Consider the following 55,208-nt stretch of genomic DNA (forward strand, 5'->3'; position numbering starts at 1 on the left):
ACGGTCCTCAATGCCATCATGCGAGACCGAAAGCCGTACCTGCAAACCAAACCAACATAACAGTTGCCGGCTTTCGCCGGGACGGCTCGTGGAGAGAATTACGCTCGTGCGGCCTAATCCTGCGTTTCGCTAAACGTCGCGCGGAACGGATGGCCGGGATAGACGCCGACGATGCGGAATTCGCGCGAGAAGAATTTCAATTCTTCCAGCGCGAAGGCGAGCCCGCGGTCGTCAGGATGGCCGTCGACATCGGCATAGAATTGCGTGGCGAAGAAATTGCCGTCGACCATGTAGCTTTCGAGCTTGGTCATGTTGACGCCGTTGGTGGCGAAGCCGCCGAGTGCCTTGTAGAGCGCGGCGGGCAGATTGCGCACCCGGAAAACAAAACTGGTGACCAGCGGCCCCGAGCCCTGCGCGGCCCATTTGGCCTCGCGCGCCAGCACCACGAAGCGGGTGGTGTTGTGGGCCTCGTCCTCAATGTCCTCGGCGAGAATATCGAGGCAATAGATATCGGCGGCGAGGCGCGAGGCGATCGCCGCCACGCTCTTGTCGCCGCGCTCGGAAATATCGCGGGCGCTGCCGGCGGTGTCGCCGGCGACGATCGACCGGATGCCGAGCTTGCGGATGATGCGCCGGCACTGGCCGAGCGCGTGGACGTGGCTCTCCACGCTTTTGATGTCGGCGAGCTTGGTGCCCTTCACCGCCATCAATTGGTGGCGGATCGGCAAGAACCATTCGCCGACGATGAACAGGCCCGAGGCGGGCAGCAAATGATGGATGTCGGCGACGCGGCCGGCGACCGAGTTCTCAATCGGGATCATGCCCAGATCAGCCTCGCCGGAGGAAATCGCGGCCAGCGCGTCCTCGAAGGTCGGGCAGGGCATCGGCTCGGCGTCGGGATAGGCCTCGACGATCGCGATGTGGGAATTGGCGCCAGGCTCGCCCTGGAATGCGATTTTCAGCTTCTTGGTCATGGATGGCCTTTTAGCAGCGGCTTAGGCTTTTGCCAGTATCCGCCGGGCGGTTTCGAGGTCGGCCGGGGTGTCGACGCCGCGGGGCACGGTGTCGACGATGGTGATGTCGATCCGCATCCCGGCCTCCAGCGCGCGCAGCTGCTCGAGCTTTTCCTGCTGCTCCAGCGGCGAGGGCGGCAGCCGGACGAACCGCTCCAAGGCGGCACGCCGGTAGGCATAGAGGCCGATATGATGGTAGCGCGGCCCATCGCCATGGGGCGCGGTGGCGCGGGTGAAATAGAGCGCGCGCAGCCGGTTCGGGCCGATCGGCGAGCCGACCGCCTTGACGACGCTGGGGGCCTGATCCTCCTCCTCACTATGGATGCGCGAGGCCAAGGTGGAGATGTCGACGGTGGGGTCGGCGAGCGGCGGCATCACGCTCTGGATCGTCTCGGGCGTGATGGTCGGGAAATCGCCCTGCAGATTGACCACGATCTCGGCAGCGCCGTCCGGGTCGAGGATCGTCATCGCTTCATGGATCCGGTCGGAGCCGGACGGATGGTCCGGGCGGGTCATCACCACCTCGCCGCCGGCAGCCTTCACCACAGCTGCGATCTCGGGCGTGTCAGTTGCGACCGCGACCCGGCCGATCCCGGCCGCCTCAGCCCGCCGCAGCACATGGACGATCATAGGCCGGCCCGCGATATCGAGCAGCGGTTTGCCAGGCAGGCGCGTGGCAGCCATGCGGGCTGGAATCAGCACCAAGGTACGGAGTTGGGTCATTCGTGTCTGGGCCCGTCCGGCCTGCGGAAATTGGCGGGGAGGAGGTTGAATTCGGCGCGTTTATACGGGTTGCCAGAGCGCGGGCAAACCGATATCTCAACCCTGCTTGGGGCGGTGCGATAAGGCCGATTCCCAGGTCTTTCCCCGCGGCCGTATTCTCGGCCTGAAGTCGACATTCAAGGCCCGGAGCCTGACCGAAATGGACTCCTTCGAACTCAACAAAATCCTCGGTGCGGTTCTCGGCACCTGCATCGTCGTTCTGGTGATGAGCTTTGCCGCCGGATCGGTCTTTTCGGCCAAGATGCCGGAGAAGCCGGGTTTTGAGATCGCGGTGAAGGAAGAGTCCCATGGCGGTGGCGGCGAGGCAGCAGCCGCTGCCTCTGAGCCGATCGAGAAACTGCTGCAGACCGCCTCCGCCGAGAAGGGCGCAGCCGCCGCCAAGAAGTGCCAGGCTTGCCATACCTTCGAGAAGGGCGGCCCCAACCGCGTCGGTCCGAACCTCTACGGGATCGTCGGCGAGAAGAAGGGCGAGGGCCGTGGCTTCAATTTCTCGGCTGCGATGAAGGGCAAGGGCGGCGACTGGTCGTTCGATGACCTGAACAAGTTCCTGACCAACCCGAAGGGCTTCGTCCCCGGCACCGCGATGGGCTTCGCCGGCGTGCCGAAGGACAGCGAGCGCGCCGACATCATCGCCTATCTGAATTCGAACTCGGAGCACCCGGCTCCGCTCCCGACCGCTTCGAAGTAACGAATTGCTTCGCGCAAGCATGTGGATGAAACGGCCAGGCACTGCCTGGCCGTTTTCGTATGAGGAATCCGTTGTCTCGGGGTTGTTATCGGGACGTTTCGCCGCACCGATATTGTTCCCGGGCCAATATCATGAGGAAAAAGCAACGTAATTTGTCGAACCGTTGCCTTATATTGGGTCCCATGTAACCGGGGCCGCAAGCAGGAACACCGAATTTGGCGATCACCCGACGACACCTCCTTCAAGGCAGCGCGCTGGCGGCACTCGCTCCGGCGCTCGGACTGAACTCCAGCCTGTCGGCGATCACGCCGGCATTCGCCGACGACGCACCCAACGGGCTAAAATGGCGCCACGGCCTCTCCACGTACGGCGAAATCAAGTACCCGGCCGACTTCAAGCGCTACGATTACGTCAAGCCGGACGCGCCGAAGGGTGGCGTGGTGCGGCTGTTCCAGCCCGGCACCTATGACAGCTTCAACCTGGTCGTTGCGGGATTGAAGGGCACGGTCGCCGCCGCGGTCGCCCGCATCTACGACTCGCTGATGGAAGCCTCGCTCGACGAGCCCGATACCTATTACGGCGAGCTCGCCGAGGGTGCAGCCTTCCCCGACGATTTCTCCTACGTGATCTACCGCCTGCGGCCGGGGTCGCGCTGGCACGACGGCAAGCCGGTGACGCCGGAGGATGTGATTTTCTCCTTCGAGGCGCTGAAGGCGAACAGCCCGATGTTCAGTGCTTACTACCGGCATATCGCGAAGGCCGAGAAGATCGGCGATCGCGACGTCAAGTTCACCTTCGACAGCCCGGGCAACCGCGAGCTGCCGATGATCACCGGTCAGCTCGTCATCCTGCCCAAGCATTGGTGGGAGGGCACCGACGCGCAGGGCAAGAAGCGCGACATCACCGCGAGCACGCTGGAGCCGCCGCTTGGGTCTGGCCCCTACAAGATCAAGGAATTCGTCGCCGGACGATCGGTCGTGCTCGAGCGCGTCAAGGATTACTGGGGCAAGGACATTCCGATCGCAATCGGACAGAACAATTTCGACGAGCTGCGCTACGAATATTTCCGCGACGACACCGTCGCGCGCGAGGCGCTGAAGGCCGACGGGTTCGATTGGTACAACGAGCGCAGCGCCAAGGAATGGGCGTCGGCCTACGACGTTCCCCCGGTGCGCGAGAACCGGCTGCTCAAGGAGCTCTTCACCGTCCGCAACCAAGGTCGGATGCAGGGCTGGGTGTTCAACCTGCGGCGTCCGAAATTCGCGGACCCCAGGCTGCGCCGCGCCTTCAACTACGCGTTCGATTTCGAAGAGATGAACCGTGTCCTCTCGACCGGCGAGTACCATCGCGATTCCAGCTATTTCGACGGCATCCCCGATCTGATGGCGACCGGCCTGCCGGAAGGCAAGGAGCTCGAGCTCCTTGAGACGGTGCGCGACAAGGTGCCGCCGGAAGTCTTCACCACGCCCTACACGAACCCGGTCGGCGGCACGCCGGAAAACGTCCGCGCCAATCTCCGCGAGGCGACGCGGCTGTTGAAGGAAGCTGGCTTCGAGATCCGTGATCGCAAGCTGGTCGATTCCTCGGGCCAGCCGTTTACGGTCGAGATACTCGGCAACAGCGGCGATTCCGGCATGGAGCGGATCACGCTGTTCTACAAGCCGAGCCTGGAGCGCCTCGGCATCACCGTCAATCTGCGCGCAGTCGACACCGTGCAGTACCAGAACCGGGTACGCGATTTCGATTTCGAGATGGTCACCCAGGTGTGGGGACAGTCGATCTCGCCTGGCAACGAGCAGCGCGACAATTTCGGTTCGCAGGCTGCCGACCGACCGGGCTCGAACAATCTTCCCGGCATCAAGAATCCGGCCGTCGATGCCATCATCGAGCGCATCATCTTCGCCAACAGCCGCGCCGATCAGATCGCCGCCGCCAAGGCGCTGGATAGGGTCTTGCTCTGGAACTTCTATTGCGTTCCACACTTCAATTACGACAAGCAGCGCTATGTCTATTGGGATCGCTTCAGCCATCCCGATCCGCTGCCGAAATACGCGGTTTCAGGATTCCCAAATCTCTGGTGGTACGACGCCGACAAGGCAGCCAAGCTCAAGCGTTCATAAGCTCAAGGATCCGCGCATGGCGCTATTCTCCCGTCGGCACGCACTCGGCCTCGGCATAGGTGCGTTGAGTGCTGCAAGCTTGCGTGCTGCACCGGCGGCGGCCGACAACGGAACCGAAATGCACGGCATGTCGGTGTTCGGCGACCTGAAATATCCCGCGGATTTCCAGATCTTCGACTACGTCAATCCGAAAGCGCCGAAGGGCGGCGCCTTCTCGGTGATTCCGTGGGTGCGGGCCTACAACCAGTCCTACTACACCTTCAACTCGCTGAACGCCTATGTCCTGAAGGGCGAGGGCGCGCAAGGCATGGACATGACGTTCGCGGCGCTGATGTCGCGCGCCAATGACGAGCCCGACGCGATGTACGGCTTTGCCGCGAAGTCGGTGCAGATCTCGCCCGACAAGCTGACCTACCGCTTCGCCATGCGCCCCGAAGCGCGCTTCCACGACGGCTCGAAGCTGACCGCGCAGGATGTCGCCTTCTCGCTCAATACGCTAAAGGAAAAGGGGCACCCGCTGATCCAGGTGCAGCTCCGCGACTTCGTCAAGGCCGAGGCGCCCGATGACGCGACCGTGGTGTTGACCTTCGCAGCGGGGCGCGCGCGCGACGTGCCGCTCTATGTCGCGAGCCTGCCGATTTTCTCGAAGGCCTACTACGCGACGCGCCCGTTCGAGGAATCGACGCTCGACGCGCCGCTCGGCTCGGGGCCGTACAAGGTCGGCCGGTTCGAGGTCAATCGCTACGTCGAATACGACCGCGTCAAGGACTGGTGGGGCGCCGATCTTCCGGTCAATCGCGGCAGCTACAATTTCGACACCGTGCGCTACGAATTCTATCGCGACCGCGACGTGGCGTTCGAGGGCTTCACCTCGAAGAGCTATCTGTTCCGCGAGGAGTTCACCGCGCGGGTCTGGGCGACGCGCTACGATTTCCCCGCGGTGAAGGACGGCCGCGTCAAGCGCGAGACGCTGCCCGACGACACGCCGTCCGGTGCGCAGGGCTGGTTCATCAACATGCGCCGCGACAAGTTCAGGGATCCTCGCGTGCGCGAGGCGCTGATCTGCGCCTTCGACTTCGAGTGGACCAACAAGACCATCATGTACGATGCCTATGCGCGCACCGTCTCGCCGTTCCAGAACTCGGACATGGTGGCGGAGGGGCCGCCTCCGCCGGAGGAGCTTGCGTTGCTCGAGCCGTTCCGCGGCCAGGTGCCCGACGAGGTGTTCGGCTTGCCGTTCGTGCCGCCGATGTCGGACGGCTCCGGTCAGGATCGCGCGCTGCTGCGCAAGGCGGTGCAGCTGCTCAACGAGGCCGGCTGTGTCATCAAGGATGGCAAGCGCATGCTGCCGAACGGCACGCCCATTACCATCGAATTCCTCAACGACGAGCCGTCGCTGCAACCGCACCATGGGCCGTACATCAAGAATCTCGGCACGCTCGGCATCGACGCGACATTCCGCCTGGTCGATGCAGTGCAGTATCGCGCCCGGGTCGAGGACTTCGATTTCGACATGACCATGGAGCGCTTCAGCGCCTCGGCGACGCCGGGCGACAGCATGCGTCCGTTCTTTTCCTCGCAGGCGGCGAAGACCAAGGGCTCCTACAATCTCGCAGGCATTTCCAATCCTGCGATCGATGCGTTGATCGAGAAGATCATCGGCGCGAACAACCGCCATGAGCTGACGGTCGCTTGCCGCGCCTTCGATCGCGTGTTTCGCGCCGGTCGCTACTGGGTGCCGCAATGGTACCGCAACACGCATCCGATCGCCTATTGGGATCAGTTCGGGCATACCGAGAAGCTGGCAAAATATACCCAGGGCGTCGGTGCGCCGGAGAATTGGTGGTACGATGCCGCCAAGGCCGCGAAGCTCGAGCAGGCGAAGTAGCTGATGAGCGCCTATATCGCCCGACGTATCTTCCTGATGCTGCCGACGCTGCTCGGCATCCTGTTCGTCTCCTTCGTGGTCGTGCAGTTTGCTCCCGGCGGTCCGGTCGAGCGCGTCATCGCGCAGATCAATGGCGCCGACACCGGCGGCACCTCGCGCGTCTCGGGTGGCGGCGGCGATTTCGGTGCGCAGCGCGGCCAGGGCGCGGGGGCGACCGGCGCCGTCAATTCGAAATATCGCGGCGCGCAGGGGCTCGATCCCGATTTCATCAAGAAGCTCGAGGTGCAGTTCGGCTTCGACAAGCCGGCGCCGGAGCGGTTCGCGCTGATGGTCTGGAATTTCGCGCGCTTCGATTTCGGCCAGAGCTATTTCCGCAGTGTCAGCGTGCTCCAGTTGATCAAGGAGAAGCTGCCGGTCTCGATGTCGCTCGGCATCTGGATGACGCTGCTGACCTATCTGATCTCGATCCCGCTCGGCATCCGCAAGGCGGTGAAGGACGGCTCGCGGTTCGACACCTGGACCTCGGCCGTGATCATCATCGGCTTTGCGATCCCGGGCTTCCTGTTCGCGATCCTGTTGATCGTGCTGTTTGCCGGCGGCTCGTTCCTCAATATCTTCCCGCTGCGCGGCCTCACTTCGGACGGCTGGTCTCAATTTCCCTGGTACTGGAAGATCATCGACTATTTCTGGCATCTGACGCTGCCGCTGGTGTCGATGGCGCTCGGCGCCTTCGCGACGATGACCTTGCTCACCAAGAATTCGTTCCTCGACGAGATCCGCAAGCAATATGTGATGACCGCCCGCGCCAAGGGTTGCAGCGAGAACCAGGTGCTGTACGGCCACATCTTCCGCAACGCCATGCTGATCGTGATTGCGGGCTTCCCGGGCGCGTTCATCCACGCCTTCTTCTCGGGCTCGCTGCTGATCGAGACCATCTTCTCGCTCGACGGGCTCGGCCTGCTCGGCTTCGAGAGCGTCCTGAACCGCGACTATCCGGTGGTGTTCGGAACGCTGTTCATCTTCTCGCTGGTCGGACTGGTGGTCAATCTGATCTCCGATCTCGCCTATATGTGGATCGATCCGCGGATCGACTTCGAGGCGCGGGAGGTCTAATGACGCTGCTCGCGCCCCAGCCGGTCGAGACCTCGACGCAATCGCCGCTCGGCGAGGCCGTGCCCGTCACACGCCACGGCTTCTCGCCGTCGCCGCTGAACAGGCGGCGCTGGCAGAACTTCAAGGCGAACCGTCGCGGCTACTGGTCGTTCTGGATCTTCCTCATCCTGTTCGTGGCGTCGTTGTTCGCCAATTTCATCGCCAACGACAAGCCGCTGGTCGTCAAATATGACGGCCACCTCTACTGGCCGGTGGTGTTCACCTACGCCGAGACCACCTTCGGCGGCGACTTCGAGACCGCGGCCGACTACCGCGATCCCTATTTGCAGAAGCAGATCGCCGCCAAGGGCGGCAGCATGATCTGGCCGCCGATCCGCTATTCCTACGACAGCCGTAACCTCGACCCGCCGACGGCGGTGCCGTCGAAGCCGACCTGGCTCCTGACCGAAAAGCAGTGCGCGGATGTGGTGAAGCGGAAGGGGCTGACCGGCTGCCGCGACCTCGAATACAACTGGCTCGGCACCGACGATCAGGGCCGCGACGTCGTCGCGCGGCTGATCTACGGCTTCCGCATCTCGGTCTTGTTCGGCCTGACGCTGACCATCCTGTCCTCGATCATCGGCATCGCCGCGGGCGGCGTGCAGGGTTATTTCGGCGGCTGGATCGATCTCGGCTTCCAGCGGTTCATCGAGATCTGGACCGCGATCCCTTCGCTCTATCTGCTGCTGATCATCTCGGCGGTGCTGCCGCCGGGCTTCTTCATCCTGCTCGGCATTCTTCTGCTGTTCTCGTGGGTCTCGCTGGTCGGCCTGGTCCGCGCCGAATTCCTGCGCGGGCGCAACTTCGAATACATCCAGGCGGCGCGCGCGCTCGGCGTCTCCAACCGCGTGATCATGTTCCGCCATTTGCTGCCGAATGCGATGGTCGCGACCATGACGTTCCTGCCCTTCATCGTCTCGTCCTCGGTGATGACACTGACGGCGCTGGATTTCCTCGGCTTCGGCCTGCCGCCCGGCTCACCTTCGCTCGGTGAATTGCTGTCGCAGGGCAAGGCCAATGTGCAGGCGCCGTGGCTCGGCCTCACCGGCTTCTTCTCGGTCGCGATCATGCTGTCGCTCCTGATCTTCATCGGCGAAGCCGCGCGCGACGCCTTCGATCCGCGCAAGACGTTCTCGAAGGGCTGACGCATGGACGCGACCAACCAGCCTCTGCTCGACGTCAGCGACCTCTCCGTCGCCTTCGGCCGCTCGCTTGCGGTCGATCGCGTCTCTTTCTCGATCAAGCGCGGCGAATGCACGGCGCTGGTCGGCGAGTCCGGCTCGGGAAAATCGGTCAGCGCGCTGTCGGTGTTGAGGCTGCTGCCCTATCCGGCGGCGTCGCATCCCTCCGGGGCGATCCGTTTCAAGGGCCGCGATCTCCTGGGATCGTCGGAAAGCGAGATGCGCGGGATTCGTGGCAACGACATCTCGATCATCTTCCAGGAGCCGATGACCTCGCTCAATCCGCTCCACACCATCGAATCCCAGATCGGCGAGATCCTGTCGCTGCACAGCGGCATCAGCGGGGCGGCGGCGCGGGCGCGGACGCTGGAGTTGCTCGGCCAGGTCGGCATCCCCGAGCCGGAGACGCGGCTCAAGAGCTATCCGCATCAATTGTCCGGCGGCCAGCGCCAGCGCGTGATGATCGCGATGGCGCTTGCCAACGAACCCGATCTCTTGATCGCGGACGAGCCGACCACCGCGCTCGACGTCACCGTGCAGGCGCAGATACTGGCCTTGCTCGCCGAGATCCGCGCTCGGCTCGGCATGAGCCTGTTGTTCATCACCCACGATCTCGGCATCGTCCGCCGCATCGCCGACACCGTTTGTGTGATGAACAACGGCAAGATCGTCGAGCAGGGTCCGGTCGAGCAGGTCTTCACCGCGCCGAAGCACGCCTATACGAAGGCGCTGCTGGCGGCCGAGCCGAAGCCCGATCCGGCGCCGCCGCAGCCGGGCGCGCCGGTGGTGATGTCGGCGGACAATCTCAAGGTCTGGTTTCCGATCAAGCGCGGGCTGATGCGCTCGACCGTCGGCCACATCAAGGCGGTCGATGGCGTCAGCCTTGCGGTGCGCAAGGGCGAGACGCTCGGCGTCGTCGGCGAATCCGGCTCCGGCAAGACCACGCTCGGGCTCGCGCTGCTCCGGCTGATTTCGTCCGATGGCCCGATCGTGTTCCTCGGCAAGGACATCCAGGGCCTGCGCTTCAAGCAGATGCTGCCGTTCCGCCGCGACATGCAGATCGTATTCCAGGATCCGTTCGGCTCGCTCAGCCCGCGCATGTCGGTCGTCGACATCATCGCCGAGGGGCTCGAGGTACACCAGAAGCAGCTGTCGCGCGAGGAGCGCGAGGCGCGGGTGATCAAGGCGCTGAAGGAAGTCGGCCTCGATCCCGAGTGGCGCTTCCGCTATCCGCACGAGTTCTCCGGCGGCCAGCGCCAGCGCATCTCGATCGCGCGGGCGGTCGTGCTGGAGCCGAACTTCGTCGTGCTGGACGAGCCCACCAGCGCGCTCGACATGCTGCTGCAGGCCCAGATGGTTGATCTGTTGCGCGACCTGCAGCGCAAGCGCGACCTCACCTACATGTTCATCTCGCACGATCTGCGCGTGGTGGCCTCGCTCGCGAGCCATCTGATCGTGATGAAATCCGGCAAGGTCGAGGAAGAGGGGCCGGCCTCCGAGCTGTTCAAGAATCCGAAGAGCGACTACACCCGCGCGCTGTTCGCCGCCGCGTTCCGCATCGAAGCCGCCGGCGACGGGACGGTGGCGACGTAAGCATCCCTCTCGCTCCACGTCGTCCTGAGGTGCGAGCGGAGCGAGCCTCGAAGGATGCATGGCCCGAGTGGGGCCGTCGATCCTTCGAGACGCGCTTCGCGCTCCTCAGGATGACGGAACACGCCGTCGCGCCAATCAAAGTCGCTTGATCGCGGCGACCTCGCTGCCGGCGGCTTTGATCCGCATGATCGCGGCCTGTGTGTTCTCCACCACCGCTGCCATGTGATGCGCATTGGCGTGCACGATCGTCGTCGCATCGCGCACGATGGCGACATGGCCCTTCCAGAAGATCAGGTCGCCGCGCTGCAGATGCCTCGATTCCGCTGTCGTCAGTTCGCGGCCGAGCCCGTCCTGCTGCATGTCGCTGTCGCGCGGGCAGCCGGTGCCGGCGGCGGTCAGCGCGATCTGCACCAGGCCCGAGCAATCGATGCCGAGGCTCGACTTGCCGCCCCAGAGATAGGGCGTGCCGACGAACTGCTCGGCGATGGCGACGAAATCCTGCGCCATCGTGTCGAGAGGGGCGAGATGCTGGCGCGGCAGATGCCAGCCCTCGCGGGTCACCGCGAAGAGACCGTCCTCGCGGGCGACCGCGAGCCTGGTCCCCATCGCCAGCGCCTCGACCGGCGGCAACTTGATCGACGGTCCCGGAAACGCCAGCGTGCGCAGCGCCGTCACCTTGTGCGTCGGTGCCGCGCCGGGTGTCGTCAGCGCCGCCTCGGCAATCCAGCCGACATAGCCGTCATCGGCGAGCTGGCCCCAGGCCCAGCCTTCGCCGTTGCGGTCGTACACCGTGACGCGTTCGCCCCTGAGTGCCTGCGTCATCTGCTCGGCATCGGCCGCCGGCGCCCGCCGCAGCGGCACGATGGCGTCGCCGACCTCAAAGGTCTCGCCGTCGACGAAGCGCTCGGCCCTCACCTTGCCTTCGAGATATCTTGCGGCGAGGTCGGCGCGGGCCGGCGTCAGTCTGGCATCATGCATAGCGTTGGCTCAGCAGTTTGTAGATCGCGCGCGCGGCCTGGCATTCGCCGCCTTCGGGACGGCCGGGCTTCGCCGACGGCGTCCAGCCATAGATGTCGACATGCAGCCAGCTCCTGGCGTGCTCGACGAAGCGCTGCAGGAACAGCGCGCAGGTGATCGAGCCGGCGAAGCCACCCGACGGCGCGTTGGTGATGTCGGCGGTCTTGGAGTCGAGCCAGGCGTCGTAGGCCGGCCACAGCGGCATCCGCCACAACGGGTCGTTCTCGCTCCGCGCGTGAGCCGCAACGTCGCCGGCGAGCGCCTCGTCGTTGGTGTAGAACGGCGGCAGATCCGGGCCGAGCGCCACGCGTGCCGCGCCGGTCAGCGTGCCGAGATCAACCAGCAGGTCCGGCGTCTCTTCGTCGGCCAGCGCCAGCGCATCGGCGAGCACCAGCCGCCCCTCGGCGTCGGTGTTGCCGATCTCGACGGTGATGCCCTTGCGCGACTTGAAGATGTCGAGCGGGCGGAACGCGTTGCCGGCAACCGCGTTCTCGACCGCCGGGATCAGCACGCGCAGCCGCACTTTCAGCTTCGCGTCCATCACCATCTGCGCCAGCGCCAGCACGTTGGCGGCGCCGCCCATGTCCTTCTTCATGATCAGCATGCCGCTCGACGGCTTGAGATCGAGCCCGCCGGTGTCGAAGCAGACGCCTTTGCCGACCAGCGTCACCTTCGGATGGGCCGGATCGCCCCAGCTCAGATCGATCAGCCGCGGTGCGCGCGTCGAGGCCATGCCGACGGCGTGGATCAGCGGGAAGTTCTGCGCGAGCTCGTCGCCATCGATGCAATTGAAGGCGGCACCGAACCGCGTTGCGAGGTCGTGCGCCACTTCGGCGAGCTCGGCCGGTCCCATGTCGTTGGACGGCGTGTTGATGAGGTCGCGCGCCAGGGCCGCGGCATCCGCCATCCGGGCGATCTCGGTAGCGTCGACGCCATCGGGCGGCACCAGGCGGACCTCGGGGGTCTTGTTCTTGCGATAGCGGCCGAAGCGGTAGCAGCCGAGCGCGAAGGCGAGCGCGGCGAGCCGCGTGTCATGCGGCGCATTGGCAAAGCGGTAGACGCCCGGCGGCAGCAGACCGGGCAGGGCGCCGGCACGGAACGGATCGCGCGCCTTATGGTCGGCGTCCTCGAGGCCGAACAGCATCTGCGCGATGCCGCCGTCAGCCGCCGGCAAAGCGAGGGCCTTGCCGGGCTTGGCCGCAAAGTCATTGGCGTCCGCGAATTGGCGCGCCGCTGCCGGCAGCTCGCTGCGGATCGCATCCCATGTCGCCTTGGTGACGAAGGTGATCGGCGTGACGGCGGTCGTGAGGGCGGTCTCGAACACTGATGACATGCGGCTCTCGGCTGTTCTGGCGTCGTTGCTGGTGACTAACACGGCTTTCGCGGTCGACGGTAGCGCGCCCGCGGTTGGCGCGACCTGCGGCGATTGGAACCGGCGCGCCGGTCGCCAGTACCGCAGTTAACCAGACGTTAGGGTTAACAGTCTATTGCTGGCACGCTCGGCTCGATCCATTTGCCCGATTTCGTGAGTCACAGTGCCATGCGTCGACAGTCCATTTTGACCCGGCATCTTACGTCCGCAGCCCTCGTGGCGGTCCTCGCCGCCGGGCTTGGCGGTTGCCAGACCATGTCCGACGTCACCGGATCGATCGCGTCCCGGTCCGATCCTGTGCCCGACGATCCGCGCCGCAATCTCGAGGTCTATGGCGAGCGCTACCGCAAGAATCCCAAGGATGTCGACGCCGCGATCGCTTACGGCCAGGCGTTGCGCATGACCGGACAGCGTTCGCAGGCCTGCGCCGTGCTGGAGCAGGCCACGCTCGCCACCCCCGGCAGCAAGCTGCTGCTCGCCGCCTATGGCCGTGCGCTTGCCGACAACGGCAATTCGCAGGCCGCATTCGACGTGCTGAGCCGCGCGCACAGTCCGGACAATCCGGACTGGCGCATCCTGTCGGTGCAGGGCACCACGCTCGACAAGTTGAACCGGCACGAGGAGGCGCGGCGCTACTACGCCAGCGCCCTTCGACTGGCTCCGGACGAGCCGTCGGTGCTGTCCAATCTCGGCCTGTCCTACATGCTGACCAAGGAACTTCCGAAGGCGGAAGAGACGCTGCGCCAGGCCTATGCCAGCGCCCGCGCCGACACCCGGATCCGGCAGAACCTTGCGCTCGTCGTCGGCCTGCAGGGTCGCTTCGCGGAGGCCGAGACCATCGTCAAGGCCGACCTGCCGGCCGATGAGGCGGCGGCCAATGTCACCTATCTCCGCGACATGCTGAACCGCAAGGACGGCCCGCGGATTTCCTCGCGCGCCGCCCCTGTTGTCGCCAAGGACGACTGACGCTCCTTTATTGCGTCCGACGGCGAAGCTTCCCGGGCTTCGCAATCCATTTCCGCCTCAACGCGCACAAAAAGAAACGCCCGGCGTTTGCCGAGCGTTCTTGTAATGCGCCGCGGCGCCGCTCAATGCATCGTGGCGATCTTGATGTAGGACGGCCCGAGGATCACGATGAACAGGCAGGGCAGGAAGAACAGGATCATCGGCACGGTCAGCTTGGGCGGCAGCGCTGCCGCCTTCTTCTCGGCCTCGTTCATGCGCATGTCGCGATTTTCCTGCGCCATCACGCGCAGGCTCTGGCCGAGCGGCGTGCCGTAGCGTTCGGATTGCTGCAAGGCCATGCACACCGATTTCACGCCTTCGAGACCGGTGCGGCGCGCCAGGTTCTCGTAGGCGGACTTGCGGTCCTGCAAATAGGATAGTTCAGCGGTGGTCAGCGCGAACTCCTCCGAAAGTGCGATCGACTGTCCGGCGATCTCGTTGGCCACTTTCCGGAACGCGACCTCGACCGACATGCCCGACTCGATGCAGATCAGCAGCAGGTCGAGCGAATCAGGGAAGGCGCGCTTGATCTGGAGCTGGCGCTTGGAGATCGCGTTCTTCAGGAACAGCATCGGCGCCTGGAGGCCGGCATAGGCCGCGACGACGCAGATGCCGATCTTGATCGTGAGCGACCAGTTCGCGCCCGCGATGAAGAACGTATAGACGATGGCGCCGAGCAGCAGCACGATCGGCGTCACCGCGCGGGCGAACAGGAAGGTGACGTAGGGGGCGTGGCCGCGATAGCCCGCCATCACGAGCTTCTCGAGCGCCGCTTCCTGGGCGAGCCATTTCGTGAGGTTGAGATCGTCCACCACCCGGGAAACCACCTGCTTCGGGGTCTGCCGCAGTGCCACCTTCTCCGTCTTGGCGAGACGCTCACGCTCGCGCTGCCGGAGACGCTCGCGCTCGCTGGCGACGGCCTTCATGCGCTTGTTGAGGTCGCCGCTGGCGAGCAGCGGCATCACCAAGGTGTAGACCGTGGCGCTTGCCGCGATGAAGGCAAGCAGCATGGTCATGAACCTGACGTCGTGGAGCTTGGAGACCAGAATATCAATCATGCTGCACCGTCAGAAATCGAAGTTGATCATCTTCTTCATCACCAGCACGCCCATCGACATCCAGACGGCGCAGGCAACCAGCATGAGCTGGCCCATCGAGTTCGTCCACAGCAGGGCGATGTAGTCCGGTGTCGTAAGAAACACGAGGATCATCACGATCGGCGGCAGCGAGCCGATGATGGCGGCGGAAGCTTTCGCTTCCATCGACATCGCCTGGATCTTCTCGGCCATCTTCTTGCGGTCGCGCAGCACCCGCGAGAGGTTGCCGAGCGCTTCTGACAGATTGCCGCCGGACTTCTGCTGGATCGCGATCACGATGCCGAAGAAGTTCGCTTCCGGCAGCGGCATGCGTTCGTAGAGCCGGGCGCAGGCCTCGCCGAGCGGCATGCCGATCGCCTGGGTCTCGATGATCGCAAGGAACTCGCTGCGCAGCGGCTCGGATGCGTCGTTGACGACCGCCTTGAGCGATTCGAACAGCGGCAGGCCGGCCTTGATGCCGCGCACGATGACGTCAACGGCGTCGGGCAGCGCCTTCAGAAAGGCCTTCTCCCGCCGCTTCTTCAGGAAACCGAGCAGCCAGCGCGGCAGGCCGAGACCCATGGCAAAGCCGATGCCGGCCGCGCCCAGCAGTCCTCCGCCGACGAAAAATGCCGCGCCGAACCCGAACAGGCCGAGGGCGCCGGAGATCATCCAGAATTTCTGCTCGGACCACTCCAGTCCGGCCTGCGAGATGCGTACGCCGAGCGGGACTTTCTTGTCCTTCTGCCGACGCGCCTCGAGCTCCTTCAGCGATCCTTCGACCTGCTCGCGGCGGGAGCGCTGCGTGCGGTCGGTACTTCGCGTCGTCGAAGGCTCGCTGCGCGCCACCGATGCGCGGCGCGACTCGGCCTTCTTTTCCCCCGAAAGGTAAGGATAGAGGAAGACCCAGGCGATGCCGCCCACGGTGGTGGCGGCGAGGAAGGCCAGGGCGAGCGTTTGCGTCTGCATCCTGCGTTCCCCTAGACCGGCGCCGGCGAGTCGGAGGCATCCAGCGCCGCCGCTAGCCGCTTCTCTTCATTGTAGTAGCGCGCACGCTCCCAGAAGCGCGGCCGGCCGATGCCGGTCGAGCGGTGCTTGCCGATGATCTTGCCGTTGGCATCTTCCCCGACCACGTCGTAGAGGAAGATATCCTGGGTGATGATGGTGTCGCCTTCCATGCCCATCACCTCGGTGATGTGGGTGATACGGCGCGAGCCGTCGCGCAGGCGTGCGGCCTGCACGATGATGTCGACCGAGGCGCAGATCATCTCGCGAATGGTGCGCGAGGGAAGCGAAAAACCGCCCATGGTGATCATGGATTCGCAGCGCGACAGCGCTTCGCGGGGATTGTTGGCGTGCAGCGTGCCCATCGAGCCGTCGTGGCCGGTGTTCATCGCCTGCAACAGGTCGAACGCCTCGGGTCCGCGGACTTCGCCGACGATGATGCGCTCGGGACGCATACGCAGGCAGTTGCGGACCAGTTCGCGCATCGTGACCTGGCCCTCGCCTTCGATGTTCGGCGGCCGGGTTTCCAGGCGCACCACATGCGGCTGCTGCAGCTGAAGTTCGGCGGCGTCTTCGCAGGTGATGATGCGTTCGTCGTGCTCGATATAGTTGGTCAGGCAGTTCAGTAGCGTGGTCTTGCCCGAGCCGGTACCGCCCGAGATGATCACGTTGCAGCGGACACGGCCGATGATCTGCAGGATGGTCGCGCCGTCCGGCGTGATCGCGCCGAACTTGACGAGCTGCTCCAGCGTCAGCTTGTCCTTCTTGAACTTGCGGATGGTGAGTGCGGGGCCGTCGATCGCCAGTGGCGGCACGATGGCGTTGACGCGCGAGCCGTCGGCGAGGCGGGCGTCGCAGATCGGCGAGGATTCGTCGACGCGCCGGCCGACCTGGCTGACGATGCGCTGGCAGATGTTGAGCAGCTGCTGGTTGTCGCGAAAGCGGATACCGGTGCGCTGGATCTTGCCGGCGACTTCGATGAACACTGTGCCGGCGCCGTTGACCATGATGTCGGCGATGTCGTCGCGCGACAAGAGCGGCTCCAGCGGTCCGTAGCCGAGCACGTCGTTGCAGATGTCGTCGAGCAATTCTTCCTGCTCGGCGATCGACATCACGATGTTCTTGATCGCGATGATCTCGTTGACGATGTCGCGGATTTCTTCGCGCGCCGACTCGCTGTCCAGCTTGGCGAGCTGGGCAAGGTCGATCGCCTCGATCAGGGCGCCGAAGATCGTCGCCTTGACCTGGTAGTAATTGTCCGAGCGGCGGGCTTCGACGGCGGGAGCAGGCGGTGGCTTGGCCGGGGCCAGCGGTGGTGACGATATCGTCGGGGCGGCGGACTCGCGCGCGATCGGCGACGAGCCGGCAGGCTCCGGCGTCTGAAAAGCGGGCTTGGGTGCCCGTATATCCCCATCGTTTCCGCTACGCTTACCAAACACGACGTCTTGACTCCACGCGGACCACTATTTGGACCGCAGCTTTTCGAGCAGGGGCGACAGGAAGGACCCCCTCGGTTTCTTGGTCTCGCCGCGGCCTGTCAGCCGCTGCGCCATCTGCAGAAACATCTCGACTGCGCGGTGATTGGCGGAGATCTCCGCGATCATCTGGCCGTTGTTGGCGGCCGAACCGAAGATCTGAGGATCGAACGGGATAGTGGCGATCGGCGGGCTTTCGATCGCCTTGGCGAACTCGCCCGCCGCGATCTCCGGACGCTTCGGCACGCCGACCTGGTTCAGGCAGTACAACGGCGCGCGGTCGTTCGGCCGCGACGCCTTCAGCAGGTCGAACATGTTCTTGGCGTTGCGCAGATTGGCGAGGTCGGGCGCCGCCACGATCAGGATATCGTCGGCCGCGATCAGCGCGCGCTTGGTCCAGCCGGACCATTGGTGCGGCACGTCGAGCACGATGCAGGGCATCGTGGTGCGCAGCGTATCGAAGATCGCATCGAAGGCTTCGGCGCCGAAATCGTACACCTTGTCGAGCGTCGCCGGCGCCGCCAGCAGGCTCAGATGGTCGGTGCATTTCGACAGCAGGCGGTCGACGAAGGCGGTGTCGACGCGGTCCGGCGAGAACACGGCATCCGCGATGCCTTGCGCCGGGTCCTGGTTGTAGTTGAGGCCGGCAGTGCCGAATGCAAGGTCGAGATCGGCGACCACGGAGTCGAGCGCCAGATCGCGGGCGATCGCCCAGGCGACATTGTGGGCGATCGTCGAGGCGCCGACGCCGCCCTTCGCGCCGACGACGGCGACGACGCGGCCGACCGCCTTGGCTTCCGGCGCCGAGAACAGGTTGCAGACCGCGCGCACCACGTCGATCGCATGGGCCGGCGCAATCACGTAGTCGCTGACGCCGCGGCGCACCAGCTCGCGATACAGCGTGACGTCGTTGACCCGGCCGATCACGACCACCCGGGTGCCGGCGTCGCACACCGAGGCGAGCTGGTCGAGCCCGGCCAGAATGTCGCTGCGGCCCTCGGTCTCGAGGATGATGACATTGGGCGTCGGCGCCGAGCGATAGGCCTCGACGGCAGCCGCCATGCCGCCCATCTGGATCTTGAGGTGGGCCTTGGCCAGCCGGCGATCCTCGCCCGCCGACTGTACGGCGGCAGCGGTCTCGACCGTCTCGCAGAACGCCTGGACCGAAACCCGTGGCGCCGGAGCAATGTGGTCGTCCACGGCCTGCGGCGGGGCGTCCGTCTGCTCTTCGGAGTTTTGCTGCGCGTAGGTGATCATTTTCCTGTGTCGCTTAGCTTGGCCCTGTCGGACTCGGGATACGCCGTGGCGGTGGTGGTGCCCTTGCGATACTTGTCGAAGGCGATATTGCGGCGCGACGTGTAGGCGGGGGTCTCCGCGCGCGGCTGCACGAGGTCAGTCGGGTCTTCGACCATGGCTGCGAGGTTGCGCTGATTGGCGCAGCCGAAATTGTAGTATTGCTTGTTCTGGATGTAGGATCCGTTGTGCATCGACGGGCCGAGATCCTCCGGCCACAGGCCGCACGGCCCTGCCTCCGCTTTCATCTTCGGATAGTTCACGCGGATCGCCGGCATCAAGCGCGGATTCTCGGGATGGTATTTGCGCACGAGGATCCCGCGCGGCGGCACGCCGGCCGCGGCGAAGGTCGCCTGGATCTCGCGCAACGATTCCTGGGCAGGCCGGGCGTTCGGCGTGTCGGCGGGAACGTCGATGGTGACGGCGCCGGTGCCTTCACGCATCCAGTCCTGTGCCATTCCCATTACCTCGGCGCGCTGCTCCGCGGTCAGGCCGCCGCGGCTGCGGCCGACGAAGACCACGATCGAGCGATCGGCCTCGGTCACGGCGATCGGGTGACGCTGGCGATAGTCGGCCGGCGAGTCCACCATCGCGAAGCTGGTGTCGGCGGCGTGCTGGCAGGCGCCGAGCGTCATGGCAAGAATGACGAGCGCTCCGGCGACACCGGCGGTGCGCTTGTAATCGGCGGATGTTCTGGGTGTGGTCTGTGTCATCGTCCGCCTCAGTCGGTAATGAAGCCGTAGGTGCCGCGGTAATTCCGCGCCGGTTCGGTGCGGCCAGGCACACCGTAGACGCGGTTGATGCTGCCGAGCAGGTCGGCCTGCGGGTCGGACGCGTTGGCGAAGCCGTCATCCGGACGCGACAGGTCCTTCTGCGCCACGGCGCGAACGACATAGGGCGTCACCAGAACCATCAGTTCGGTCTGGTTGTTGACGAAGTCGCGGCTGCGGAACAGCGTGCCGAGTATGGGCAGCGACGCCAGCCCGGGAAGGCCGTTGATCGCCTGCTTGGTCTGGTCCTGGATCAGGCCGGCCATGGCCATCGAGCCGCCCGAGGGAATTTCCAGCGTGGTCTCGGCGCGGCGGGTCTTGATCGAAGGGATCGTCGTTCCACCCGCGCCGCCGGTCAGCGCGTTCTCGGTCGAGACTTCCGACACTTCCGTCATCACGCGCAGGCTGATGCGCCCTTCGGTCAGCACCACCGGCGTGAAGTTGAGCGAAATGCCGAATTTCTTGAAGCTGACGGTCTGGACGCAATTCCCGATCGCGCCCGTCGACGAGGTCTGACAGGTCACGCCGGTCGGAATTGGAAACTCGCCGCCCGAGATGAAGGTCGCCGATTCGCCGGATATCGCGGTCAAGTTCGGTTCGGCGAGCGTCCGCACGACACCGGCGCTTTCCATGGCGCGGATCGTTGCCGACACCGACGATCCGAACGATGTGGTGAGATTGTTGCCGGACACCAGCGGTGAGCTGTTCGCGGTGAACGGGTTGCTGTTGGCGAATTTGACCACGGTCGTGCCGTAGTTGAGGTTTGCCGTGAGGTCGATGCCGAGCTGCTTGATCAGGCTGCGCGAGACTTCGGCAACCGTGACCTTCAACATCACCTGGTCGCGGCCGCGGACCGCGATGGAGTTCACGACCTTGTCGGGGCCGCCGACCAGCCGCGCGGCGATCTCGCCGGCCTGCTGTGCGTCGACCGGGCTCGCTGCGCTTCCCGTCAGCACCACGCCGTCGGCAACCCCCTCGATCTGGATATCGGAATTCGGCAGCGCTGCACGCAGCGCGGCGCGCACGCCGTTGAGATCGCGCTTGACGGCGATGTCATAGGCCGCGATCTGCTGCCCGGCGGCGTCGAAGAACACGATGTTGGTCTGGCCGACCGTCGCGCCGATGATGTAGGCGCGTTGCGCCGAGCGGACCACGGCGTTGGCGATCTTGGGGTCGGCGACCAGCACGTCCTTGATGTCCCTGGGCAGATCGATCACGATCGATTTGCCGACGCCGAGCGAGAGGAAACGGGCATTCATCTGGCCGCCATCGGCCGATGCGGCAGGGGCAGGCGCGGCGCGATAGTCGCTCGCCACCACGGGTGTCAGCGCCGGGTTGAGCGTGAGCGCCGCGACGGCCGAGAACGACAATGCGCGGACCATGAAGGCCCGCATCGTCCGTTGAGTTGCCCCGCCCTTCATCACGTGTGTCCTCATGGTCACTTCTGCATCGTCGCCTGGTTGGCAACGCCAAAGCGGATGACGTTGATCGTGTCACCGCGCCTCTGCCGGTTGTCGTCGATCTTGGTTTCGGGCGCGTTGTTGTCGGCGATGCTGCGCAGCGCCAGCGACAGGACGCCGCTCTGGCGCGCGCGCGCCAGCGTCTCGGTCTGTTCGGGCTTCAGCTCCAGCGTCACCGTCTTGCCGATCAGTGCGTTGGTGCCGTCCTTTTCCTTCGGTGCCTGGTCGATCGCGAGCACGCGGACGTTGGTCAGGATCACTTCGGAGTTGACGATGTCGGCGCCGTTGCGGTCCGGATTCTTGTCCCGCTTCGACAGCAGGACGTCGACCCGGTCATTCGGCAGGATGAAGCCGCCGGCGCCGGTCTCGGGTGAGATTTCGGTCGATACCGCCCGCATGCCGACCGGCAGGATCGCGGCCATGAAGCCGCTGCCGTCGGCCTTGACGAGCTTCTGCTCGCGAATCGGCTCGCCCTGGATGAACGGGGCGCGCGCGATCGAGCCGGTCACGTCCTTGATTGCTTCGGCGTTGCTGTCCCTGCGCATGAAGCTGGCGCTGGCGGTTGCCGCCGGCCAGGTCTGCCATTGCAGATCTTCGGGCTTCACGGCCTGACCGAGGCCGATGTCGGTTTTCGCGACCAGGATGTCGACGGTGGGCAGCTGGGCGACCGGCGGAGGCGGTGCCGGCTTGTCGTCGCTTCCGCTCGCCAAATAGAGCGCCGCAAGGCCGGCGCAGCCTGCGATTGCGAGGACCAGAATGCGGGCCTTATCCATTACGCTTCACTTTCCACATGACGCCGCGACGCTGCCGCCGCCGTGATGGGAGTTGACCAGCTATTCGTCAAAGCATGGTTAATGAGGCGTATCTAAATCGCCTTAACGAGCGGTTACTGCCGCTTTCTCAGCGCATGGCGAAGTGCGCGAGATCGATCGTCTTGATCCAGTCCGTCTCGGGATAGATCAGCAGGGCGCCGAGGGCGAGTGCGATGCCGTAGGGAATTCCGGTCTGCTTGTCGTGCAGGCGGCTGAGCCAGGCCTGGTTCGCGAGCGGATAGGGCAGCGGCCACTGCCGGAGCTGCAGCAGCAGCACCGTCAGCGCGCCGCCGAACAGCGACGCGAAGACCAGATAGGGCAGCAGATGGTCGAATCCGAACCACAGGCCGGCCGCGGCGGCAACCTTGGCGTCTCCGCCACCGACCCAGCCCATCGCGAACATGCCGAATGCCACCACCAGAACCAGCGCGCCCGCGCCGGCATGGCTGAGGATCTCGTGGACGCCCATCCCGGTCAGCGGCGCCAGGACGAAGAAGCCGGCCGCCAGCGCCAGCGAGATCCGGTTCGGGATCGTCATGGTCAAGAGATCGCTCGCCGCAGCAAAGGCCATCAGGGCCGGAAACAGCATCAAGCGTGCGATGTCGAGGATCATGGATTCATGCCGTCAAGCTGGAGCTGCGGTCGAGACCCGACGCTAGCGGCCAATGGTGAACAATCGGAAAAGGCCGTCGTGGCCGCCATCAAGGCGCCGCCGGCCGGTCCGCCAAATAGCAAAGGTCCCGGGGGTGCCGGGACCTTTGATGCGAGTTCCTGGGAACTGGCTTACTTCAGCGAGCTGGCGACGGTGTTGAAGGTGCCCGACAGCTTGGTGCCGACGCCGTTGACCGCAGCGATGATCGCGATCGCGATACCGGTGGCGATCAGGCCGTATTCGATGGCGGTCGCGCCCGATTCATCCTTCACGAAGCGCGAGACGAGGTTCTTCATAAATAAACTCCTGTGTACACGTGGCTGGTCAAACTAGGTTTGGTCTCGCCGGCGTTCTCAGCACCGTGACCATTCCGGCACCCTACGGTTCGACAATTTCGGCGCAGTTAATTTGATCGTATAAACACAGCGGGAACCCGCAGTTGTTGCGCACAGTAAATTTGGAATTAAGCGGTCCGCTAAGATTGCAGATTGTTGCCGGGGCGCGCTAACGGCACCTGTTCACGGCTCCTTAAGCGCACATCTATACCCATGGGGCTTCCGTCAAATGAGGCCGTCATGCCCAGCCTTCCCTTTGAAGTCATCGAGATGATCGGCCAGACGATGATGAAGGTGGTGCCGATCACCATCGCGCTGGCGCTGTTCTTCACGGTGCTCACTCATTTCTGGGCCTGCAATCCCGGCAAGCCGTGGTGGCAGAAGCGTGAGCTGGTCACCGACATCTGCTACTGGTTCTTCGTGCCGGTGTTCGCGCGCGTGCTGCGGATCGGGCTCCTGGTGGTGGGCGCAGCGGTGGTGTTCAACGTCCACGACGCCGACGATCTGATCGCGTTCTACGAGAACGGACATGGCCCTCTGGCGCAGCTTCCGCTCTGGCTGCAGGCCATCATCTTCCTCGTTGCCTCCGATTTCATGCTGTACTGGCTGCACCGGATGTTCCATGGCGGCGCCTTCTGGAAGTACCACGCCATTCATCACTCCTCCGAGGATCTTGAATGGATCTCGGCGGCACGCTTCCATCCGGTCAATCTTCTGATCGGGACGATCACTGTCGATGTGATCCTGCTGATGGCGGGCATCTCGCCGAACATCATGCTGTGGGTCGGGCCGCTCACCACATTCCACTCGGCATTCGTGCACGCCAACCTGAACTGGACGCTCGGCCCGTTCAAATACGTGATCGCGACGCCGGTGTTTCACCGCTGGCATCACACCGGGCTCGAAGTCGGCGGCGACACCAATTTCGCGGGCACGTTTCCGCTCTGGGACATTCTGTTCGGAACGTTCCGAATGCCCGAAGGCAAGCTTCCGGAAGATTACGGGGTCGATGCCGAGCAGGGCGTGCCGTCCGAGATCGGCGGACAGTTGGCCTATCCTTTCCGGCAATGACGCCGCCAGCCTGCCGGTGCCATCATGAGCGCTGAGACCGCGACCTTCCCGCGCGCGAAAGCCTCCGCGTTCGCCGAGCTTCCGGCCTGGTTCTGGATGGCGTGCGGCGTCTATGCGCTGCTGCTGTTCGTCGGCGACAGGCTGCTCGCCGATTCCGACACCTACTGGCAGATTGCCGTCGGCCGCTGGATCCTCGACCATCGCACGCTGCCGTCGGTCGACACCTATTCGTTCACCAAGGCCGGTGAGCCGTGGGTATCGTCGTCCTGGCTGGCGCAGGTTCTGTTCGCGAAGGCCTATGAGCTCGCCGGATGGACCGGCCCGGTGGCGCTGGCCGCCGCCTGCGCCGCTGCCAGCTTCGCGCTGCTCACCGCCATCCTCAGCCGCGCGCTGCCGACGATCTACGCGAGCCTGATTGCCCTTGCGGCGCTGGTTCTGACCTGCGGGCATCTGCTGGCCCGTCCGCATGTGCTGGTGATGCCCATCATGATCGTCTGGGCGAACGGCCTGATGACCGCCAGCGAACGACGTGAGGCGCCTTCGTTCTGGCTGCTGCCGCTGATCGCGTTGTGGGCCAATCTGCACGGCGGCTTTCTATTTGGCTTGGTCCTGGTCGGCGCATTTGCGTTCGATGCGATGTGGAATGCCCTACCGGTCCGGAGGTTGGCGCTGGCGCTGCGCTGGGGCGCGTTCGGCATCGGCGCGCTGGCTGCGTGCTGCGCCACCCCCTATGGCTGGGGCTCGATCCTCGCCTCGCTCAGGATTCTCGGCCTCGGTGAATTGCTGCATCTCATCACGGAGTGGAGGCCGGCGACGTTCAGCGAGATCGACGCGTTTGGGCTATCGATCCTCGGCCTGCTCGGCGCTGCGCTTTATTACCGGGTGAGGTTGCCGCTGCCGCGAATCATCCTGGTGCTGGGCTTGCTGCACATGGCGCTGTCCCATGTCAGAAATCTCGAGCTGTTCGCCCTGCTGCTGCCGTTGGCCGTGCTGACGCCGGTCGCCACCCAGTTCGGGCTGCGTGCCGCCAGCGCCGTCCGCCCGAGAGTGGCACCAGCCGCAATCCTGATCGTCGGACTTTGCGCGTGGACCTCGGTCGTTGCAGCACGCCAGGCCATATCGCCGCCGCCGATCTATTCGCCGGCTGCCGCCGTCGACGCGATGAAGGCGCACAACGTCAAGCGCGTGCTCAACGATCTGCAGTTCGGCGGCTACCTGATCTGGCGTCAGATGCCGGTGTTCATCGACGGGCGTGCCGAACTCTACGGTGAGACGTTCGGCATGAGCTTCGCCCGCGCGGTTCAGCTCAAGGACGTCAACGGCTTCCTCGATCTGCTCAAGACCCATGACATCGATGCGGTGATGCTCGATCCGACCACGCCGGCTTCCAAATTGCTGGATCACATCGGAGGATGGCAGCGCCTCTACGCCGATGACCGCGTGGTCGTTCACGTCCGCACCGCCACTTGAGGCCGCTGCAGGCTAATCCGCTCGGGAAGTCGTGACATCCGCGCAATTCGGCGGTCGATCTTTGCTCTTCCTAAATGAATTGCCGTCAGATTTGCCAGCGTCGGGCGCCGGTCCGCAGCGTATCGCCTTTGCCGGCCTGTTAACGCCCCGGGGTAGAGTATGTCGTTTCAGTCCCAGCGTATTCGCGCCGTCACGCGCATTGGATTCATCTCGATGGCCGCAGCCTTGCTGCTGGGGCCCGCACTCGCAACGGCAGCGCCGGATCCCGACCGGATCGCGGTCAATGTCGATCAGGCCAAGCTCGTCAAGCTGCCCGGCGGCATTGCCACGATCGTGGTCGGCAATCCCCTGATCGCCGACGTCACCCTGCAGAATGGCGGGGTTGTCGTGGTGACCGGCAAGGGTTATGGCGCGACCAATTTCATCGCACTCGACCGCTCCGGCCAGGTGCTGGTGGATCGCCAGATCCAGGTCGAAGGTCCGTCCGATCAGCTCGTCACGGTCTATCGTGGCATCGATCGCGAGACCTATAGCTGCATGCCGGTTTGTCAGCGCCGCATCACGCTCGGCGACGGCGACGCCTATTTCAAGACGACCATGGAACAGGCCGGTACGCTCAACAATCAGGCCTCCGGCTCGGGCGGCGGCGCGAAGCCGCAGAACTGACGTGCGTCCGCTCCGGCGCTTCACACGCCGGGGCCTTGGTCGATCGCAGGCGGTTCGCCCGACATGCCTAATAAAGGCTTACCGGATCGGGTCGTTCTGTCTCGATCCGGCGAAATACTTCGACAATGACTCTTGGGTAATTGTTGCCACCATGTTGATCCGGGGTCGTTGATGCCGCTGCCCGCCCATTCTTTTGCACGCCTCCTCCGCCGCTTTCGCCGCAACCGAAGTGGTGTGACCGCGGTCGAATTCGCGCTGGTCGCGCCGCTGTTTTTCGCGCTGCTGTTTGCGATCATCGAAGTGGCAATGATCTTCTTTGCCAGCCAGGTGCTCGAGACGGCGACGCAGGATTCGTCCCGCTTCGTCATGACCGGCCAGGCTCAGGGCGCGAATTATACCCAGGCGCAGTTCAAGACCTTCGTCTGTGGCGAGGTCAGCAGCGCGTTGTTCGATTGCACCAACGGCATCTACGTCGACGTGCGCAGTTATCCCGCGACGAGTTTCTCGACCGTCAACCTCACGCCCATCACCGATCCCACCCAGGTGAAATGGTGTCCCGGCAAGGACGGCGACGTCGTGGTGGTCCGCCTGTTCTATCAGTGGCCGCTGTTTGTCACCAAAGCTTTCACCTCCACTTTCCTCAGCAACGGCAAGCGGCTCCTGGTCGCGACCGCGACGTTCAAGAACGAGCCCTCCGGGACCGCCGGGACCACATGCTCATGAGCAAAGTCATGAAGACCCTGCCCGCGGCCTTGCTGCGCTATGTCGTTGCTCTCGGGCGTGACCGCCGGGGCCTCGCCGCCGTCGAGTTTGCGTTCATCATGCCGCTGATGCTGGTGATGTTCTTCGGCACCGTCGAGTTTTCATCCGGTGTCGCGGTCGACCGCAAGGTTACGCTGATGGCGCGCGCCGCGTCGGATCTGACCTCGCAGGCGACCCAGGTGGTGGACGCCGACCTGCAGAACTTCTTCAGCGCCAGCGTCGGCATCATGACGCCCTACGATCCGACACCGACCAAGGTCACGTTGTCGGAAATCTACGTCGATAACTCCAACATCGCACACATACAGTGGAGCAAGGCGGGGGTGATGAGCGCGGGTGCCACGCAGGCGACGCTGACGGCCTCGACGCGCAGCCAAGGTGACATCGTGACAAGCGTCGTTCCGTCGGCGCTGCTGGTTGCAGGCACCTATCTGATCTTCAGCGAAGTGAGCTACAAATACGTTCCGACGATCGGCTATGTGATGGCCAAGACCGGCATCACTCTCGCCGACGTTGCCTTTACGCGGCCGCGGCAGTCGGTTTGCGTGTTCTACGCCCCGACCTCCGCCACCATGCCGACGACCTGCTCGACTTACTAGAGCGTTTTCGCGCGAGATGGACGCCCAGGCCGCGCTGGCAGAGACGCGATCCAAACAAAAAGGGCCGCACCCGGAGGTGCGGCCCTTGATGCTTTGACGGCAATTTCCTGGAGCTTCGCGCTCCCGGGAAATCGGCTTATCCGGCGGCGCGCAGATTGTCGGCCGAGGATTTGCCGGAACGGCGGTCAGCAACGATCTCGTAGGAGATCTTCTGGCCTTCACGCAGAGTGCCAAGGCCGGCGCGCTCGACTGCACTGATGTGCACGAACACGTCGTTCCCGCCTTCATCCGGCTGGATGAAGCCGTAGCCCTTGGTCGCGTTAAACCACTTCACGGTTCCCATGCTCACGTGGGTAGTCCCTTCTCAGATATACAAGTTCAAGACCCGCTGATCGGCGGGGTGGTGAGATCGAATTTTTGGAAGGGTCGTCAGCGTCTGAACCGGCTGTACCGGTATTGGCTAATGTCGTCCGGCCGAAAATCGATGGGTAGGATATTATTCGATAGAAGGGCTCAAAACAATCCTGACGTGCGCGATTTTTTGGCCGGCGCAGCCGCCGGCCATTGGTGCGCAGGACATCAGGACGTCATGCGCGCAACGGTTGCAATGTCGAGCCTAGCGGCGGCGGAACTGGCCGCCGCGCTGTGCTCCGCCCCGCGGTGGACCGCCGGGTGCGCCACTCGGACGCTCGTCCTTGTGCCGGAAAATCAGGCGGCCCTTTTCGAGATCGTAGGGCGACATTTCGATCGTAACGCGGTCGCCGGCCAGCGTCTTGATGCGGTTTTTCTTCATCTTGCCGGCGGTGTAGGCGACGATCTCGTGTCCGGCATCGAGTTGCACCCGGTAACGAGCGTCGGGGAGGATTTCGGTCACCAGTCCTTCGAACTGGATCAGCTCTTCCTTAGCCATATGTTTCTCCAGATCGAGCGACGGCTAGTGCTTCGGTCGGTTGTTGCGGTTGGATTGCGGATTCGGCCGGCTCTCGCGATGCAAGAAGGCGACGCCCTGAATGCCTTCGCTGTTGCCGGCCTGCGACGGACGCGGCGACTCGCCCCGGCTCGTCTGCGGCGCGCCATTATTACCACCCCGACGGCGGCGGCGGCGAGGGCCTTTTGCACTTGGAGCGGCCTCATTCCCACGGACATTATGCGCGCGCGGCGCAGAGCGGCCGCCCCGGTGGGGGTGGGTCGCCGATGCGGGCGCGGCGGCCTCGCGGCTGCCTGGGGAGCTGCCTTGTGTGCGGCGGTCTTCCCGCGGCACGGTAATTCGGATCAGCCGTTCGATATCGCGCAGATAGCCCATCTCCTCGGCGCCGGCGACCAGCGAGATCGCGATGCCGTCGGCGCCGGCGCGCGCGGTGCGGCCGATGCGGTGGACGTAGGTTTCCGGGATGTTGGGCAGGTCGAAGTTCACGACGTGGCTGACGCCGTCGACGTCGATGCCGCGGGCGGCGATATCGGTCGCCACCAGCGTACGGATCTCGCCGGAGCGAAATGCCGCCAGCGTGCGCTCGCGGTGGTTCTGCGACTTGTTGCCGTGGATCGCATTGGCCTCGATGCCGGCCTTGGCAAGGCTCTTCACCACCTTGTCGGCGCCGTGCTTGGTGCGGGTAAACACCAGGGCACGATTGACCGCTTCCTGCTTCAGAAGCTGGGCGAGAACGGCCGGCTTGGCCGCGAAATCAACCTGGATCGCACGCTGGGCGATGCGATCCACCGTCGAGGCTACCGGCGTCACCGCCACGCGGGCCGGGTCGCGCAGCATCGCCTCGGCGAGCTCGGCGATGTCCTTGGGCATGGTGGCCGAGAAGAACAGTGTCTGCCGCCGGATCGGCAGCTTGGCGACGATTTTCCTGATGTCGTTGATGAAGCCCATGTCGAGCATGCGGTCGGCTTCATCGAGCACCAGGAATTCGACCTGGTTGAGCTTCAGTCCGTTGCTCTGCACGAGATCGAGCAGGCGGCCGGGGGTGGCGACCAGCACCTCGACACCCTGCATCAGGGAGCGGACCTGGCGGCCCATCGGCACGCCGCCGATGGCGAGCGTCGAGGACAGCCGGATGTGGCGGCCATAGGTGTTGAAGCTGTCGAGGATCTGCCCGGACAGTTCGCGGGTCGGCGAGAGCACCAGCACGCGGCAGCTCTTGGGCTGCGGGCGGATGCGGTTTTCCAGCAGCCGATGCAGGATCGGCAGCGCGAACGACGCGGTCTTGCCGGTTCCGGTCTGTGCAATGCCGACGACGTCGCGGCCGGCAAGTGCGAGCGGGATGGTCTGGGCTTGGATGGGGGTCGGCGTGAGATAATTTTCTTCTCGAAGCGCGCGGGCGATGGGATCGGCGAGGCCGAAATCCTGAAAGGAGGTCAAAAGGTGGTTCTTTCCATAAAAGCCGTCATCGTCCCGGCCAGTATCGGCCGGAATCGCATGGAGGCATTCGGGGACACCCGCGTGTCTGGGGCGTCAAGCTGGGTTAGCTGAAAGGCGAGCCAGAAGCCGCTTGGGGCAGCTTGAACACGCAGCTCGCGAAGGCACCGCGATGTCGCGGGCATGCCCAGCATATGGACCAGGAACTGGGCGGTTTCAAGATGATATCGCCGGGATTGGTGCGCCGAATGCGCCGAACCATCGCGCAAACTGTCACAAATCGGTGCCGGAAATTTAGCCAAGACGGCAATTTTGCCTACAAAATAACCTGATTGCTCCTTCGGCAGTCAGGTTGACGGCTCAATGTTTGGGCAGTCGCTCTCCGTATTTGCCCGGAACTCGCGAAATTATCCAGTTGGTTCATCGGCTTACGGTGCCCCCGCACCGTGGCACAGTTCTTGCGATTCCCTTAACCGCAGGCGGCCAAGCGGCCGTTCGCAAGCGTTCCACGCCTGCGTCAGGGAGACGACATTTCATGCTTACTCAGCTTACTCACAAAATAACGACGATGACCCGCCGCCGCGCACTCGCGGCGACCGCCGGCCTGGTTTTGGGTCTGGCTGCGTCCTCGCCGTTCGCGCCCGCCCAAGCGGCTGACGACACCATCAAGATTGGCATTCTTCACTCGCTGTCGGGCACCATGGCCATCAGCGAAACCACGCTGAAGGACACGATCCTTTTCCTGATCGACGAGCAGAACAAGAAGGGCGGCGTCCTCGGCAAGAAGCTCGAGGCCGTCGTGGTCGACCCCGCATCGAACTGGCCGCTGTTCGCCGAAAAGGCCCGCGAGCTGATCACCAAGGACAAGGTTGCGGTCGTGTTCGGCTGCTGGACCTCGGTGTCGCGCAAGTCCGTACTGCCGGTGTTCAAGGAGCTCAACAACATCCTGTTCTACCCCGTGCAGTATGAAGGCGAGGAGTCCGAGCGCAACGTGTTCTACACGGGCGCGGCGCCGAACCAGCAGGCGATCCCCGCCGTCGACTATCTGATGAAGGACGAGAAGGTGAAGCGTTGGGTGCTGGCCGGCACCGACTACGTCTATCCGCGCACCACCAACAAGATCCTGGAAGCCTATCTGAAGTCGAAGGGCGTCGCCCAGGACGACATCATGATCAACTACACGCCGTTCGGTCACTCCGACTGGCAGACGATCGTGGCGGACATCAAGAAGTTCGGCTCGGCCGGCAAGAAGACCGCGGTGGTCTCGACCATCAACGGCGACGCCAACGTTCCGTTCTACAAGGAGCTCGGCAACCAGGGCATCAAGGCGACCGACATCCCGGTGGTCGCGTTCTCGGTCGGCGAAGAAGAGCTCGCCGGCATCGACACCAAGCCGCTGCTCGGCCATCTCGCCGCCTGGAACTACTTCGAGTCGATCAAGACCCCGGCGAACGAGAAGTTCATCAAGGAGTGGCAGGCCTACACCAAGAATCCGAAGCGCGTGACCAACGATCCGATGGAAGCGCACTACATCGGCTTCAACATGTGGGTGAAGGCGGTCGAGAAAGTGAAGTCGACGGATCCGGACAAGGTGATCGACGCGCTCCCCGGCACCGAGGCGCCGAACCTGACCGGCGGCACCTCGAAGATGCTGCCGAACCACCACATCACCAAGCCGGTGTTCATCGGCGAGATCAAGGGCAACGGCCAGTTCGACGTGGTCTGGAAGACCCCGGGCCTGGTGGCCGGCGACGCCTGGTCGAAGGAGCTCGAGGGCTCCAAGGACCTGATCGGCGATTGGGTCGGCAAGAAGTGCGGCAACTACAACACCAAGACCAACAAGTGCGGCGGCCAGGGCTCTTAATAGGGCGCACCTGACCTCACCAACGACACAACACAACCTTCCAAAACCGGAGAAGGCGGCATTGCTCGCCGCCTTCTCCTCCACTCCTGCCGGGGTACTGACGTGTTTGCTATTTGTATTGATCGCTTTCGTGCGCTTTGTCTCTCGATCCTGCTGCTGAGCTGCCTTGCTGTGCCGGCGCTGGCCGGACCGTTCGAGGATTCGGTCGCCAAATTCGCCAATGACGAGTTCTCCGACACGGAGGCTGCGATCGGCGAGGTTGCGGCATCGGGCAATGCGCTGGCTTCGCCCATCATCGCAGCGTTGCAGGACGGCCGGCTGTCGGCCGATCCGGACAGCAAGAAGGTCTTCATCACGCAGGCCGACGGCAAGATCGTCGACGCCGCGACCGGCGCGGCCGTCGACAAGCTGCCCGACAGCGCCGCGGCCGTTCGCCTCAACAACCGCCTGCGCCGCACCGTGGATGCCGCGCTCGGCGGCCTGACGCTGCTGTCGCCGGATCCGGCCAAGCGGCTCGCGGCTGCGCAATCGGTGTTCAAGAGCCACGAGGAGAACCTGCTGCCGACGGTCGAGGGCGCGCTCGCCAAGGAGAGCGTCAAGTCGATCAAGCAGGCTTTCGCCGAGGCGCGCGCTGCCGTCATCCTGTTCAAGCCGGATGCGTCCGACAGCGACAAGCTCGACGCCGTCGCCGTGGTCAAGGCCCGCGGCGACCAGGAGGCGCTGGCGCTGCTCACCGGGCTTGGCGACCAGCCGCCGCTGGTCGCCAAGGCGGCGGCTACCGCGGTCGCCTCGATCCAGAGCAGTCTCGCGATGTGGTCGATGGTGCAGAATGCCTGGTACGGCCTGTCGCTCGGCTCGGTGCTGCTGCTCGCCGCGATCGGGCTTGCCATCACCTTCGGTGTGATGGGCGTCATCAACATGGCGCATGGCGAGATGGTGATGCTTGGTGCCTACACCACCTTCGTGGTGCAGGAGGTGATCCGCACCCGCTATCCCGCACTGTTCGACTATTCGCTGCTGATCGCGGTGCCGCTCGCCTTCCTGGTCGCGGGCCTGATCGGCGTCGTGATCGAGCGCACGATCATCCGCTTCCTCTACGGCCGTCCGCTGGAGACGCTGCTCGCGACCTGGGGCCTGTCGCTGGTGCTGCAGCAGGCGGTGCGCACCGCGTTCGGACCGACCAACCGTGAGGTCGGCAACCCGTCCTGGATGAGCGGCGCCTTCGAGCTTGGCCAGATCACCATCACCTATAACCGGCTCTGGATCCTCTGCTTCACGCTCGCGGTGTTCGCCATCCTGCTCGCGATGCTGCGTTACACCGCGCTCGGGCTTGAGATGCGCGCGGTGACGCAGAACCGCCGCATGGCGGCCTCGATGGGGATCGCCACCTCGCGCGTCGACGCGCTGACCTTCGGCCTCGGCTCGGGGATCGCCGGCATTGCCGGCGTGGCGCTGTCGCAGATCGACAATGTCAGTCCGAATCTCGGCCAGAGCTACATCATCGACAGCTTCATGGTCGTGGTGTTCGGCGGCGTCGGCAATCTCTGGGGCACGCTGGTCGGCGCCTTCACGCTCGGCATCGCCAACAAGTTCCTGGAGCCGGTGGCAGGTGCGGTGCTCGGCAAGATCGCGATCCTGGTGCTGATCATCCTGTTCATCCAGAAACGGCCGCGCGGCCTGTTCGCGCTCAAGGGCCGGGCGGTGGAAGCATGACGCCGCACATCCTGACCCGTTCGCTCGACCGCGCCGCGACCGCGTTCGTCCTGCTCGTCGCCGCGGTCGGCGTGCTGATCCCGCTGTCGAACCTGCTGCTGCCGCAGGGCTCGATGTTCCAGGTGCCGACCTATCTGGTGGCGCTGTGGGGCAAATATGTCTGCTACGCCATCCTCGCGCTCTCGATCGATCTGATCTGGGGCTATTGCGGCATCCTCTCGCTCGGCCACGGTGCGTTCTTCGCGCTCGGCGGCTACGCGATGGGCATGTATCTGATGCGGCAGATCGGCAGCCGCGGCGTCTACGGCAATTCGATCCTGCCCGACTTCATGGTGTTCCTGAACTGGGACAAGCTGCCCTGGTACTGGTACGGCTTCGACAAGTTCTGGGTCGCCGCGTTGATGGTGCTGCTGGTGCCGGGCCTGCTTGCCTTCTGCTTCGGCTGGCTTGCGTTCCGCTCGCGCGTCACCGGCGTCTATCTGTCGATCATCACCCAGGCGATGACCTATGCGCTACTGCTGGCGTTCTTCCGCAACGATTTCGGCTTCGGCGGCAACAACGGCCTGACCGATTTCAAGGACATCCTCGGCTTCAACGTGCAGGCCGAAGGCACCCGTGCCGCGCTGTTCCTGCTGAGCTGCCTGGCATTGATCATCGCTTTCGTGATCTGCCGCGCGATCGTGACCTCGAAGCTCGGCAAGGTCCTGATCGCGGTGCGCGATGCCGAAAGCCGCACCCGCTTCCTCGGCTATCGCGTCGAATCGTACAAGCTGTTCGTGTTCACGCTGTCGGCCTGCATGGCCGGCGTCGCCGGCGCGCTCTATGTGCCGCAGGTCGGTATCATCAATCCGAGCGAGTTCGCGCCCGGCAATTCGATCGAGGCGGTGATCTGGGTCGCGGTCGGTGGTCGCGGCACGCTGATCGGCGCCGCACTCGGCGCCGTCGTGGTCAACTACGCCAAGACGTTCTTCACCTCGGGGCCGCTGGCGCCGTACTGGCTGTTCATGCTGGGCGCGCTGTTCATCCTGGTCACGCTGCTGCTGCCCAGGGGCATCGTCGGTACCTTCAACAGCTGGTGGGAGCCGATCAGGGCAAGGCGCAGCTCGCCCGATGCGGAGAGTGCCGCGCGCGAAGACGGCGTCGGCGCACCGAACCTGGCGGAGTAGGCAGATGAACGTCATGGATACCCGCGCCACTTCGGCCATGCTCTATCTCGACGGCGTGCACGTCTCGTTCGACGGCTTCCACGCCATCAACAATCTGTCGCTGACGCTGGCGCCCGGCGAGATGCGCGCCATCATCGGCCCGAACGGCGCCGGCAAGACCACGATGATGGACATCATCACCGGCAAGACCAAGCCGGACGAGGGCACCGTGCTGTTCGACGGCACCGTCGACCTGACCCGGCTCGACGAGACCCGCATCGCCGAGCTCGGCATCGGCCGCAAGTTCCAGAAGCCGACGGTGTTCGAGAGCCAGACCGTGCAGGACAATCTGCTGCTCGCGCTCAATGTCGATCATTCCGTGCGCGGCACGCTGTTCTGGCGCGGCAGCAAGGCGGAGTCCGAGCGCATCGACAAGGTGCTCGAGACCATCCGCCTGACCGATGCGCGCAACCGCCTCGCCGGCAGCCTGTCGCATGGCCAGAAGCAGTGGCTCGAGATCGGCATGCTGCTGGCGCAGGACCCCAAGGTGCTGCTAGTCGACGAGCCGGTCGCAGGGATGACCGATGTCGAGACCCATCTGACCGCGGAGCTGCTGAAAGGGATCAACAAGAACCACACCATCATGGTGGTCGAGCACGACATGACCTTCGTGCGCGAGCTCGGCGTCAAGGTGACCTGCCTGCACGAGGGCACGGTGCTCGCCGAAGGTTCGATCGACCAGGTGTCGTCGAACGAGCGGGTGGTCGAAGTGTATCTGGGGCGCTAGGCGATGCTGAAGATCGACAACATCAATCTCTATTACGGCGCGGCGCAGGCGCTGCGCGGGGTGTCGCTGACCGCCGAGCCCGGCAAGGTTACCTGCGTGCTCGGCCGCAACGGCGTCGGCAAGACCTCGCTGCTGCGCGCGATGGTCGGCCAGTATCCGATTGCCTCCGGTGCGATCAATTTCGACGGCAAGGACATCACCGCGTTAAAGCCCTATGAGCGCGCGCGGCGCGGCATCGGGTTCGTGCCGCAGGGCCGCGAGATCTTCCCGCTGCTCACGGTCGAGGAAAACCTCAAGACCGGCTTCGGTCCCTTGAAGCGCGAGGACCGCAACATCCCCGACGACGTGTTCTCGCTCTTCCCGGTGCTGCAGACCATGCTGGGCCGCCGCGGCGGCGACCTTTCCGGCGGCCAGCAGCAGCAGCTCGCGATCGGCCGCGCACTGGTGATGCGCCCCAAGCTGTTGTTGCTCGACGAGCCGACCGAGGGCATCCAGCCCTCGATCATCAAGGACATCGGCCGCGCGATTTCCTATCTACGCAACCTCGGCAACATCGCAATCGTGCTGGTCGAACAATATCTCGACTTTGCCTGCGAACTCGGCGACAGTTTTGCCGTGATGGACCGGGGCGCGGTGAAATATGCCTGCGATCGCGCAAGCCTCGATCCCGCCGAGATCAGCCGCCAGATGGCGCTGTGAAGATGGTGTGACGCCGCCTTTCGCGGCGTGGGTCAAGGGAGCGTCGGGGGAATGCGGACCGGGATCGCAGGCGCGGCAGCGGCGACGTTTGCGGCAAACCGCGCCCAGGGCGCGGTCAGGTTCGGCGTGCATCGCAAGGATGGCGCCACCCGCCGCGGCGACCTGCATGAGTCAGGCTCGCTGCGCGTCCGTTTCCCGTCGCCGGAAGACGACGGCCTGTCGGCCATGTTCGTCAACACCGCCGGCGGCATTGCCGGCGGCGACCGCTTCGAGGTTGCGATCGCAGCCGGCGAGGGCGCTCGGTTGACCCTGACCACTGCGGCCGCCGAAAAAGTCTATCGCGCTCCAGCGGCAGCCGCGCGGCTCGACATCGCGCTGAAGGTCGCGGATGGCGCGCATCTCTCCTGGCTGCCGCAGGAGACGATCCTGTTCGACCGCGCCCGCATTCATCGCCGCTTCGACATTGAGCTTGCCGAGGGCGCGTCGCTTTTGCTCTGCGAGATCGTGGTGTTCGGCCGCGCCGCCATGGGCGAGACCATGCGCCATGGCGAGTTCGTCGACCGCTGGCGGATGCGGCGCGGCGGCCGGCTGGTGTTTGCCGAGACCATCCGCCTCGACGGCGAGATCGGTGAGAAGCTGGCAAGGCCCGCGATTGCGGCGGGCGGCTGCGCGATCGGCACCGCGCTGATCGTGCCGGGTGACGAGGCGCTGATCGAGCGCATCCGCGAAGCGTCCGGCAGCTTCGGCGGCGAGGTCGGCATCTCGGCCTGGAATGGCTTTGCAATGGCGCGCTTCTGTGCCCAAGATGCGGCCCGGTTGCGCGCCGACATGATGGCGGTGCTCGGCCGCGCCTCCGCCGTGCCGCTACCGCGGCTGTGGCTCAACTAATCCTTTCAAGATCATCAGAGTGCTCGCATGAATTTGTCTCCCCGCGAAAAGGACAAGCTCCTGGTTTCGATGGCGGCCATGGTGGCGCGCCGCCGGCTCGAGCGTGGCGTCAAGCTGAACCATCCCGAGGCGATCGCGCTGATCACCGACTTCATCGTCGAGGGCGCGCGCGACGGCCGCACCGTCGCCGAGCTGATGCAGACCGGCGCCAAGGTCCTGACCCGCGCGCAGGTGATGGATGGCATCCCGGAGATGATCCACGACATCCAGGTCGAGGCGACTTTTCCTGACGGCACCAAGCTCGTCACCGTGCACGAACCCATCCGATAGCCACGAACGTCATTCCGGGGCGGCCGAAGGCCGAACCCGGAATCCAGAGGTTGATTTGGGAGATTCCGGGTTCACGCTTCGCGTGCCCCGGAATGACAGGAGAGACGAATGATCCCCGGCGAACTCTTCATCAAGGACGGCGAGATCGAGCTCAATGCCGGCCGCAAGACCGTGACGCTGTCGGTCGCCAACACCGGCGACCGTCCGATCCAGGTCGGCTCGCACTACCACTTCTTCGAGACCAACCCGGCGCTGAAATTCGACCGCAAGAAGGCCCGCGGCATGCGCCTCGACATCGCCGCCGGCACCGCCGTCCGCTTCGAGCCCGGCCAGACCCGGGATGTCCACCTCGTCGCACTGGCCGGCAAGCGCGTGATCTACGGCTTCCGAGCCGAGGTGAAGGGGAAGTTGTAGGCCCGATGCTGCCCGCGCTCCGCATGGTCTCCGAAGCCGCCGAGCTTGCTGCGCGCCGTCACAACGGCATGGCGCGCAAGGGGCGGGGGAATGAGCCGTACATCAATCATCTGGCCGAGGTTGCGAACCTGCTGGCGCAGGTGAACGATGGCGCCGATGCCGAGCTCGTCGCGGCCGGCTGGCTGCACGACACCATCGAGGACACCGAGACCACGCGCGAGGAGCTCGCGGAGAAATTCAGCGAACGCGTTGCCGCGCTGGTGGTCGAATGCACCGACGACATGAGCCTGCCAAAGGCCGTGCGCCGGCAAAAGCAGATCGAGGACGCTCCGCACAAGTCGCCCGGCGCAAAGCTGATCAAGACCGCCGACAAGGTCAGCAATATCGGCGCGCGGATCGTGCCGCATCCAAACAACGACGAACGCGACGATCTCGCCGACTATGCGGCCTGGGCCGACAAGGTCGTTGCCGGTTGCCGGGGGATCAATCCGCGGCTCGACCGCATTTTCGACGACACCATTGCGCGCGCCAGGGCCGCGCTGGCTGAAACTGGGGGCTGACATGTCCGTGAAGATCAAACGTTCCGTCTATGCCGACATGTTCGGGCCGACCACCGGCGACAAGGTGCGGCTGGCCGACACCGATCTGATCATCGAGGTCGAGAAGGATCTCACCACCTATGGCGAGGAGGTGAAGTTCGGCGGCGGCAAGGTGATCCGCGACGGCATGGGGCAGTCGCAGGTGACGAACGCGCAGGGCGCGGCCGATACCGTCATCACCAACGCGCTGATCGTCGATCACTGGGGCATCGTGAAGGCCGATGTCGCGATCAAGGAGGGCATGATCGCCGCGATCGGCAAGGCCGGCAATCCGGACATCCAGCCCAACGTCACCATCATCATCGGCCCGGGCACCGACGTGATCGCGGGCGAGGGCAAGATCCTCACCGCGGGCGGTTTCGACAGCCACATCCACTTCATCTGCCCGCAGCAGATCGAGCACGCGTTGATGTCTGGCGTCACCTCGATGCTCGGGGGCGGCACCGGCCCGTCGCACGGCACCTTCGCCACCACCTGCACGCCCGGCCCGTGGCACATGGGGCGGATGATCCAGTCGTTCGACGCTTTCCCCGTGAATCTCGGCATCTCGGGCAAGGGCAACGCCTCGCGCCCGGCGGCGCTGGTCGAAATGATCAAGGGCGGCGCCTGCGCGCTGAAGCTGCACGAGGACTGGGGCACCACGCCGTCGGCGATCGACACCTGTCTCTCCGTGGCCGACGATTACGACGTCCAGGTGATGCTGCACTCGGACACGCTGAACGAATCCGGCTTCGTCGAGGACACCGTGAAGGCGTTCAAGGGCCGCACCATCCATGCCTTCCACACCGAGGGCGCCGGCGGCGGCCACGCGCCGGATATCATTAAAATTGCCGGCCTGAAGAACGTGCTGCCGTCCTCGACCAATCCGACCCGCCCGTTCACCCGCAACACCATCGACGAGCATTTGGACATGCTGATGGTGTGCCATCACCTCGATCCGTCGATCGCCGAGGACCTGGCGTTTGCCGAAAGCCGCATCCGCAAGGAGACCATCGCGGCCGAGGACATCCTGCACGATCTCGGCGCGCTCTCGATGATGTCGTCGGACTCGCAGGCGATGGGCCGGCTTGGCGAGGTGATCATCCGCACCTGGCAGACCGCCGACAAGATGAAGAAGCAGCGCGGCGCGCTGCCGCAGGACAAGGGCAACGACAACGACAATTTCCGCGTCAGGCGCTACATCGCCAAATACACCATCAACCCCGCGATCGCGCATGGCGTGTCGAAGCTGATCGGCTCGGTCGAGAAGGGCAAGATGGCCGACCTCGTGCTGTGGTCGCCGGCGTTCTTCGGCGTCAAGCCGGACTGCATCATCAAGGGCGGCTCGATCGTGGCGGCGCCGATGGGCGATCCCAACGCCTCGATCCCGACGCCGCAGCCGGTGCATTACCGGCCGATGTTTGCCGCCTTCGGCAAGGCGCTGACCGCGTCCTCGGTGGTGTTCACCTCGAAGGCTGCTGTCACCGGCGGCCTCGCCCGCAAGCTCGGGATCAGCAAGAAGCTATACGCGGTGCAGAATACCCGCGGAAAGATCTCCAAGAAGAGCATGATCCACAACGATGCGACGCCCGAGATCGAGGTCGATCCGGAGACCTATGAGGTACGCGCAGACGGCGAGCTCCTGACCTGCGCGCCGGCCGAGGTGCTGCCCATGGCACAGCGCTATTTTATGTTCTAAAACCGCTCCCGGTAACTAGAGCGTTTTCGAGCGAAGTGGATTTCCGGTTCGCGGAAAAGAAAACGCATCAAAACAAGACTCAAGCCAAAAGAGAAAACCGGGAGGAATTTCCGTGATTTACGTCGTTGCTACGCTGACCATCAAGCCCGAGACCCGCGCCGAATTCATCGCCGCGGCGACGGCCTGCATCAAGGAAACCCGCAAGGAGCCCGGCAACATCGCCTACGATCTGCATGAGAGCGTCACCGACCACAGCAAGATGGTGTTCGTCGAGCAGTGGGAGAACGCCGAGGCGCTGGTGCCGCATCGTACAGCCGAGCACATGAAGACGTTCGGCCGGGTCGCCGTGAAGTGCATGGCCGCGCCGCCGAAGATCGAGGTGATCACGCCCGAGAAGGTCGACGTTCGCTAAAGCATGATCCGGAAAAGTGTGAAGCGGTTTTCCGGAAAGATCATGCTCAAACAAAAAGGAGGCTTCGAGCGCGACCCTCGCGCTTGAAGCAAGAACAAGAACGGGAGAAACACATGATCTACGTCATCGCCACCACGCCGATGAAGCCGGAGAACAAGGACGACTTCATCAGGGGACACAAGGCGTGCATCGCCGAGACCCACAAGGAGAAGGGCTGCCTCTCCTACGAGGGCCATGTCAGCGTCAACGATCCCAATCTGTATGTGGTGGTCGAGCGCTGGGAAACCCGCGACGACCTGACTGCGCACAGCAAGGCGCCGCACATGAAGGTGTGGCGCGAATACTCCGCCGAGATGAAGACGGGCCCGACGGTGATCGAGATCATCAGCGACGCCAAGGTTCAGAAGATCTGAGGCAATCATGATCCGCGCAACCCAAGTCCTGGGACAGCATCGCTGGACCGAAGCGGCAGCCGACACCGTCGTGCTCGATTTCGACGACCGGCACCGGCGGCGGATGGCGATGACAGGGACGCGCGGGCTCGAATTTCTGCTCGATCTCGACAACGCCGTCGCGCTGCGCGGCGGCGACGCGCTGGTGCTGGAAGACGGCCGCCTCGTCGAGGTGGTCGCTGCTCCGGAGCCGCTCGCGGAAATCCGCGGCAGCGATCCGCATCATCTGATCCGGGTCGCCTGGCATCTCGGCAATCGCCATCTGCCGACGCAGATCATGCCGAAGGGCCTGCGCATTCGCAGGGATCACGTGATCGAGGCGATGGTGAAGGGGCTAGGGGCCCGTGTCATCGAGATCGAAGCGCCGTTCGATCCCGAAGGCGGCGCCTATGCCGAGCATGCGCATGCCGACGCACCCGCGCATGGTCACACCGGGCACGATCATGCCCATGGCGACGCGCACGATCATGGTCACCACCACGGTGATGGTCACCATCATGATCACGCGCATGACCACGACCACCATCATCATGATGAGCATTGCGACCACGCTCATCATCACCACGACCACTCCCATGCTCATGACCACAAATGAGCCTGATCCCGCCGCGGTGCGCGGCGGGATGGCGGAGGACGAGGCGGCTGCGCTGTACCGGCTGATGACGTGGCTGTCGCCGTCTTTCCCGGTGGGCGCGTTCGCCTACTCCAGCGGCATCGAATGGGCGGTCGAGGCCGGCGACATCACCGATGCGGCCTCGCTCCGCGGCTGGCTCGCGGCGATGCTCACCGACGGCAGCGGCTTTTGCGACGCCGTGTTCCTTGCACAAAGCCATCGCGCAGCGTCGGAGTCCGGCCATGCCGGGCTGAAGGAGATCACCGAGCTCGCGGCCGCCTTCGTGCCGTCGCGCGAGCGGCAGCTCGAGACCACGACGCAGGGGCGCGCCTTCATCGAGATCGCCCGCGCAGCCTGGAATTCGTCCGGCCTTGATGCGATGATCGCGGCCTGCGACGGGCCGATCGTGTACCCGGTCGCGGTCGGCCTCGTCAGTGCTGCGCATGGCATCCGGCTTTCGCCGTCGCTGCATGCCTTCCTGCATGCTGTGCTCTCGAACTGGATTTCCGCAGGCAGCCGGCTGATCCCGCTCGGGCAGACCGACAGCCAGCGCGTGCTGGCCGATCTCGAGCCGGTCGTTGCTGCAACCGCGGCGCGGGCCAACGCGGCTTCGCTCGACGATCTCGGCAGCGCGACCTTCCGGGCCGACCTCGCTAGTCTGCGTCACGAGACGCAATACACGAGGCTGTTCCGGTCATGATGCGTCCTCCGCTGTCGTCCCGGCGCAGGCCGGGACCCATAACCACAGGCCTTCGTGGTTATGCGAGTCTGCGGCCCCAGCTTCGCGCAGCAATTGAATTCGGTGGTAATGGGTCCCGGCCTTCGCCGGGACGACGATGGATGGATTGATATGCCCACTTCTCATGGTCCGTTACGAGTCGGCGTCGGCGGTCCGGTCGGCTCCGGCAAGACCGCGCTGATGGATCTGCTCTGCAAGTCGATGCGCGAGCGTTACGACATCGCGGCGATCACTAACGACATCTACACCAAATGGGATGCCGAATTTCTGGTGCGCTCCGGCTCGCTGACGGCTGACCGCATCGCCGGCGTCGAGACCGGCGGCTGTCCCCACACCGCGATCCGCGAGGACGCCTCGATGAACCTCGCCGCGGTCGCCGACATGCGGGCGAAATTCCCCGATCTCGATCTGGTCCTGATCGAGTCCGGCGGCGACAATCTGGCGGCGACCTTCTCGCCGGAATTGGCCGACCTCACGATCTACGTCATCGATGTCGCCGCCGGCGACAAGATCCCCTCCAAGGGCGGCCCCGGCATCACGCGATCCGACCTTCTGGTGATCAACAAAATCGACCTCGCGCCCCATGTCGGTGCGTCGCTTGAGAAGATGGACACCGACGCCAGGCGGATGCGCGGCGAGCGGCCCTTCGTGATGACCAACCTGAAGAAGAGCGACGGCCTCGACCGCATCATCAGCTTCATCGAGACCAAGGGTGGCCTTCGGTCGCAGGGACCGGGCAAGGCGGGTACGAAGGCGGGCTAGTCGTTAATCATTGTGGCGGTGGCCAGTCCCGTCATCCTGAGGAGCGCGCAGCGCGTCTCGAAGGATGAACGGCCCCGCTGGTGGCCGTGCATCCTTCGAGGCTCGCTGCGCTCGCACCTCCAGCGACAAAGGCGAAGCCTTTGCGCGGGGATGACGGGGGATCCTTTGGCCGACCACTCCGCCGCAAAAAAGCTGCGCAATCGCCGGAACAATTGCCAACTTTGACGATTAGCAACCTTTAGCGCCGCCAAAGACCGCCGGGTGGCGTCGTCGTTAATGTTGCCGACCGGCTCCTGTTGCGTACCGATGATCGCTATTCCATATTCCTTTGCGGCCGGCGTTCATCGCACCCTGATTTGTCGCCGCCCCCGCAGAAGCCAGATGCCTACCGTCCCCTTTCGCCACCCCCTGATTGCCGAGTAAGCGTGTGGTTCGACTGGGATTCATCGTTGCATTGATTGCGCTGATCGGAGTTCTGCTCTCCGGTCTTGCCGCCTATCGGGTGCACGATCAGGAGCTTGCAATCGACGGTATCGCGCTGGCGCGGGCGATCGACGTCCATGCCAGCCTGGTGCAGGACCGCCTGACCGAGCGCGAGCTGCTGGCGCGGGTGGCCTCGGGGCTGTTCCGGACGCCGTCGATGGTGAAGGCCAATATGCTGCAGCCGCTGCGCTCGGCGATCTACGCCTTCAAGACCGATTTCGTGGTCGCCGCATGGATCGCGCGGCTCAAGCCGAACGAGCTGACGGCAGCCGAGGCGGAGCTGAAGGCCGCCGGCTTCACCAATCCCTCGATCCGCGATTTCGACGACCAGGCGCTCGACATCAAGGCGCTCGACAAGCCGATCAACGTGCTGATGGACGTCGAGCCGCGCAATCCGGAGACCCTGAGCATCCCGGGCCGCGCCTTCGACCGTCACTCGGTGGTCGGCCCGATGCTGGCCAAGGCGATGGAGAGTGCCAAGCCGGTGGCCTCGGACCCGGTGCCGCTGTTGCGGCAGAACGGCCCGGTCGGGGTCGTGCTCGCCGCGCCGGTGTTCCAGGAGGGTGGATCCGAGCCGGCCGGCTTCATCACCTTTTCCTACGAGCTGTCGTCGCTGATGCTGACCAACGACGATTCCTCGCTGTTCGCGGTGGCGTTGAAGGATCCGCGCGATTCCAATGACGAGTTCACCGCCAACGAGCAGGGCATCGTCACCTCGCGCGCGGTGCGCCAGGACGGTCCGCTGCCGTCGATGGTCCGCACGGTGACGTTCGGCGGCCGGGACTGGTCGCTCGACTATTACGCCAAGAGCAACGCCACGGTGCGTGCGCAGCAGACCGCGACCATCGTCGCGGCGATCGGCCTCGCGCTGACCGGCATCGTCTGCGGCCTGTTCGGCTATGTCGCCTACAACAATTTGCGCCTCAGCCGCGAGATCGAGGTCCGGATCGGCTTCGAGCGCCGGCTCACTGCGGTGATCGACGAGCTTAATCATCGGGTCAAGAACATCCTCGCAGTGATCCAGTCGATCGTGACCCGCACGCTGCGCCACGGCGCCGACATGGACGTCGCGCGCGAACTGTTGATCGGGCGCATCCACGCGATGTCGAATGTCGTCACGCTGCTCAGCGAGAGCCAGTGGCAGGGCGTCAAGCTGAAGGGCCTGTTCGAATCGCGGGCGATCCCGCATGCCGACCGGATCGCGGTGAACGGTCCCGACATCACCGTCAGCGCCCGCGCCGCGCAGTCGCTGTCACTGCTGTTCTTCGAGCTCGCCTCGCACTCCGATGAAGGGCTGTCGCTGGTCGGCAAGCATCCGCACATCGTCGCGAACTGGGAGGTCGCCGGCGAGGATGCGGACGCGGTGTTCCATTTCCGCTGGGAGGAGTTCAACACCAGCCAGGCGACGCGGCGGGCCGACAGTGATTTCGGCCTGATCTTGCTCGACCGCGTCGCGCCGGAGGCGCTCGGCGGCACTGCGAAGCGCTACTTCACCGACGTCTCCTATGTCTACGAGCTCACCGCTCCGATGGACACCGTGGTCGACATGAGCGAGCGCGACCGCACCGAGCAGCTCTCCGCGCCGGTCCGTCCGGCGAAGAAGTAGAGCGCGCGCCGCAGCCGCCTCAGGTTGAGCGGTTATGTTATTGCCCGGATTGATCGAAATCAGGCGCGCGGGGCGGCGCTCACGTGATCTGTGTCGAAATCCGGTATCCGTAATAGCCCGCAACCGAGCGTTAAAACTTCGTTGAACATGCTTGGGCATATACCGAGCAGGATACCGACTGAGGACCCCGATGAGGCTTTGGGTCAGCCTGACCTTGCTTGCGGCAGTTTTGCCTGTCGGGCTGTCGCTTGCCTTGACCCCGGCGACGCCGCCGCGCGACCCTGCGACAATCCGTGCCAGCTATCGCCGGCCGGACGTGGTTCCGTTCCCGAGCGACAATCCCTATTCCGAGGCGAAATCCGCGCTGGGGCAGATGCTGTTCTTCGATCCGCTGCTGTCGCGGTCCAAGACGCATTCCTGCGCCAGCTGCCACAAGCCAAGCCTGTCATGGGCCGACGGCCTTCCGCGCGCCATCGGTGAGGATCCGAAAGGCTTGCCGATCCGCTCGCCGACGCTGATCGACGTGGCGTTCTTCGAGCCGCTGGGATGGGACGGCAAGTTCAGGGATCTCGAATCCGTTGCGTTCGGGCCCATTCTGAGCCCGATGAACCTGAACATGACCGAGCCGGAACTGATCGCGCGTCTCGCGGCGATCCCCGGCTATGTCGATGCATTCACCCACGCGTTCGGCGACGGCGCGATCACGCGACCGAGGATCGAGCAGTCGCTGGCGACCTTCGAGCGCTCCATCGTTGCAGGCGAGGCCCCGTTCGACCGCTGGATCAAGGGCGACGAGAGCGCGATCGGCGCATCAGCCCAGCGCGGCTTTGCGCTTTTCAACGGCAAGGGACGCTGCTCGTCCTGCCACAGCGGCCCATCCTTCTCCGACGGGTCCTTCCAGGATATCGGCACCGCCAAGGGCCACGACATCGGGCGCGGACGTTACTTTCCGACCTCGGCGAAGCTGAAATATGCGTTCAAGACCCCGACATTGCGTGATGTCGCGCGCCGTGCGCCCTACATGCACGACGGATCGGTCGCAACGCTGGAAGATGTCATCGAACTCTACAACAAGGGCGGGATCGAGCGGCCGAGCCGGTCGCCCGACATCAAGCCGTTGTCTCTGACCGCAGGCGAGAAGAAGGACCTCATTGCCTTCCTGCAAACCCTGACCGCCACGGCCCCGCCGGTGGCCGGGATCCCCAAACTGCCGCGCTGAGCGCAGCAGAGGGCTTTGAACGGGGGTTCGTCAGGCGAGGTGCGGCAGTGCGGCCCCAAGCAGGCCGAGCCCGACGATCAGGAACCCGCCGGCGCAGGTCTCGAGGGCCGCCGTGCGCGACGGGAACGATTTTGTCACATAGGCGAGGGCTGACCCCACCCCGATACTCACGACACTCAACGCTCCGAACATTTTAACCGGCCTCCCGATCCGATTTGTCCGGATTTCACTACGACAGTTGAATTGAGCCCCCGTGCCGGAATTAGCTAAAATTCGATGGAACCGGCCGCAAAACATGTCCTGAGGGACGGGCTGGGGCCTGCCTGCCGCAATTAACCACAATGCAACCAGCGGATGTCAGGGGCAGGCGCAAAGCTTAAAATTTGATATAAGTTAAACAAGTCCTTAAGCGTAAGTGTGTGTGTGGGCGGTTGGTTCAATGTTTAATGGGCGGGAGCGAGATGCCGCGTCGGCTGTGCGCTCCTTTTTCGCCACGTGCCTTGCAGCGGTTTTGTTTTGCGTCACAGCCGCGCGCGGTGCCGAGGCACATGTCAAATGGTTTTGTGCTTACGATGTCGCCGGTCAGCCGCGCGGACTCGAGAATGTCCTTTGCCTCGATTTTGAACTGCTGCTCGGCGTCGCCGTCTTCTGGCTGTTTGCGGGCTGCCTGATCGAGCCGACGTCGCTCGGCGATGCGACCATTCGCGTGCTGGACCGCATTACCGAGGGACTGCGGCTGCACACCGAACTGATGATGCGCGCGGTCTGCGCGTTCTTCTTCATCTCGATCTGGGCCGTCGGCGGCATCCTGCTGACGCCGGAGTTGAAGACGTCGTCACCGCTGGTGGGCGCGTTGCAGCTCGCCATCGCCGCCGGCATGCTGTCGCGGCGCACGCTGCCGCTGTCGGCCGTGGGGATGGCGATCCTGTTCGGCATCGGTGTCCGCGACTACGGCGTCTTCCATCTCGCCGACTACCCGATTTTTCTAGGCGTTGCCGCCTATTTTGCGCTGATCGGGCTGAACAAGGACCTGTTCGGAATCCGGCCGATCGACGTGATGCGGTACGCCGCGGCGGTGACGCTGATGTGGGCCTCGATCGAAAAATGGGCCTATCCGGAATGGAGCTTTCCGCTCCTGATCGAGCATGCCGGAATGACCCTCGGCTTCGACAATGAATTCTACATGCGCGCCGCGGGCATGGTGGAGTTCACGCTCGCCTTCGCCTTGATCTGGACGCCGCTGATCCGGCGCTGCGCCGCCGCCGTGCTGACAGGGATGTTCATCAGCGCGTGCTTCGAATTCGGCAAGATCGACACCATCGGACACTCGGCGATCATCGCCGTGCTGTTTGCGATTGTCGCCGACAACAAGGTGTTGGCGCGCGATCGTCGCGCGCCGTGGCTCGCCCCGGTCGCGCTCTGTGCCGCGCTGTCGCTGACGCTGTTCGTCTACTATTTCGGTCACGCCGCGATCTTCAAGACCTCGGTCCTGTAGATCCGTTGCCTCAAGGGGCTATTTGGCGACGTGGACGGCGAGCTTCATCTTCGGATGAATGCCGCACAGCACGGTGTAGTCGCCGGGCACGGAAAAGGTGACGTCGAACTTGCTGCCCGGCTGCTGGTCGCCCGAGTCGAAACTGAACGTCTCGGTGCTCAAATAAGCGTGATGAAGCAGTTCGCCGTCATCGTTAATGAACCGTAAAACCTCGCCGCGCTTGATCGAGATCTCCGCCGGCTTGAATTCGCGATCCTTCTGCGAAATGACGTAGGGCGCCGCACCCAGAGCGGCGCCGGCCAGCGCTCCCGTGACAATCGCGGCCACCAAAGGCACGCGGCCGGACCGGCCGAGGCGCAGGATGCGCAACAAGCCTGATTGCATGAGACCCCCGCTTGGAATTCCAAAACCGGCTACTTGAGCGTGCAAATGATGCGTCCCGGATTACCTGTAAGGGTGATTATCGCCAGCTGATCTTAACGATTTCAGCATGAGTTGCAGTCACTACTAAAGCAATTTTGAGCAGACAGACATTTTTCCGCTAGCGCTGCGCGTTTCTGCGTAGCTTGAACATCGAGCACTACGGCGAAACGCGGGTATGGATAGCCTATTAGGCAATCTCAAGGTAAAGAGCGGTGCAGCCTTTCGGTTCGCGACCGGCGGCCTGTCGCGTGTTGCCCTGACCACGGGTTCGATCCGCACCCAGATTCTGATTTTCTGTCTCGCGATGAGCGCCGTTGCCGTCGCGCTCGGCGGATACTCCATCCTTGGTATCCGCCATGCCGGCGATCTGGTGGCCAAGACGTTCGACGAATCCCTGATGTCGATCAATTACGCCCGCGCGGCCGGTGCGGACTTCGCCTCGATGCGGGTCGCGTCGTCGCAGCGCCTGCTGACCACGGATCCGGAAATTCGTGCCAGCCTCGACAGCCAGATTGAAAAGCTAGGCAAGACGCTGGCGGAAGACCTGACGATCGCTGCCGACCGGTCGCAGTCCTCGCGGGCCGCGCAAGCCGCGGCAAAGGTTCAGGAAGCCGCCGACGCCTGGATGGCGCTGCATCGCCGTGCGATCGGATCGTCGGTCGAGGGAAATTCGGCGGCTGATCCACATGCATCGGGGACGACGGTCGGCGATGTCGATCGCTACTCCAAGATCGTCAGCCAGCAGGTCGAGCTGCTGGTCAACTACACGGCCGGCGACGGCTTTCTGTTCCGGCAAAAGGCGCTCTCGACGATCAAGCGGGATCTGCAGCTCAACGTCGCCGGGCTGACCGTCGCGCTGTTCCTGTCGGCGCTGTTCTCGTGGTTGTTGGCACGCCGGATCATCGGGCCCGTCGCCATTGCATCGCGGGCCGCGCGGAGCATCGCCGGCGGCGACCTCGACGCGACCGTTCCCAAGGGCGGCACCGACGAGCTCGGCACGCTGCTGACCGCCATGGAAACCATGCGCGACAACATCAGGCGGATGGTCGATCAAGAGGTGTCGCAACGCCGTTCCGCGCAGGCGCGGCTTTCCGATGCGCTCGAAACGTCGCACGAAGGTGTCGTGCTGCTCGATGCGGATGGCCAGATCGCGCTGGCCAACTCGCGCGCCAGCGAATTCATCCGTCTTTCGCCGCAGCTTCTGCAGTCGGATCGGCTCGATGCCCCCAGCCTGGCGCCGGCCGACGGTGACTTCGATGGCTTCGCGAGCGAGGCGCAGCTTTCCGACGGGCGCTGGCTGCGTGTCAGCCGCAGCGAGACGCAGGAGGGCGGCGTCGTTCTCGTCTACAGCGACATCTCCGCGTTGAGGCAGCAGAAGGCCGAGCTGCATGAAACCAATCTGCGGCTCGACGCGGCGCTCACGCACATGTCGCAAGGGCTATGCCTCTACAGCAGCGAGGCGCGGCTGCAGGTCGCCAACCGCAGGTTCTGCGAGATCTTCGATATTTCGCCGGAGCTCGTCGTTCCCGGAATGACCATGGAGGACGTGCTCGGCCTCAGCGTTGCCGCCGGCAATCACGGTGACCAGACCGTCGAAGACCTGCTGGCGGAACGCGAGCGATCGATGGCCCAGCACGAGGGCAACTATCTACAGCATCTCAGCGATGGACGGATCATTGCCATCGCGCAACGGCCGACATCCGACGGCGGCTGGCTCGTCACCTGCGAGGATGTGACCGAACAGCAGCGGGCCGAGTCGCAGATCGCGTTCATGGCCCGGCACGATGCTTTGACCAGGCTGCCGAACCGGACGCTGCTGGCGGAACGTATCGAGCTGGCGGTCGCTCAGGTCGGCCGCGGATCCGGCTTCGCCGTGTTCTGCCTCGATCTCGATAATTTCAAGCAGGTCAACGATACGCTCGGGCATCCGGTCGGCGACGAACTGCTGTGTGCGGTCGCCGACCGCCTCAACGCCTGCGTCCGCGAGGTCGACACCGTCGCGCGCCTGGGCGGCGACGAGTTCGCGGTCATTCAGTGTGGCGTCCAGGGAGGCGAGGAGGCCGAGCGCCTCGCTCGCCGCATCGTGGAATGCGTCGGCGCTCCGTACGAGCTGAACGGGCATCGCGTCGTGGTCGGATGCAGCGTCGGCATCTCGATGTCGCCGGTCGACGGCACCACCGGAGAGAAGCTCCTGAAGAACGCCGACGTCGCTCTGTACCGCGCCAAGATGGAAGGCCGGGGCACCTGGCGCTTCTTCGAGCCCGCGATGGACGCCAGCCTGCAGCGGCGCCGGGCAATCGAGCTCGATCTCCGCGAAGCGATGGCCAAGGACGAGTTCTCGCTGTACTACCAGCCGCTTTACGATCTCCATCTCGACCGCATCTGCGGCTTCGAGGCGTTGCTCCGCTGGCATCACCCGAAGCGGGGAATGGTGCCGCCGGACCAGTTCATCCCGATCGCGGAAGAGATCGGCCTGATCGGCCCGTTGGGAGAATGGGTACTCAATCGCGCCTGCGAGCAGGCCGTCACCTGGCCTACCGAGATGAAGCTCGCGGTCAACGTCTCGGCGGTCCAGTTTCGCGATCCCGACTTCATCGACGTCGCCGTCAACGCGCTTACGGCGTCAAAATTGTCGCCGCGTCGGCTGGAGCTCGAAATCACCGAATCCGTCTTCCTCGCGAACAGTAGCGAGACGCTTGCAACGCTGCACAAGCTGAAGGCGCTGGGACTGCGCATCGCGCTGGACGATTTCGGCACCGGCTATTCGTCGCTGAGCTATTTGCGCAGTTTTCCGTTCGACAAGCTCAAGATCGACAAATCCTTCGTGCGCGACTTGACCGCGACGCATGGATCGAAATCGATCGTGCGCGCCGTCATCAGCCTTGGCAGAAGCCTTGGCATGACCACGATCGCGGAAGGCATCGAGACCGTCGAGCAGCTGGACCACATGCGGGCCGAAGGCTGCAACGAGGCCCAGGGCTTCCTGTTCAGTCATCCGGTCCCGGTCACCGAGATCGCGGGCAAGATCCTCGAATTGAGAAACGGCTTCAAGCCCGCTGCCGTCCAGCAGGCGATGGCCGGCTGATGGTGCGGCCGTCGCGCAATGCGACGGAGATCGCGGACAACGCTCTAGTCTGACGATGGTCGATCGAGACGGGCGACGGTCTACTCGATGCGGCGTGCGCGCGTCTCCGGCTTCCTGGCTTCGTTGATCGCCTCGACGTATTCTCGCTGGTGCGTGTAGCTGAGCTGATCCCAGCGGGCTCGCGCAGCCGGGGTGAGCGCCTTGTCGAGGTCGGGCGGGATGTCGACAGTTCGCTTTTCGGCATCGAGCTCGAGCGTGACCTGCAATGTCTCGCCGCCCTTGAGACCTGCCGCCTCGCGGTTGCTCTTTCGCAAGGGAATGCAGGCCTGCCCGCCCATCGAGGCGATGGTGCTTCGATAGTTGTAGCCGTTCAGCGTGACGAGGACCGGCGCGCAAATCTTCCCGAACACGAGCTTCGGATCGAACGTCAGCGGTATGAAGCAGGCGCCGCCTTCCAGGACGATGGTGGCTTCAAACATCTTCCTGGTCATGCTGCGCGACACCGAGATCGATCATCGCCGAATGAAAAAGGCGGCCCAGCGGGCCGCCCTTCCACTCTAGCTTCGCTTGGCTATCCGCCATTGCCGCCGATCACGGCGCGCACGGTGTTGTCGGGGCCGAAATCCTCGGCGCTGTCGACATAGAGCAGCGCGGAGAGCTTCGAGCGCGCGCGGTTGACGCGGCTCTTGATGGTGCCGACCGCGCAGCCGCAGATCGCCGCGGCATCCTCGTAGGAGAAGCCGGAGGCACCAACCAGGATCAACGCTTCGCGCTGGTCCTGCGGTAGCTTTTCGAGCGCCGCGCGGAATTCCTCGAACTCCAGATGCGCGGCCTGCGACGGCTGGCTCTTCAGCGTCTTGGCATAATTGCCCTCGGCATCCTCCACCTCGCGCCGCCGCTTCCGGTAGTCGGAGCGAAACAGGTTGCGCAGGATGGTGAACAACCACGCGGGCAAGTTCGAGCCGGGCTGGAACGAGTCGATATTGGCGATCGCGCGCAGCAGGGTCTCCTGCACCAGATCGTCGGCGCGGTCGCCATTGCCGGACAGCGAGATCGCGAACGCGCGCAGGCTCGGGACCGACGCCAGGATGTCGTCGCGAAGTTCATTGGTGAGAGGCATTAGTCCCCTCCATTGTTCTTGTCAGGATCGCCCCCGGCCACGGCCGCCGCGGCGGCCTCGGGTCCGTCGAGTTTGCGGATCAGCTCCGCAAAGCGGTCGGGCACCCCCTGCCGCACCACGTCGTCGTACATGGCGCGAAGCTGGTGGCCGATTCTCGATTGAATCTCGGCGTTGAGACCGCCCTGCTTCTTTACTTCCTTCATGATCTGATCCACGCTTCCCCGGGAGTTAAGTCTCTGATTTTCAAGTCGATTCCTCGAAAAAAGAGGCTGGCCGCGTTGCCTCGTCGGTCAGGAGCTAATGCAAAGTTGCGCAGAAAGTTCCGGAAGGCTGGAACTATTTCGTGGAACTTTTCCGGCGCTCACGCGTAGTCGGGCATGCAGGGGAACCGGGGGCGCCCCATATTGGTACGCCGCCCCAGAGTACGGGTTTCAGGCCGGTTGGCCTCACGAACAAGGATGGAGTGGGAATGTCCCGATCACAGATCGTTGCCGAACACCTTCCGCTGTTGCGCCGTTATGCGCGCGCGCTGACCGGAAACCAGGCGTCGGGGGACGCCTATGTCGGGGCCATGCTCGAGGCCCTGTTGCAGGACGGATCATTGCTGGACCAGAGCCACGGTCCGCGCGCCGGGCTGTTTCGGCTGTTCACCCAGATCTGGAATTCGGTGTCGGTGAACAACAACGACAATGAAGACGTGGCGACGCTCTCGCTGCCGCCGGAGCGGCGACTCTCCAACATCACGCCGCTGCCTCGGCAGGCCTTCCTGCTGTTGTCGCTGGAAGGCTTTTCGGAGGAGGAGGTCGGCTACATTCTCGGCACCGACGTTGCCGAGACGCGCAAGCTGACGGATGCCGCCGGCCGCGAGATGGCCGCCGAGATCGCCACCGATGTCCTGATCATCGAGGACGAGACCTTCATCGCCATGGACCTCGAGAGCCTGGTGAAGAATCTCGGCCACAACGTCATCGGCGTTGCGCGCACGCACTCCGATGCGGTGGCGCTCGCCAAGAACAAGAAGCCCGGCCTGATCCTCGCCGACATTCAGCTCGCCGATGGCTCGTCGGGCCTCGATGCGGTCAACGAGCTGCTGCGCACATTCGAGGTGCCGGTGGTGTTCATCACGGCCTATCCCGAGCGCTTCCTGACCGGCGAGCGGCCGGAGCCGGCGTTCCTGATCTCGAAGCCGTTCCAGCCGGCGATGGTGTCGGCGGTGGCGAGCCAGGCGCTGTTCTTCCAGCGCAACTCGCGCAACCGCACGCCGCGCGCGGCGTCGGCATGAACTGAGTTTACGCAAGAGGGCAAAATGCAAGCCGGCGTACCGAAAGGTACGCCGGTTTTTTCTTGGGGAAGGTTTCCCGAGCGTGGTGCGCGATGTCGAAGCTATTTGCTGACGACGCGGACCGGCATCGTGCTGAGCGCCCGCAGGCCGGAGCTGTCGCGGAAGGCAACTGGCCCGGCAATGTCGAACTGTTTCACGCGGCTGGCGAGCGCTGCGATCACGGCCTCCGCCTCCAGCCGCGCCACCATCTGCCCGACACAGCCGTGGATGCCGACACCGAAGCCCATGTGTCCGGACAGCCGCCGTCTGACGTCGAACTGGTCGGGATGCTCCCAGCGCGTCGCGTCGCGGTTGGCGGAGGCGAGCAGCAGCAGCACCTTCTCGTGCTTGCTGATCGCAGCGCCTGCAATTTCGGTGTCGTGCGGCGAGGTGCGGAACACGAACGGCGCCGGTGAATCGAAGCGCAGCGTCTCGTCGAACGCCGCGCGCGACAGCGACGGGTCGGCTGCGAGCAATGCCCATTGCTCCGGATGGCGCGCGAGCGTGTACAGCGCCATACCGATCGCGCTGATCGTGGTGTCGAGCCCGGCCGAGAGCAGCGAACGCACCAGCAGCGGCGCTTCCTCGGCGCTGATCTCGCCGGTGTCGGCCGCCTCGTAGACCTGCGCGCCAAAGCTGCCCGGCCGCAGCGCCTCGCGCTGACAGCGCGCCGCCACCCAGGGCAGCACGCGCGGCGCCTCTTTCATCAGGTCGCGGAAATAGTCGTTCTCGGGCCCGAAGCCGGCGAACACCATCGCGCCATAGGTCAGAAAGTTCTCGCGGCCCTCCTGGTCGATGCCGAGCGCGTCGGGAAACACGCTGACCGGAAACACCTCGGCGATGTCCTTGATCGCATCGAACGATCCGCGTTCGACCAGCCCGTCGATCAGCCGCGTCGCCGTCGCCTTGAAATCATCCGCGAGCCGCCGCATCGCGCCCGGCGAGAGTATCCGCGCCAGCACCGCACGGGTTCGGGTGTGCAGCGGCGGATCGGCTTCCAGCACGATGCTCGGCGGTCGCCACGGCTTGTCCTTGAAATGATTCGCAAGTCCGGCGCCGCCGGCGTTGCTGAAATTGACATGGTCTCCGAAGATCGCCTTGACCTCGGCGAAGCGCGGCACCGCCCAGATGTCATATTTGGTCAGGCGGACGACCGGCGCCGCGGCGCGCAGCTCCGCATAGGCGCCGTAGGGATCGGCCCGCGTCGCCGGGCTGAACGGATCGAAATCGCTGCGGACAATTTCGTCGGCGAGGGGGCTCGCAAGGGCGCTCATTGCATCCTCCCGTCTTGTGATCAATTAATTGACCATAGTCAATTAACTGGAGTAAGGCAAGGGGGAGCCTCGTTTCGATTCCATCGGAGCGGAAAAGGCCGTAGGAGACGGCAATGTCGATCGAGGAGCGATCCAGCAAGGGGGCGCGGCGCTTTCAGCGCAGGGCGCGTCAGGAGGCCGACAAGGAGGCGCTGAAGGCGTTGATCCTCGAGACCGCGCGCAAGGAGTTCGCCGCCGGCACGCTCGAGACCGTCTCGATCCAGAAGATCGCCGACGCGATCAGCTATTCGAAGGGCACCGTCCTCAAATACTATCCGACCAAGCTGCTGCTGCTGCTCGCGGTGAAGCAGCAGAATCTCGAAGCGGTTGCCGAGCAGCTCGAACGGGTCCGCGCGCAGACCGCCGACAGCGACGCGCGGCTGCGGCGGGTGATGGAAACCTATCTCGACTACTGGGCCGACAATCCC

General features: G+C 64.4%; 55 protein-coding genes (1 of these 55 running past the window's edge). 33 read left to right on the forward strand and 22 right to left on the reverse strand.

Going from position 1 to position 55,208, the window contains the following annotated elements:
- Positions 1 to 113: 113 nt before the first annotated feature.
- Positions 114 to 974, reverse strand: coding sequence for a prephenate dehydratase (locus BraRD5C2_RS02125; protein ID WP_223966516.1), 861 nt, complete (start codon positions 972 to 974; stop codon positions 114 to 116).
- 21 nt (positions 975 to 995) lie between these two features.
- Entirely contained in the window at positions 996 to 1,736 is a 741-nt protein-coding gene (locus BraRD5C2_RS02130; RefSeq protein ID WP_223966517.1) for a 3-deoxy-manno-octulosonate cytidylyltransferase, read from the reverse strand.
- Between the two features lie 199 nt (positions 1,737 to 1,935).
- On the opposite strand from BraRD5C2_RS02130, the gene BraRD5C2_RS02135 reads away from it, so the two are divergent.
- The 6 genes from BraRD5C2_RS02135 (at position 1,936) to BraRD5C2_RS02160 (ending at position 10,418) form a co-directional block, all read left to right on the forward strand.
- The gene (locus tag BraRD5C2_RS02135; protein ID WP_223966518.1) at positions 1,936 to 2,484 is read left to right on the forward strand and encodes a c-type cytochrome; all 549 of its coding nucleotides are present in this window, start codon (positions 1,936 to 1,938) and stop codon (positions 2,482 to 2,484) included.
- A 215-nt stretch (positions 2,485 to 2,699) separates the two neighbouring features.
- Entirely contained in the window at positions 2,700 to 4,604 is a 1,905-nt protein-coding gene (locus BraRD5C2_RS02140; protein ID WP_223966519.1) for an extracellular solute-binding protein, read from the forward strand.
- Positions 4,605 to 4,620: 16 nt separating this feature from the next.
- A complete protein-coding gene (locus BraRD5C2_RS02145) occupies positions 4,621 to 6,492 on the forward strand; it encodes an extracellular solute-binding protein (RefSeq protein ID WP_223966520.1) in 1,872 nt (623 codons plus the stop codon).
- A 3-nt stretch (positions 6,493 to 6,495) separates the two neighbouring features.
- Positions 6,496 to 7,605 carry a microcin C ABC transporter permease YejB gene (locus tag BraRD5C2_RS02150; protein ID WP_223966522.1) on the forward strand — a complete coding sequence of 370 codons (1,110 nt, stop codon included), beginning with the start codon at positions 6,496 to 6,498 and terminating at the stop codon, positions 7,603 to 7,605.
- Positions 7,605 to 8,789 carry an ABC transporter permease gene (locus BraRD5C2_RS02155; RefSeq protein WP_223966523.1) on the forward strand — a complete coding sequence of 395 codons (1,185 nt, stop codon included), beginning with the start codon at positions 7,605 to 7,607 and terminating at the stop codon, positions 8,787 to 8,789. Before BraRD5C2_RS02150 ends, BraRD5C2_RS02155 begins: the two co-directional genes overlap by 1 nt.
- Before the next feature lie 3 nt (positions 8,790 to 8,792).
- On the forward strand, positions 8,793 to 10,418 hold the full coding sequence (locus BraRD5C2_RS02160) for an ABC transporter ATP-binding protein (protein ID WP_223966524.1): 1,626 nt from the start codon (positions 8,793 to 8,795) through the stop codon (positions 10,416 to 10,418).
- Positions 10,419 to 10,553: 135 nt separating this feature from the next.
- Here BraRD5C2_RS02160 and BraRD5C2_RS02165 read toward each other — a convergent pair whose 3' ends face one another.
- Both BraRD5C2_RS02165 and BraRD5C2_RS02170 read right to left on the reverse strand, forming a co-directional pair.
- Entirely contained in the window at positions 10,554 to 11,396 is an 843-nt protein-coding gene (locus BraRD5C2_RS02165; protein ID WP_223966525.1) for a C40 family peptidase, read from the reverse strand.
- Positions 11,389 to 12,768 (reverse strand): leucyl aminopeptidase family protein, encoded by a 1,380-nt coding sequence (locus BraRD5C2_RS02170; RefSeq protein WP_223966526.1) that lies wholly within the window; start codon positions 12,766 to 12,768, stop codon positions 11,389 to 11,391. The genes BraRD5C2_RS02165 and BraRD5C2_RS02170 overlap by 8 nt, the downstream gene beginning before the upstream one ends.
- Before the next feature lie 207 nt (positions 12,769 to 12,975).
- On the opposite strand from BraRD5C2_RS02170, the gene BraRD5C2_RS02175 reads away from it, so the two are divergent.
- Entirely contained in the window at positions 12,976 to 13,773 is a 798-nt protein-coding gene (locus BraRD5C2_RS02175; protein ID WP_223966527.1) for a tetratricopeptide repeat protein, read from the forward strand.
- A gap of 122 nt (positions 13,774 to 13,895) precedes the next feature.
- On the opposite strand, the gene BraRD5C2_RS02180 is transcribed toward BraRD5C2_RS02175, so the two are convergent.
- The 9 genes from BraRD5C2_RS02180 to BraRD5C2_RS02220 all read right to left on the reverse strand — a co-directional run bounded on the left by BraRD5C2_RS02180 (position 13,896) and on the right by BraRD5C2_RS02220 (position 22,651).
- Positions 13,896 to 14,870 carry a type II secretion system F family protein gene (locus tag BraRD5C2_RS02180; protein ID WP_223966528.1) on the reverse strand — a complete coding sequence of 325 codons (975 nt, stop codon included), beginning with the start codon at positions 14,868 to 14,870 and terminating at the stop codon, positions 13,896 to 13,898.
- A 9-nt stretch (positions 14,871 to 14,879) separates the two neighbouring features.
- Entirely contained in the window at positions 14,880 to 15,857 is a 978-nt protein-coding gene (locus BraRD5C2_RS02185; RefSeq protein WP_223966529.1) for a type II secretion system F family protein, read from the reverse strand.
- A gap of 11 nt (positions 15,858 to 15,868) precedes the next feature.
- Positions 15,869 to 17,332, reverse strand: a complete 1,464-nt coding sequence (locus BraRD5C2_RS02190; RefSeq protein WP_223966530.1) for a CpaF family protein — start codon at positions 17,330 to 17,332, stop codon at positions 15,869 to 15,871.
- A 24-nt stretch (positions 17,333 to 17,356) separates the two neighbouring features.
- Positions 17,357 to 18,625, reverse strand: a complete 1,269-nt coding sequence (locus BraRD5C2_RS02195) for an AAA family ATPase (RefSeq protein ID WP_223966531.1) — start codon at positions 18,623 to 18,625, stop codon at positions 17,357 to 17,359.
- Positions 18,622 to 19,374, reverse strand: a complete 753-nt coding sequence (locus BraRD5C2_RS02200) for a CpaD family pilus assembly protein (RefSeq protein ID WP_223966532.1) — start codon at positions 19,372 to 19,374, stop codon at positions 18,622 to 18,624. Before BraRD5C2_RS02200 ends, BraRD5C2_RS02195 begins: the two co-directional genes overlap by 4 nt.
- An 8-nt stretch (positions 19,375 to 19,382) precedes the next feature.
- Positions 19,383 to 20,867, reverse strand: coding sequence for a type II and III secretion system protein family protein (locus BraRD5C2_RS02205; protein ID WP_374707946.1), 1,485 nt, complete (start codon positions 20,865 to 20,867; stop codon positions 19,383 to 19,385).
- Positions 20,868 to 20,869: 2 nt separating this feature from the next.
- Positions 20,870 to 21,664: a Flp pilus assembly protein CpaB gene (cpaB, locus tag BraRD5C2_RS02210; RefSeq protein ID WP_223966533.1), complete on the reverse strand. Its 795-nt coding sequence runs from the start codon at positions 21,662 to 21,664 to the stop codon at positions 20,870 to 20,872.
- A gap of 127 nt (positions 21,665 to 21,791) precedes the next feature.
- Positions 21,792 to 22,316 (reverse strand): A24 family peptidase, encoded by a 525-nt coding sequence (locus BraRD5C2_RS02215; protein ID WP_223966534.1) that lies wholly within the window; start codon positions 22,314 to 22,316, stop codon positions 21,792 to 21,794.
- A gap of 170 nt (positions 22,317 to 22,486) precedes the next feature.
- Entirely contained in the window at positions 22,487 to 22,651 is a 165-nt protein-coding gene (locus BraRD5C2_RS02220; RefSeq protein ID WP_173643703.1) for a Flp family type IVb pilin, read from the reverse strand.
- A 279-nt stretch (positions 22,652 to 22,930) separates the two neighbouring features.
- Between BraRD5C2_RS02220 and BraRD5C2_RS02225 the strand changes: the two genes are divergently transcribed.
- From BraRD5C2_RS02225 to BraRD5C2_RS02245, 5 genes are all read left to right on the forward strand, one after another.
- Positions 22,931 to 23,761, forward strand: a complete 831-nt coding sequence (locus tag BraRD5C2_RS02225; RefSeq protein WP_223966535.1) for a sterol desaturase family protein — start codon at positions 22,931 to 22,933, stop codon at positions 23,759 to 23,761.
- A 24-nt stretch (positions 23,762 to 23,785) separates the two neighbouring features.
- A complete protein-coding gene (locus tag BraRD5C2_RS02230; RefSeq protein ID WP_223966536.1) occupies positions 23,786 to 25,231 on the forward strand; it encodes a hypothetical protein in 1,446 nt (481 codons plus the stop codon).
- Positions 25,232 to 25,444: 213 nt separating this feature from the next.
- A complete protein-coding gene (locus BraRD5C2_RS02235; protein WP_223966538.1) occupies positions 25,445 to 25,897 on the forward strand; it encodes a pilus assembly protein N-terminal domain-containing protein in 453 nt (150 codons plus the stop codon).
- 171 nt (positions 25,898 to 26,068) lie between these two features.
- Positions 26,069 to 26,620 carry a TadE/TadG family type IV pilus assembly protein gene (locus BraRD5C2_RS02240; protein ID WP_223966540.1) on the forward strand — a complete coding sequence of 184 codons (552 nt, stop codon included), beginning with the start codon at positions 26,069 to 26,071 and terminating at the stop codon, positions 26,618 to 26,620.
- Positions 26,611 to 27,258, forward strand: coding sequence for a TadE/TadG family type IV pilus assembly protein (locus BraRD5C2_RS02245; protein WP_223966542.1), 648 nt, complete (start codon positions 26,611 to 26,613; stop codon positions 27,256 to 27,258). The genes BraRD5C2_RS02240 and BraRD5C2_RS02245 overlap by 10 nt, the downstream gene beginning before the upstream one ends.
- A 136-nt stretch (positions 27,259 to 27,394) precedes the next feature.
- Here the strand turns inward: BraRD5C2_RS02245 and BraRD5C2_RS02250 are convergent, their stop codons facing one another.
- The 3 genes from BraRD5C2_RS02250 to BraRD5C2_RS02260 all read right to left on the reverse strand — a co-directional run bounded on the left by BraRD5C2_RS02250 (position 27,395) and on the right by BraRD5C2_RS02260 (position 29,623).
- Positions 27,395 to 27,607 (reverse strand): cold-shock protein, encoded by a 213-nt coding sequence (locus BraRD5C2_RS02250; protein WP_016842648.1) that lies wholly within the window; start codon positions 27,605 to 27,607, stop codon positions 27,395 to 27,397.
- A 267-nt stretch (positions 27,608 to 27,874) separates the two neighbouring features.
- Positions 27,875 to 28,168, reverse strand: coding sequence for a translation initiation factor IF-1 (infA, locus tag BraRD5C2_RS02255; protein ID WP_016842649.1), 294 nt, complete (start codon positions 28,166 to 28,168; stop codon positions 27,875 to 27,877).
- 24 nt (positions 28,169 to 28,192) lie between these two features.
- Positions 28,193 to 29,623 (reverse strand): DEAD/DEAH box helicase, encoded by a 1,431-nt coding sequence (locus BraRD5C2_RS02260; protein ID WP_223966543.1) that lies wholly within the window; start codon positions 29,621 to 29,623, stop codon positions 28,193 to 28,195.
- Positions 29,624 to 30,155: 532 nt separating this feature from the next.
- Here BraRD5C2_RS02260 and urtA point away from each other — a divergent pair.
- The 17 genes from urtA to BraRD5C2_RS02345 all read left to right on the forward strand — a co-directional run bounded on the left by urtA (position 30,156) and on the right by BraRD5C2_RS02345 (position 46,023).
- Positions 30,156 to 31,484 (forward strand): urea ABC transporter substrate-binding protein, encoded by a 1,329-nt coding sequence (gene urtA / locus BraRD5C2_RS02265; RefSeq protein WP_223966545.1) that lies wholly within the window; start codon positions 30,156 to 30,158, stop codon positions 31,482 to 31,484.
- Positions 31,485 to 31,601: 117 nt separating this feature from the next.
- Positions 31,602 to 33,197, forward strand: coding sequence for an urea ABC transporter permease subunit UrtB (urtB, locus tag BraRD5C2_RS02270; RefSeq protein ID WP_374707958.1), 1,596 nt, complete (start codon positions 31,602 to 31,604; stop codon positions 33,195 to 33,197).
- Positions 33,194 to 34,363, forward strand: a complete 1,170-nt coding sequence (gene urtC, locus BraRD5C2_RS02275) for an urea ABC transporter permease subunit UrtC (RefSeq protein WP_223966547.1) — start codon at positions 33,194 to 33,196, stop codon at positions 34,361 to 34,363. Before urtB ends, urtC begins: the two co-directional genes overlap by 4 nt.
- Before the next feature lie 4 nt (positions 34,364 to 34,367).
- Positions 34,368 to 35,129 (forward strand): urea ABC transporter ATP-binding protein UrtD, encoded by a 762-nt coding sequence (gene urtD / locus BraRD5C2_RS02280; RefSeq protein WP_223966549.1) that lies wholly within the window; start codon positions 34,368 to 34,370, stop codon positions 35,127 to 35,129.
- Positions 35,130 to 35,132: 3 nt separating this feature from the next.
- Positions 35,133 to 35,828 (forward strand): urea ABC transporter ATP-binding subunit UrtE, encoded by a 696-nt coding sequence (urtE, locus tag BraRD5C2_RS02285; protein WP_092119000.1) that lies wholly within the window; start codon positions 35,133 to 35,135, stop codon positions 35,826 to 35,828.
- Between the two features lie 51 nt (positions 35,829 to 35,879).
- Positions 35,880 to 36,716, forward strand: coding sequence for an urease accessory protein UreD (locus tag BraRD5C2_RS02290; RefSeq protein WP_223966551.1), 837 nt, complete (start codon positions 35,880 to 35,882; stop codon positions 36,714 to 36,716).
- Positions 36,717 to 36,743: 27 nt separating this feature from the next.
- A complete protein-coding gene (locus BraRD5C2_RS02295; RefSeq protein ID WP_223966553.1) occupies positions 36,744 to 37,046 on the forward strand; it encodes an urease subunit gamma in 303 nt (100 codons plus the stop codon).
- Between the two features lie 108 nt (positions 37,047 to 37,154).
- Positions 37,155 to 37,460 carry an urease subunit beta gene (locus tag BraRD5C2_RS02300; protein ID WP_038387566.1) on the forward strand — a complete coding sequence of 102 codons (306 nt, stop codon included), beginning with the start codon at positions 37,155 to 37,157 and terminating at the stop codon, positions 37,458 to 37,460.
- 5 nt (positions 37,461 to 37,465) lie between these two features.
- Positions 37,466 to 38,020, forward strand: a complete 555-nt coding sequence (locus BraRD5C2_RS02305) for an HD domain-containing protein (protein WP_223966555.1) — start codon at positions 37,466 to 37,468, stop codon at positions 38,018 to 38,020.
- A 1-nt stretch (position 38,021) separates the two neighbouring features.
- Positions 38,022 to 39,737 carry an urease subunit alpha gene (gene ureC / locus BraRD5C2_RS02310; RefSeq protein WP_223966557.1) on the forward strand — a complete coding sequence of 572 codons (1,716 nt, stop codon included), beginning with the start codon at positions 38,022 to 38,024 and terminating at the stop codon, positions 39,735 to 39,737.
- A 112-nt stretch (positions 39,738 to 39,849) separates the two neighbouring features.
- On the forward strand, positions 39,850 to 40,149 hold the full coding sequence (locus BraRD5C2_RS02315; RefSeq protein WP_024581875.1) for a putative quinol monooxygenase: 300 nt from the start codon (positions 39,850 to 39,852) through the stop codon (positions 40,147 to 40,149).
- Positions 40,150 to 40,262: 113 nt separating this feature from the next.
- Entirely contained in the window at positions 40,263 to 40,562 is a 300-nt protein-coding gene (locus BraRD5C2_RS02320) for a putative quinol monooxygenase (protein ID WP_097673792.1), read from the forward strand.
- 7 nt (positions 40,563 to 40,569) lie between these two features.
- Positions 40,570 to 41,196, forward strand: a complete 627-nt coding sequence (locus BraRD5C2_RS02325; protein WP_223966559.1) for an urease accessory protein UreE — start codon at positions 40,570 to 40,572, stop codon at positions 41,194 to 41,196.
- Positions 41,177 to 41,914, forward strand: a complete 738-nt coding sequence (locus tag BraRD5C2_RS02330) for an urease accessory protein UreF (protein WP_223967197.1) — start codon at positions 41,177 to 41,179, stop codon at positions 41,912 to 41,914. Before BraRD5C2_RS02325 ends, BraRD5C2_RS02330 begins: the two co-directional genes overlap by 20 nt.
- A gap of 150 nt (positions 41,915 to 42,064) precedes the next feature.
- On the forward strand, positions 42,065 to 42,715 hold the full coding sequence (ureG, locus tag BraRD5C2_RS02335; protein WP_223966561.1) for an urease accessory protein UreG: 651 nt from the start codon (positions 42,065 to 42,067) through the stop codon (positions 42,713 to 42,715).
- A 427-nt stretch (positions 42,716 to 43,142) separates the two neighbouring features.
- Positions 43,143 to 44,804: a CHASE domain-containing protein gene (locus BraRD5C2_RS02340; RefSeq protein ID WP_223966563.1), complete on the forward strand. Its 1,662-nt coding sequence runs from the start codon at positions 43,143 to 43,145 to the stop codon at positions 44,802 to 44,804.
- 190 nt (positions 44,805 to 44,994) lie between these two features.
- The gene (locus tag BraRD5C2_RS02345; RefSeq protein WP_223966565.1) at positions 44,995 to 46,023 is read left to right on the forward strand and encodes a cytochrome-c peroxidase; all 1,029 of its coding nucleotides are present in this window, start codon (positions 44,995 to 44,997) and stop codon (positions 46,021 to 46,023) included.
- A gap of 30 nt (positions 46,024 to 46,053) precedes the next feature.
- Here the strand turns inward: BraRD5C2_RS02345 and BraRD5C2_RS39345 are convergent, their stop codons facing one another.
- Positions 46,054 to 46,182, reverse strand: a complete 129-nt coding sequence (locus tag BraRD5C2_RS39345; protein ID WP_263009967.1) for a hypothetical protein — start codon at positions 46,180 to 46,182, stop codon at positions 46,054 to 46,056.
- A 352-nt stretch (positions 46,183 to 46,534) separates the two neighbouring features.
- Between BraRD5C2_RS39345 and BraRD5C2_RS02350 the strand changes: the two genes are divergently transcribed.
- Complete coding sequence (locus BraRD5C2_RS02350; RefSeq protein ID WP_223966567.1) at positions 46,535 to 47,518, forward strand: hypothetical protein; 984 nt, start codon at positions 46,535 to 46,537, stop codon at positions 47,516 to 47,518.
- A gap of 18 nt (positions 47,519 to 47,536) precedes the next feature.
- Here BraRD5C2_RS02350 and BraRD5C2_RS02355 read toward each other — a convergent pair whose 3' ends face one another.
- The gene (locus tag BraRD5C2_RS02355) at positions 47,537 to 47,902 is read right to left on the reverse strand and encodes a methylamine utilization protein (protein WP_223966569.1); all 366 of its coding nucleotides are present in this window, start codon (positions 47,900 to 47,902) and stop codon (positions 47,537 to 47,539) included.
- Between the two features lie 214 nt (positions 47,903 to 48,116).
- Between BraRD5C2_RS02355 and BraRD5C2_RS02360 the strand changes: the two genes are divergently transcribed.
- Positions 48,117 to 51,026: an EAL domain-containing protein gene (locus tag BraRD5C2_RS02360; protein ID WP_223966571.1), complete on the forward strand. Its 2,910-nt coding sequence runs from the start codon at positions 48,117 to 48,119 to the stop codon at positions 51,024 to 51,026.
- 80 nt (positions 51,027 to 51,106) lie between these two features.
- Here the strand turns inward: BraRD5C2_RS02360 and BraRD5C2_RS02365 are convergent, their stop codons facing one another.
- The 3 genes from BraRD5C2_RS02365 to BraRD5C2_RS02375 form a co-directional block, all read right to left on the reverse strand.
- Positions 51,107 to 51,517: a YdeI/OmpD-associated family protein gene (locus BraRD5C2_RS02365; protein ID WP_223966573.1), complete on the reverse strand. Its 411-nt coding sequence runs from the start codon at positions 51,515 to 51,517 to the stop codon at positions 51,107 to 51,109.
- Between the two features lie 80 nt (positions 51,518 to 51,597).
- On the reverse strand, positions 51,598 to 52,146 hold the full coding sequence (locus tag BraRD5C2_RS02370) for a sigma-70 family RNA polymerase sigma factor (RefSeq protein ID WP_016847265.1): 549 nt from the start codon (positions 52,144 to 52,146) through the stop codon (positions 51,598 to 51,600).
- Complete coding sequence (locus BraRD5C2_RS02375; protein ID WP_021076337.1) at positions 52,146 to 52,349, reverse strand: NepR family anti-sigma factor; 204 nt, start codon at positions 52,347 to 52,349, stop codon at positions 52,146 to 52,148. The genes BraRD5C2_RS02370 and BraRD5C2_RS02375 overlap by 1 nt, the downstream gene beginning before the upstream one ends.
- Positions 52,350 to 52,615: 266 nt before the next feature.
- On the opposite strand from BraRD5C2_RS02375, the gene BraRD5C2_RS02380 reads away from it, so the two are divergent.
- Complete coding sequence (locus BraRD5C2_RS02380) at positions 52,616 to 53,428, forward strand: response regulator (protein ID WP_223966576.1); 813 nt, start codon at positions 52,616 to 52,618, stop codon at positions 53,426 to 53,428.
- Positions 53,429 to 53,529: 101 nt separating this feature from the next.
- On the opposite strand, the gene BraRD5C2_RS02385 is transcribed toward BraRD5C2_RS02380, so the two are convergent.
- Positions 53,530 to 54,741, reverse strand: coding sequence for a cytochrome P450 (locus BraRD5C2_RS02385; RefSeq protein ID WP_223966578.1), 1,212 nt, complete (start codon positions 54,739 to 54,741; stop codon positions 53,530 to 53,532).
- A gap of 113 nt (positions 54,742 to 54,854) precedes the next feature.
- Between BraRD5C2_RS02385 and BraRD5C2_RS02390 the strand changes: the two genes are divergently transcribed.
- Positions 54,855 to 55,208, forward strand: partial view of a TetR/AcrR family transcriptional regulator gene (locus BraRD5C2_RS02390; protein WP_223966580.1) — the 5' portion only. 372 nt of this gene lie beyond the right edge of the window; the window shows 354 of its 726 coding nt (coding positions 1-354); it begins with the start codon at positions 54,855 to 54,857; its stop codon lies beyond the right edge, outside the window.

Origin of the sequence: Bradyrhizobium sp. RD5-C2 (assembly GCF_019972155.1) — a bacterium.
Taxonomy (GTDB): domain Bacteria; phylum Pseudomonadota; class Alphaproteobacteria; order Rhizobiales; family Xanthobacteraceae; genus Bradyrhizobium.

Excerpts from the sequence above, each read along its gene's own strand:
- BraRD5C2_RS02125 (WP_223966516.1), bottom strand. The coding sequence starts at position 974 with ATGACCAAGAAGCTGAAAATCGCATTCCAGGGCGAGCCTGGCGCCAAT.
- BraRD5C2_RS02130 (WP_223966517.1), bottom strand. The coding sequence starts at position 1,736 with ATGACCCAACTCCGTACCTTGGTGCTGATTCCAGCCCGCATGGCTGCC.
- BraRD5C2_RS02135 (WP_223966518.1), top strand. The coding sequence starts at position 1,936 with ATGGACTCCTTCGAACTCAACAAAATCCTCGGTGCGGTTCTCGGCACC.
- BraRD5C2_RS02145 (WP_223966520.1), top strand. The coding sequence starts at position 4,621 with ATGGCGCTATTCTCCCGTCGGCACGCACTCGGCCTCGGCATAGGTGCG.
- BraRD5C2_RS02150 (WP_223966522.1), top strand. The coding sequence starts at position 6,496 with ATGAGCGCCTATATCGCCCGACGTATCTTCCTGATGCTGCCGACGCTG.
- BraRD5C2_RS02155 (WP_223966523.1), top strand. The coding sequence starts at position 7,605 with ATGACGCTGCTCGCGCCCCAGCCGGTCGAGACCTCGACGCAATCGCCG.
- BraRD5C2_RS02160 (WP_223966524.1), top strand. The coding sequence starts at position 8,793 with ATGGACGCGACCAACCAGCCTCTGCTCGACGTCAGCGACCTCTCCGTC.
- BraRD5C2_RS02165 (WP_223966525.1), bottom strand. The coding sequence starts at position 11,396 with ATGCATGATGCCAGACTGACGCCGGCCCGCGCCGACCTCGCCGCAAGA.
- BraRD5C2_RS02170 (WP_223966526.1), bottom strand. The coding sequence starts at position 12,768 with ATGTCATCAGTGTTCGAGACCGCCCTCACGACCGCCGTCACGCCGATC.
- BraRD5C2_RS02175 (WP_223966527.1), top strand. The coding sequence starts at position 12,976 with ATGCGTCGACAGTCCATTTTGACCCGGCATCTTACGTCCGCAGCCCTC.
- BraRD5C2_RS02180 (WP_223966528.1), bottom strand. The coding sequence starts at position 14,870 with ATGATTGATATTCTGGTCTCCAAGCTCCACGACGTCAGGTTCATGACC.
- BraRD5C2_RS02185 (WP_223966529.1), bottom strand. The coding sequence starts at position 15,857 with ATGCAGACGCAAACGCTCGCCCTGGCCTTCCTCGCCGCCACCACCGTG.
- BraRD5C2_RS02195 (WP_223966531.1), bottom strand. The coding sequence starts at position 18,625 with ATGATCACCTACGCGCAGCAAAACTCCGAAGAGCAGACGGACGCCCCG.
- BraRD5C2_RS02200 (WP_223966532.1), bottom strand. The coding sequence starts at position 19,374 with ATGACACAGACCACACCCAGAACATCCGCCGATTACAAGCGCACCGCC.
- BraRD5C2_RS02205 (WP_374707946.1), bottom strand. The coding sequence starts at position 20,867 with ATGAGGACACACGTGATGAAGGGCGGGGCAACTCAACGGACGATGCGG.
- cpaB (WP_223966533.1), bottom strand. The coding sequence starts at position 21,664 with ATGGATAAGGCCCGCATTCTGGTCCTCGCAATCGCAGGCTGCGCCGGC.
- BraRD5C2_RS02215 (WP_223966534.1), bottom strand. The coding sequence starts at position 22,316 with ATGATCCTCGACATCGCACGCTTGATGCTGTTTCCGGCCCTGATGGCC.
- BraRD5C2_RS02220 (WP_173643703.1), bottom strand. The coding sequence starts at position 22,651 with ATGAAGAACCTCGTCTCGCGCTTCGTGAAGGATGAATCGGGCGCGACC.
- BraRD5C2_RS02225 (WP_223966535.1), top strand. The coding sequence starts at position 22,931 with ATGCCCAGCCTTCCCTTTGAAGTCATCGAGATGATCGGCCAGACGATG.
- BraRD5C2_RS02230 (WP_223966536.1), top strand. The coding sequence starts at position 23,786 with ATGAGCGCTGAGACCGCGACCTTCCCGCGCGCGAAAGCCTCCGCGTTC.
- BraRD5C2_RS02235 (WP_223966538.1), top strand. The coding sequence starts at position 25,445 with ATGGCCGCAGCCTTGCTGCTGGGGCCCGCACTCGCAACGGCAGCGCCG.
- BraRD5C2_RS02240 (WP_223966540.1), top strand. The coding sequence starts at position 26,069 with ATGCCGCTGCCCGCCCATTCTTTTGCACGCCTCCTCCGCCGCTTTCGC.
- BraRD5C2_RS02245 (WP_223966542.1), top strand. The coding sequence starts at position 26,611 with ATGCTCATGAGCAAAGTCATGAAGACCCTGCCCGCGGCCTTGCTGCGC.
- infA (WP_016842649.1), bottom strand. The coding sequence starts at position 28,168 with ATGGCTAAGGAAGAGCTGATCCAGTTCGAAGGACTGGTGACCGAAATC.
- urtA (WP_223966545.1), top strand. The coding sequence starts at position 30,156 with ATGCTTACTCAGCTTACTCACAAAATAACGACGATGACCCGCCGCCGC.
- urtC (WP_223966547.1), top strand. The coding sequence starts at position 33,194 with ATGACGCCGCACATCCTGACCCGTTCGCTCGACCGCGCCGCGACCGCG.
- urtD (WP_223966549.1), top strand. The coding sequence starts at position 34,368 with ATGAACGTCATGGATACCCGCGCCACTTCGGCCATGCTCTATCTCGAC.
- urtE (WP_092119000.1), top strand. The coding sequence starts at position 35,133 with ATGCTGAAGATCGACAACATCAATCTCTATTACGGCGCGGCGCAGGCG.
- BraRD5C2_RS02290 (WP_223966551.1), top strand. The coding sequence starts at position 35,880 with ATGCGGACCGGGATCGCAGGCGCGGCAGCGGCGACGTTTGCGGCAAAC.
- BraRD5C2_RS02295 (WP_223966553.1), top strand. The coding sequence starts at position 36,744 with ATGAATTTGTCTCCCCGCGAAAAGGACAAGCTCCTGGTTTCGATGGCG.
- BraRD5C2_RS02300 (WP_038387566.1), top strand. The coding sequence starts at position 37,155 with ATGATCCCCGGCGAACTCTTCATCAAGGACGGCGAGATCGAGCTCAAT.
- BraRD5C2_RS02305 (WP_223966555.1), top strand. The coding sequence starts at position 37,466 with ATGCTGCCCGCGCTCCGCATGGTCTCCGAAGCCGCCGAGCTTGCTGCG.
- ureC (WP_223966557.1), top strand. The coding sequence starts at position 38,022 with ATGTCCGTGAAGATCAAACGTTCCGTCTATGCCGACATGTTCGGGCCG.
- BraRD5C2_RS02320 (WP_097673792.1), top strand. The coding sequence starts at position 40,263 with ATGATCTACGTCATCGCCACCACGCCGATGAAGCCGGAGAACAAGGAC.
- BraRD5C2_RS02325 (WP_223966559.1), top strand. The coding sequence starts at position 40,570 with ATGATCCGCGCAACCCAAGTCCTGGGACAGCATCGCTGGACCGAAGCG.
- BraRD5C2_RS02330 (WP_223967197.1), top strand. The coding sequence starts at position 41,177 with ATGCTCATGACCACAAATGAGCCTGATCCCGCCGCGGTGCGCGGCGGG.
- ureG (WP_223966561.1), top strand. The coding sequence starts at position 42,065 with ATGCCCACTTCTCATGGTCCGTTACGAGTCGGCGTCGGCGGTCCGGTC.
- BraRD5C2_RS02345 (WP_223966565.1), top strand. The coding sequence starts at position 44,995 with ATGAGGCTTTGGGTCAGCCTGACCTTGCTTGCGGCAGTTTTGCCTGTC.
- BraRD5C2_RS02355 (WP_223966569.1), bottom strand. The coding sequence starts at position 47,902 with ATGCAATCAGGCTTGTTGCGCATCCTGCGCCTCGGCCGGTCCGGCCGC.
- BraRD5C2_RS02360 (WP_223966571.1), top strand. The coding sequence starts at position 48,117 with ATGGATAGCCTATTAGGCAATCTCAAGGTAAAGAGCGGTGCAGCCTTT.
- BraRD5C2_RS02365 (WP_223966573.1), bottom strand. The coding sequence starts at position 51,517 with ATGACCAGGAAGATGTTTGAAGCCACCATCGTCCTGGAAGGCGGCGCC.
- BraRD5C2_RS02370 (WP_016847265.1), bottom strand. The coding sequence starts at position 52,146 with ATGCCTCTCACCAATGAACTTCGCGACGACATCCTGGCGTCGGTCCCG.
- BraRD5C2_RS02375 (WP_021076337.1), bottom strand. The coding sequence starts at position 52,349 with ATGAAGGAAGTAAAGAAGCAGGGCGGTCTCAACGCCGAGATTCAATCG.
- BraRD5C2_RS02380 (WP_223966576.1), top strand. The coding sequence starts at position 52,616 with ATGTCCCGATCACAGATCGTTGCCGAACACCTTCCGCTGTTGCGCCGT.
- BraRD5C2_RS02385 (WP_223966578.1), bottom strand. The coding sequence starts at position 54,741 with ATGAGCGCCCTTGCGAGCCCCCTCGCCGACGAAATTGTCCGCAGCGAT.